Origin of the sequence: Paenibacillus massiliensis subsp. panacisoli DSM 21345, assembly GCF_000426545.1 — a bacterium.
Lineage (GTDB): Bacteria > Bacillota > Bacilli > Paenibacillales > Paenibacillaceae > Paenibacillus > Paenibacillus panacisoli.
This window is the reverse complement of record NZ_AUFO01000001.1, coordinates 346,028-403,698: the sequence shown is the minus strand read 5'-3', so window position 1 is coordinate 403,698 and position 57,671 is coordinate 346,028. Positions and strand designations below refer to the sequence as shown.

Genomic DNA, 57,671 nt, shown 5'->3' with positions numbered 1-57,671 from the left:
TAACGTGCAATAGAAATAAATAAAGTTTTTGGATATATTGACGAAGGTTTTTTAACTATGATATGATATTCAAGTATTGTTTTGTTGAGAGTAATACAACTCACGAATAAAAAGCAACTGGCCTCTGTAAGGGTTATTTTTAGAATAGGAGGTGGAATCTATGTCTCGTAAATGTTATGTGACAGGTAAGAAACCTGGAAGTGGTAACCACGTTTCTCACGCTAACAACCGTAACCGCCGTACTTGGGGCGTTAATGTGCAAAAAGTTCGCATCCTGGTGAACGGTAAGCCAAAACGTGTATTCGTTAGCACGCGCGCGCTGAAAGCTGGCAAAGTAACACGCGTATAAGGCAATTAATATGTATAAGCAAAAGGCACCTCGTCATGAACGGGTGCTTTTTTGGTTATATCAGAAAGTATGGACCCCAGCGCCCCCTTCTCCCTGATATGGTAAAGACATACTGCAGAGCACAGGCTATCACTGGAGTCATTCAGTCTCCCTTGAGGATATCCCTGATCAGCAGTGGTTTGGGATATCAGCTCAAATGGACATGAGGCATGATCCCGTGTGTTCACCCGTTCTCGGCAGCCCGCCCGCATCTGCAGCCTGTACAGGGAACATGCCTGTATGTGCCACTTTGCATGTCCTTCAGTTTTTCTGAAATGTATTCAGGATCGCCTTCACAAAACCTCCCAGGAACTTCGGCAGCTTGATTGTATAAAACTTCATGCTTCACCCTCCCCATCATCCTCATGCATCATTCATCCTAGTCTATGCACCCGATTGCAAGTTGTTGCCCCATAAAAAAAGGCTACATGAGAACACCCTCATGTAACCATATCTATGCATCAGTCTTCAGGCCTATGACTTTCTAACGGACAGTATTGCCTGTCAGCTTATACCTTGGCTGCCCAGATCTCGATCTCAATCTTGATCTCTGGCAAGCCTAGCTCCGATATGTAGCCAATGGTCATCGCCGGAAAGGTCTCGCTGAATAGCCGTCCCCACTCAGCATATAAATGCTCCCAATCAATCTTGTCAACAGCCCATATATTCACCTTGATGACATCGGAGGCAGTTAGCTGCTCAGATGCAAGCACCATCTGAATGTTGCGAAACGTATTGCTGATCTGTTCCTTCATGGACTCAGGGAATTGTCCCTGTGAATCGACTCCTACTTGACCTGAAGTCACGAACAGCTCGGCATTTCTAGGAATGCGGGTGATATGCGTGTACTGGCCGACAGGCGCTGGCACACCCTCTGGATTCCGTCGTGTTATTGTTGTGTTGTTCATTATACATCCACCTCATCAATTTGGATTGTCCTGCTTGTCTTCTCTAGTAGCCCTGAGATACATCTGTCATTGGACAGACTGATCCCGTTGTCAGAATTCTAGAAAAAGACAGCAGTAGAGTACCCATAGCCAACAGCTAGCGAGTGTAGTGTTCTTTTCTTCATGCCTGGGCAGCTCCTCTCCACAAATTGATAAGGTTATTAAATAAACCCTGCCAATGATTCTAGCACACTACGAATTGAACAGCAAACAGGCCCTTGTCTAACAGAAGGTAGAACAGGGCCTGTTTGCATCGGACATGACATTCTCGTCAAGGGGCACCAGTTTAATTTATACTATTCAGATATATTATTATACCGTCTCATGAGAAAATGCCTTCAACCAAAGATCAGAGTACTCGACCCTCAGCATGTGCGCGGATCGAAGCAATGGCAGCGGCACGATCCTCTCGTCCGAACACGGCACTGCCAGCCACTAGAACATCAGCGCCTGCCTCCGCTACCAGAGCTGCGGTGGACTCGGCTATACCGCCATCCACTTCAATATGTACGTCTGGACGCCCCAGCTCATTAAGCCAAGAACGGATTTGTCTGATTTTTCCGAGCGTGCCTGGAATGAAGGATTGTCCTCCAAAGCCTGGATTGACCGTCATCACCAGCACCATATCCACATCATTCAGTACTTCCTTAATGACATATGGAGAAGTGCCCGGATTCAGGGCCACTCCGCACAATGCCCCCTGCTCCTTGATCATATGCAGCACTCGATGCAGATGCGTGCAGGCCTCCGCATGCACCGTCACAACATTAGCTCCAGCCTTGATGAAATCCGTAACATAGCGCTCTGGCTGCTCAATCATTAAATGAACATCAAGCGGAAGATTCGTATACGGGCGGATCGCCGCCGTAATGGCTGATCCCAAGGTTATATTAGGCACAAAATGACCATCCATAACGTCCACGTGAATCCAGTCTCCACCTCCAGCCTCAGCCGCAGCTACCTCACTGCCCAGTCGGGCAAAATCTGCTGACAAAATCGATGGCGCGATCTTTACCATAGCTTCAGTACCTCCGCTTCTTCTCTTTCATTTCCTCCATGAACTGCACATAGCTGCTATATCGGCTGCGAGCAATCTCTCCGCTCTCAACAGCATCTCGGACCTTACAATCCGGTTCATGGATGTGTGTACAGGCTCGGAACTTGCAATCCGCCGACCGCTCTGAGAACTCCCGGAAGCATACAGACAATTCCTCCACGCCAAGCTCAAGAAAATCTAACTGGCTAAAGCCAGGAGTATCGGCTACCAGACCACCATGATCGAGCGGAATCAGCTCCACATGTCTGGTCGTGTGCCGTCCTCTGCCCAGCTTATTGCTAATGGCGCTCGTCTCCAGAGCAAGCCCGGGTACAAGTGCATTCAGCATGGAGGATTTACCAACACCGGATTGCCCCGAAAAGACACTAATCTCTCCAGCCAGCATGGCTTTTAGTTCCTGTGTACCTTCTCCTGTAACCGAACTGGTCACCAGCACCCGGTATCCAATCTGCTCATAGAGCTCTCGCACCGCATCTAGAGCAGTGTCATTCTGTACCTGTTGCTCCAACAAGTCACGCTTCGTGAGACAAATAATCGTATCCAGACCTGCATGCTCAATGTGAACCAGGAACTTGTCCATTAATGGGAGGTTGAGGTCAGGCTCACGCAGCGAGAATACCAAAACAGCGAGCGTCGTATTGGCTACAGGGGGACGAATCAGTTCTGTGCTTCTCGGATGAAGCTCATCGATCATCCCTTCCCCATTCTCGGTATGAGAATACATCACACGATCCCCCACCAATGGCGAGACTCCTCTTTTCTTGAAAATTCCTCGCGCACGGCACTGAGTCACAGGTTCGTTCGGTAGAAGAGCTCCTTGCTCATCCACAGGAGCGGCATAATAATATCCGCTTAGCGCCTTAATAATCCGGCCTTCAGGCATATATCAGGATGTCCTCCTTTTGTTGAGTCAGTCGGCTCAGGCAGGATCTAGAAGAATCCTGCCTGAGCGATGTTGTAGCCTATCAAATATCGTTATTGCTGGTGTTGCGTTTTTGTCATGCTTTCAATTATTACCATTTCCATTTCCGTTATCATTACCGTTGCCATTTCCATTCCCACGTCCCACATGCTGGCTTGCCTGCTTGATTGTGCTATTCGCTCCATTACCGTTATTCATAGCTGAAGGATCAGTCGTCTCGCCACCATTCTCCCCACCCGTAGCATCCGGTTGCTCTGGAGTAACTGCAGGATCTGCTTCTTCCTCTACAGGCGGTATCTCTGGCTCCGTGCCCGCAGGTGGAGCGACTTGTGGCATTTGAACGGTACCATTCTTGGCATCAACGTATGTTACGATAAAGTTATCTACGAATTTGCCATCACGTGTCACGGAGACGACCGCATCCTTGTTCGGACGCAGCAGCAGATCGACGGTGACAATCTGCGTGGTATTGAGGGTTCTTGTTCCCCAGTCCTGATTATCGCCACGGGCATCGGTAACAGTCACTTTGATCTTGGCATTCTTGCCTTCCTCTGCTGGTACTAATGGCAGCTGGAATGGCACCTTGATCGCTTCTGGTGGGTATCCTGTACTCACATAGATTGTAATCTCGGAGCCTGGAGCCACGTCTGCACCTGGTTCGAATGGCCACTGCTTCGTAACCTTGCCCTGCTCAATCTCGTAGCTAGTCTCTTCCTTCACCGAGACAAGCTTTAGCTTCGCATCACTCAATTCCTTCTCCGCTTCAGCTCTGGACTTGTTCGTAAGATCAGGCATAGCTATTGTCTCAGAGCCTTTACTAACGGACAACGTCACCTGTACCTCATCCGGATTGAATTCCTCATTTGCTGCCGGAATCTGATCCGTAACGGTCCCTTCATCTGCCGAGTCGTCAAAGACCTGCTTTTGCTTGATACGATCCTCGGTTATCCCCTTGGATACCAGCAAGCTGACTGCATCGTCATAGGATTGCCCGGTTACACTAGGCATTGGCGTGAGTGGCTTCTCCGTACCGACTGTCACCTGGATAAGCGAGCCTTCCTTCACTAGCGCCCCCTCGGGCTGGCTCTGCTTGAATATAATTCCGGGTTCAATCCCTTCCTTATACTCCTGCAGAACCGGATCTGCCAGCTCCAGGCCTTGTGCGGCCAAAGTCGCTCTCGCTTGTTCCTCGGTCTGTGTGACCAGATTAGGCACCTTGACATCGGAAACCTCAAATGCCTTATCAACAACGACGACCAGCACGGCCATGAGCGCAAGTACTACAAGCGTTAGCGTGACCCAAAAGGCCAAACGTTTCTTCTTCTTCGGCTGCTCAAGTGCTGTATCCTCTTTCATTTCCTGCAATGAATCCCGTCCTCCACCGTTCCGTTGGGACATGCCCTGCTGATGCGGCTTGATTGCCGGGATAATTCGGGTCTGCTCCACGTCTTCTTCCACGTAGAACTCCGCTTTAGGTTCGTTCCTGCGCTCTGGCAGCAGACAGGTCTCCAGGTCAGCTAGCATCTCATCAGCCGACTGATAGCGTTCATCCGGATTTTTACGCATGGATTTCAGAATAACGTTCTCTACACTCTGAGGAATGAGCGGGTTCACACGACGCGGCTCCTCGAATTCCTCCTGTAGATGCTTCAGTGCCACACTGATCGGGCTTTCACCCAAAAATGGCAGCTGGGCCGTGAGCATTTGATACAATACAATACCTAATGAGTATAAATCCGATTTCTCGCCAGTTGTAATGCCCTTTGCATGCTCAGGAGAAAAATAATGCACTGAACCGACAACAGAGCCTGTCTGTGTAATGGTCGTAGAGGTTACTGCTCTAGCGATACCAAAATCGGTTACCTTGACACGTCCATTCCGTCCAATAAGAATATTATGAGGCTTAATATCCCGGTGAATAATCTGGCTTTGGTGGGCATGCTCAAGTGCATCACAGATTTGCGAAGCGATTCGAACAGCCTCATCCACCTGTAGCGGAGCGCGCTCTTTGATAATTTCGTTCAAATTCTGCCCCTCTACATACTCCATTACAATGTAGTGCACCTCATCCTCCTGGCCAACATCATAAATACTGACCACATTAGGATGAGATAGGGACGCAGCAGACTGGGCTTCCCTGCGGAAACGACGAATGAACTCTTCATCATGCACAAACTGCTGACGGAGCACCTTGACAGCCACATAGCGATTCAGCAGTATATCCTGGGCCTTGTAGACAAGCGCCATGCCTCCGCCGCCGACACGTTCAATGATCTCATACCTTCCGCTCAACAGATGTCCGATCATCATTCATACCCCTTTTCATCAGCAGATGCCTCGGGACGCGGCTGCTCGAACAATGCAACCGTAATATTATCGTCGCCCCCCGCAAGCAATGCCAGATGAAGAAGCCGGTCCGCACGTTCCTCCAGCGGAATATCACCAGCTCCTACCACCTTGCCAATCTGTTGTTCGTTCACCAGGTTACTCAGTCCATCGCTGCACAGCAGCAAGACATCACCTTGCTCTAGGCTAACTGCATCAAGGTCAACCTTGACCTCTGCATCTGTGCCCAGTGCACGCGTCAGTACATTACGACGCGGGTGACTCCCGGCCTCTTCTTTACTAATTTGCCCATTTTTGAACAATTCGTTCACCAGTGTATGGTCTTCCGTAATCTGCCGGACCTGACCACCGGATACGATATAAGCACGACTGTCCCCGATATGCCCTATGACACCTCTAGTATCATTCAGCAGCACGGCAACTACGGTTGTGCCCATGTTGTGATATTTATCATTTTTGGCAGCTGTCTGATAGATCACTTCATTCGCATGAAGAATGGCATCACTGAGCGCAGCTGACAGAGATTGTTCCGACAAGCCCGTCTCCAGCGTGGCCAGATCCGCAGCCAGTGTCTCAACAGCGAGACGACTAGCCGTATCACCTGCGAGGTGCCCTCCCATGCCATCAGCTACGATACCCAGAATGTAGCCCTGCTCCAAATGTCTGATCCAGGCTGAATCTTCATTAACGGAACGAACGCGTCCCACATGGCTGACATGAACTGTTTTAATCAAATGAACTTCACCCCAACTCCATATGCTTGGCCCGAAGCTGGCCGCATGCCGCGGCAATATCGTGGCCCTGTTCGCGACGGATGGTCACGTTGATGCCCTTCTCTGCCAGCTTGCGCTGGAATTTGAAAATGTCATTGCGTGAGGTACGGACGTATTTGCGCTCTGGTACATGATTGACAGGAATGAGATTCACGTGGCACATCATATCCTTCAGCACATCCGCAAGCTCCTCTGCATGCTCCTCGCGATCATTCACGCCACCGATCAAAGCATACTCGAATGTAATCCGCCGCCCTGTCTTCGCCAGGTAATAACGGAGTGAGTCCATTACGTCCTGGAACGGATAGCGACGGTTCACTGGCATTAGCTTGGAGCGTAGCGCATCATTCGGCGCATGTATTGAGATCGCCAGATTAATCTGCGTATCTTCATCTGCAAATTTGTAGATATTCGGTACGATTCCGCTCGTAGACACCGTAATATGACGTTGCCCGATGTTCAGCCCTTTTTCATGAATCATCGTTCTGAGAAACGTCATGGTTGCTTCATAATTCTCGAACGGCTCGCCAGAACCCATGATAACAATGCTGCTGACACGCTCATCCCTGGTATCCAGGATTTTCTGTGCCTGAACTACCTGGGCCACAATCTCGCCAGCGGTCAGATTCCGCTTCAGTCCACCCAGAGTGGACGCACAGAATGTACAGCCGATCCGGCAGCCTACCTGTGTCGTGACACAGATGCTGTTACCGTAATTGTGCTTCATAATAACCGTCTCAATCGCATGATCATCATGCAGCCCGAACAGGAACTTAACGGTTCCGTCCTTGGACTCCAGTCTTGTTATCTCCTTGAGCGTCACGAAGCTGAACTGCTCTTCAAGCTTCTCCCGCAGTGCCTTGGATAGGTTCGTCATTTCATTAAAATCATTCACACGCTTGACGTATAGCCAGTCGTAAATCTGACCTCCACGAAACGCCGACTCTCCCTGGTCCACAACCCACTGCTGCAGCTCCTCATAGGAGAGATCATATATAAAAGGTTTTGTCATATGTTATTCACACCTGTTCTTCCATTCATTGAATTCCTGCCCGTCTGACTGTAGTCAACCCGTACAGTTTAATTTTTCATTCTTCCTATTTTAGCACAAATGAAAGAAGCGGTAAAAAGCTTTCAATCGAGCCGGTCTGAACAAGGCATGAATGTCCTTGGCCAGACCTGCCCTTCGTGCTGTATAGGTTCAACTAAAGAGTCTTTACACTGGCTAGTCCGACGACAGAACCACCTTCTGATCGCCGTTATTCCCAGATTTCTTTGGATATCCTTGTCATCATTTGTCTCTCCGTGTCATGTCCGGTCCAGCAGCACAAAAGCCGTCGGTTATAGATAGCCGACGGCTTACTAGACAATTCCACGGCAATGCAGCCCACAGGTTAACGAGAAAACGCTGGTCTGCTTTAATAGCATCTCAGCCTGTTTCAACTTCCACAGGTGACCATGACCTACTTCAATCGTTGCAGACGGGCTATGTAGAAGCCGTCACTTCGAAAATGTTGCGGTAGTATTTGTAGGGAGCCCTCCTTGCGCAAGGCTTCAGGTACATGGCTCCAGATGGAAGGGTCATCATGCATAAGCCTGAAGTCCGGATGCTCCTGCAGAAAACGTTGAATCTGCCGCTCATTTTCGTTCGGTTCAATCGTACATGTGCTGTACACCAGAATTCCACCCGGCCTCAGCAATACGCTCGCCTGCCGAAGCAAGTCAGCCTGTAAGGCGACGATATCCTGTACGTCCTGCTCCGACTTGCTCCAGCGCAGGTCCGGCTTGCGTCGGATCACCCCAAAGCCTGAGCAAGGAGCATCGAGCAAGATTCTGTCGAAGCTGGACCCAGCATATCGTACACCAAGCTCCTGAGCATCCCCGATCACTGCCTCAATGCTGTCCAGACCTAGCCGCTCCGCCTGCTCCTGAATAAGCTGTCGCTTATGTGGGTGGAGATCATTGGCGATAATGGCGCCCCGATCCTTCATCAACTCTGCCATATGCGCTGTCTTCCCACCAGGTGCAGCACAGCAATCGAGCACATGCATGTCAGGCGCTGGCGCTACAGCCTCTGCTACCAGCATAGAGCTCTCATCCTGCACAGAAAGGAGTCCGTCCTGATACCAGGACGTAAGCGCCATGTTGCCTCCGCTTCTGACTACAATCCCATAAGAGCTAAGCTCGGAGGGAACAGCATCCAATCCCGCAGCCTTCATCTCCTCCAATAATCGCTCCCGCGATGTCATCGTCGTATTGACTCTGACACTGACCACAGGCGGCTCATTGTTCGCACGACAGATCTGTTCAGCGACCGCCTCGCCATACTGAGTAATCCAGCGCTCAACCAGCCATTCGGGATGCGAGTGCTCCAGAGCGATACGACGGGCAGTCGGTAGATCCGCCGAAATCTGCAGCTTGTCCGGTTCACGCAGCATACTGCGCAAGACGCCGTTCACCATGCCAGATATACCCTGATGCCCTCGACGCTTGGCTATATTCACAGCTTCACTGACGACAGCATGAGATGGAATCCGGTCCAGATACACTAGCTGATAGACACTCATCCGTAGCAGACAGCGGACCCAAGCCTGTAGCTTGGCCGTCCCCTTCTGTACAAATCGATCCAGCAGGTAGTCCAGTGTAAGGCGCCGAGCTATCGTCCCATACACCAATTCTGTAACGAGACCGCGGTCGTTTGGCTGTAAATTAGACTGTTGCAGACTGTTGTTCAACTCCAGATTGCTGTATGCCCCTTCGTTCTCCACTCCGAGCAGAACGTCCAGCGCCACCTCACGAGCTGTGCGTTGCCGAGAAGTCTGCTTGCCTCCTGTCTGCTGTCGGTTCCCCGAGGAAAGCTTGTTCCCAGAGCGAGGTCTGCTCCCTTGCTCTGTCTGAGCCTTGCGGTTGCCCCCGCTCACGACAGTACCGTTCCCATCTTCATTTGTCCACCACGAGCAAATGAGCCTGCATCCATAACCTTCTTGCCCGCAGGCTGAACCTCGCGCAACCAGATGCTTCCATCTCCAGTTCGCACCTCAATCCCATGCTCATTCACTTGCAGCACCTTGCCAGGAGCATCCGATTCCGTATACGTGTGTGAAATGCTGGAATCAGCGTCCTGTCCATGAAGTGAAGATTGTGGCGGGGCAGCAGCCCACACCTTGAACACCTGTTCATCCCACATCGTGTAGGCACCAGAGAACGGAACGAGACCACGAATGCGATTATATATAGCCAACGTGGAGTCACTCCAGTTGATCCGCTCGTCTTCCCGTGTCAGATTGCGGGCATATGTTGCGTCAGCATCGTTTTGCGGAGTACGGCTGTTGGTTCCCTCTAGCACCGACGGAAGCTGCTCCAACAGCAGCTTGGCGCCTGCCTCGCTCAGCTTGGAGAATATCGTACCTGAGTTATCCTCCAGCAAAATAGGCACCTCGACCTTCGCGATCATATCCCCCGTATCCAGCCCTTCCGCCATATACATCAAGGTGACTCCCGTTACCTCTTCCCCTTGAATAATGGCACGCTGGATCGGTGCTCCGCCCCGATAGTGTGGCAAAAGCGAGCCATGCACATTCAGACAGCCATGGCGTGGCATGTCCAGTACAGATCTGGGCAGAATTTGTCCATAGGCAGCCGTAACAATCAGATCTGGCTCCCATGCTGACAGCTCCTCCACAGCCTCCTGGTTACGCAAGCGTACAGGCTGCATGACAGGTAGACCATGGCGAAGAGCCGCCTCCTTCACGGGGGTTGGAGTCAACACCCGCTTGCGTCCTTGCGGCTTATCCGGCTGGGTTACAACACCCACCACTTGGTAGCCCTCAGCAAGCAGTGCCTCCAAGGAAGGCACTGCGAACTCTGGAGTCCCCATAAAGACGATCCGTGTGGAACTCTTCATCTGGATCACCCCTATTTGCGGCTATTTGGTCCCGGCTTCTCCGGAGACACCGCGTATATTTTTTCAGCAATATCCGTAAATAATACCCCATTCAGATGGTCGATCTCATGCTGGAAGGCCCGAGACAGAAGACCTGTCGCCTTCACAGTAATCGGTCTTCCTTCACGATCCAGCCCTTGTACCGTCACCTGCTCTGCACGGCGCACATCACCGTTGAAGCCTGGAATGCTCAGGCAGCCTTCAGCTCCAAATTGCTCTCCATCCTGCTCTATAATGACCGGATTGATCATTTTGATAAGGCCATGCTCGTCACCGGCATCGACGACGATCAATCTTTTGAGGATACCTACCTGCGGCGCAGCCAGCCCTACTCCCTCGGCGTCATACATCGTATCAGCCATATCATCCAGCAGCTTCTGGACGTTGCCGTTAATCTTGGTAACTTCCTTGGCAACCTTGTGCAATACATCATCAGGTTCTTTCACAATCATTCTAATCGACATAACTAAATACACCTTCCTCTATCCTCAGCAATTTACTTAAAATATCTCTGTTCATTCATATATATATGCAGCTCATGAGCCTACATTAACATTTGTGGGTCTACATCAAGACTGATCTGAAGCTGCTGTGCCTGTGCGGCCTCTCCTAATTCATCAGCCGTTCTGCGCGCCAACTCGATGACGTCGATAGTCCCACGCCATTTTATCATACATTGGAATCGGTATCTATTCTTGATTCTCGGTATGGGCGAAGCTACGGGACCCAAAATATCCATAACATCAGCCGTAAAACGATCCATATTCCCGAACCAACCAAGTCGCCGCGCCTTCTCCTGAAGCAGTGCCGTGTAGTTCTCCGCCAGACGGACAAGCACAGGCAACTGCTCATGCGTGAAGGTAACAAGAATTAGCCGGCAGTAAGGGGGATAATGCAGATTACGACGATGCTTCAGCTCATCACGAATGAAGGAGGCATAATCGTGTCGGCTCGCATGAATGATGGAGTAATGATCCGGTGTGTAGGATTGCACAAAGACCTCACCAGGAAGATGATGTCTGCCTGCTCGACCAGCCACCTGAGTCAACAGCTGAAACGTCTTCTCTGCTGCACGGAAATCCGGCAAATTGAGTGCAGAATCAGCAGTAATTACTCCTACCAAGGTAACGTCAGGGAAATCAAGCCCCTTGGCAACCATCTGCGTTCCGAGCAGGACATCTGCCTTCTTCTCCCGGAAGCTCGTCAGGAGCTTTTCATGGGAGCCCTTCTCCGTGGTGGTATCCACATCCATACGAATGACACGAATTCCGGGGAATAGCTTGGCCAGTTCCTCTTCCACCCTCTGCGTCCCTGTCCCGAAATATCGGATATGCTCACTGCCACAGTCCGGGCATACCTCGGGAGCCTGGGCGGCATATCCGCAATAGTGACATCGCAGATTGTGCGAGCGCTGATGATAGGTGAGTGAGATGTCGCACTCGGGACAGCCTGCCACATAACCACAGCTGCGGCACATCACGAACGTAGAGTAGCCACGGCGATTCAGCAGCAGTACCGTCTGCTCTCCCCGTTCCAGACGCTGGGCAATTCCTTGGTGCAAGGAACGGCTGAACATGGAGCGATTCCCTGCACGTAGCTCCTCTCTCATATCCACGATATGAACCTCAGGTAACGTATTGCCAAGCGCACGCTGATTCATTTCCAAGAGAAGCGGAGCGAATTCGTCATTGCTCTGGGAGCGGGCTGCGTGGTAGCTCTCCAGCGCTGGCGTAGCCGAGCCCAGAATTACAACCGCTCCATGCTGATGTGCACGAGTCACAGCTACATCTCGCGCATGATACTTAGGCGTCTCCTCTTGCTTGTAGGAGCCTTCGTGCTCTTCATCCATAATAATCAGACCAAGCCTGTCGAACGGGGCAAATACAGCTGAACGTGCACCGATGGCAACCTTGACACGTCCCTCTCTGATTTTACGCCATTCATCATAGCGCTCACCGCCTGACAAACGGCTGTGCATGACGGCCACCTGATCACCAAATCTTCCCTTGAAGCGCTCGACCATCTGAGGAGTCAAAGAGATTTCAGGTACAAGCACAATCGCCTGCCGTCCTTGTTCAATACAGTGGCTAATGCTTTGCAGGTAAATTTCAGTCTTGCCACTACCTGTCACTCCATGCAACAGAAAAGCTCCATGCTCATAAGATTCAAGCTGTCGAATCACACGGTCATAAACCGCTTGTTGCTCTGTAGTCAGTTGCAGCGGAGTTGAGGGCTTGAAATGCCGACCTTTGTAAGGGTCACGGAACACCTCAACATCCTCAATCTGCAGAAGTCCCTTGCTCTCCAGTGCTTTAACCGTTGCAGCCGAGGTGCTAAGTGAAGTCAGAATCTCCTTGAGCGACAGCGGAAGGAACTCACGACGCTCCAGCAGGAAGCTCAAGACCTCCTTCTGTCTCTGCGCCTTCTTCGGAAAGCTGTGCAGCGCGAGTTCTGCTTCGCCCGGGGACACTGCAAGATTGACAGCCTTCAGCGTCTTCTTACCTACCTTATCCTTGATGACCTGATTCTCCTGCAGTACTCCCCTGCGTAGCAGCGACTTAATCACTGTGGCTTCACTTGGAAAATGGCGACTGAGCTGCTGCAGCGTCAGTTCGCCCTTGTTGCGTACAAAATGTACAATGTCGCGCTCAACCGGATCACTCATCCCATCATCTGTAAGCAGCACACCTGCTTCTTCGGCATCCGGGTCGGAGTCTGGCTCTGCCCAGGTCACATAACGCTCTGCCTTACCTTTTAACGCAGTCGGAATCATGGCTTGTAGAGCTACAATGTGATTGCAGGCATAACGTTTACTCATCCAGGCTCCGAGCTCCAGCAAATCCATAGATAGTGGGGGAACAAGATCCAACAGCTCCTGAATCGGTTTCAGCTTGAAACGAGTCTGCTCCGGCTTCGGCTCAACGGATGTTACAAAGCCTTGAACTGTCCGCTTGCCAAAGGGTACAGCGACTCTGCTGCCAGGTTCAATCCAGGTGTGCAGTGTCTCTGGGATTAAATAATCAAAGGCACGGTCAGTGGCCTTCGCAGGAACATCCACGATGACTTTAGCAATATTCATCTGACTCACTCCGATCGAAGCCGCTCCGCTGCAATAAGTAACAGACGCAGGGCTATCTCCTGCTTGGACATGAGCGTCAGTTGCTCCACCAGACCATCCCTGTCGTAGATCTGCACCGCATTGGTATCCGTTCCGAAGCCAGCTCCTTCCATCGTCACATCATTCGCAACGAGAAGGTCACAATTTTTACGAGCAAGCTTCCCGCGTGCATTCTCCTCAAGCTGCTCCGTCTCAGCCGCAAAGCCTATCAAATATTGATGTTGCTTGTTCTGTCCCATGGTCTCCAGAATATCAACGGTCTTGACCAGCTCCAGAACAAGGGTATCGCCATGCTTTTTCATTTTGTGTGCAGCGGCCTCCTTCGGACGAAAATCCGCAACCGCCGCTGCCATAATAACAATATCACTGTCATCCCACTGCTTTTTAACCGCCTGATGCATCTCATCGGCCGATTGGACCCGCTCCGGTACGATCCCGACAGGTAATGGCGCGGTGGTATGGGCAGCGATCAGATGCACATCAGCTCCCAGCTGGCGTGCGGCACTCGCGATGGCGAAGCCCATTTTGCCAGATGAATCATTCGTGATGTATCGGACTGGATCAATTCGCTCCACTGTCCCCCCGGCAGTAACCACAACCTTACGCCCTTGCAGCGGCTTCTGTTCCAAGTCTGTGCCCTGTTGTTGCTGCTCGAAGAAACGCTCCACTACCTGCACAATGGTCTCAGGCTCCTCCAGTCGACCCTTGCCAACATAACCACAGGCCAACTGTCCTTCTCCAGGCTCAATCATCATGACGCCACGCTCTACCAGTGTCTGCATATTCTCCATGACAGCAGGATGTGTGTACATATGCACATTCATGGCCGGCGCTACCATAATCGGAGCGGTCGTCGCGAGTAATGTCGTCGTCAGCATGTCATCTGCGAGCCCAAGTGCCATTTTGCCAATGGTATTAGCCGTAGCTGGTGCCACAAGCACCAAATCTGCTGAATCAGCCAAGTCGATGTGGGATATGACTGAAGCATTTCGCTCGTCGAACGTATCTGTATAGACAGGATTTCGGGTTAACGATTGGAGTGTGAGCTCGGTGATGAACTGACGGGCCGAGTCAGTCATAATGACATGTACGCTCGCGCCCTTTTGGGTTAATTTACTGCATAGCATGGCTGCCTTATATGCCGCAATTCCCCCCGTGACACCCAGTACAATGGTTTTCCCCTTGATCATTACCAATTCCCCCTGACAGAAAAAAATAACAACCTTGCGGTTGTCAAAAAAGTAGGCTGAACGCCGATTTCTTTATCTGTATTTAAAAGCCTTCTAGTCCTCGGTACGCTCTACCCGCACATGATCATTGTAGATCTCTTCAAGCGCCACACCCACGTACTTGTGGGATTTCGGTTGCTTCAGCTCTGATTTCTCTCCCTCGCGCAGCAGACGCGCACGACGTGAAGCCGCTACGACCAGTGAGTATTTACTGTCAACTTTATTCATCATTTCATCAATGGACGGATACAACATGATAGTACACCTCTTCATGGTTAAAAGTATTTTGCTGCTATTTGCAGCTTGCTACAGCTTGTTACAGACGTACTTTGCAATGCTCGGCAGTGATAATGGATTCAATCCGCTTGCAGGCCAATTCAATCTCGTCATTTACCACAGCATAATCGTAATGCCGGATCAGATTCATCTCATCCACAGCTACGGACATGCGGTGATCAATGACCGCTGAGTTCTCTGTACCTCTTCCACGGATGCGGTCCTTGAGCTCATCCAGCGATGGTGGCAGCAGGAATACAAATATCCCCTCAGGGAAGCTTTCCTTCACCTGCAAGGCTCCCTGCACTTCAATCTCCAAGAAGATATCCTTGCCCTGATTCAATGTCTCTTCCACGAAAGCACGCGGTGTGCCATAACAGTTCCCAACATACTCAGCATGCTCAAGCAACTGACCATTCAAGATCATGGACTCGAACTCTTCGCGGGTCTTGAAGAAATAGTTGACTCCGTCCTCCTCACCCAAGCGTGGCGAGCGAGTCGTCGCCGATACGGAATACGTCAGCTCCGGAAGTCGCTTCCGAAGTGCGTTGCCTACCGTTCCTTTGCCAACCCCTGACGGGCCGGATAATACAATCAATAGTCCCTTAGCCATATTACACTCCATTTTATTCATCATTGTCATCATCTTTGGTGGATAAACGATGGGCAACCGTCTCCGGCTGCACCGCAGACAAAATGACATGGTCACTGTCTGTAATAATTACCGCTCTGGTACGACGTCCATAAGTCGCATCAATCAGCATATGCCGATCTCTGGCCTCCTGGATAATGCGCTTGATCGGCGCCGATTCCGGGCTTACGATCGAGATGATGCGATTAGCCGACACAATGTTACCAAAGCCGATATTGATCAATTTAATAGCCATAATCCGGATTTTCCCCCTATACAAGTGACTGTAGCCGACAAGCCTGCAGGAAGCTACTCAATATTCGCAGCTTGTTCACGAATCTTCTCAAGCTCCGCCTTTAATTCCACAACCCGGGTGACCAATTCCAGATGATTCGCCTTGGACCCGATGGTGTTCACTTCCCTGTTCATTTCTTGAATTAAGAAATCCAATTTACGGCCAGCGGGCTCGTCCGATGACAGAAGTCCCTTGCATTGACCAAAATGGCTTTGCAGCCGGGTCAGCTCTTCATCAATGTTACAGCGATCGGCAAATAACGCAATCTCCATGCCTAGTCTGTGCTCATCCAGCGAAAAGGAACTATCCTGCAGCTCTGCAAGCCTCTGCCGCAGCTTGATCCTATAGTCCGTCACCACCGTCGGCGACAGCTCGGCAATCTCGGCATGCAGTCCCTCCAGACGAGCAATACGGGACTGTAGGTCACGTACCAGATACTCGCCTTCCCTGCGTCGCATCGCCACCAGCCCGAGACAAGCCTCTCTGAGACCCTCGAGCAGAAGTTGGCTCCAGGCTGCATCATCCTGCTCTGCCTCCTGACCTTCAGCAGAAGTGAATATATCCGGCAGAGCCAACAGATCGCTGATACCGAGCTGCCCTTCCATGCCGTATCGGCTGGCCAGCTCTCTGGAAGCCTGAAGATAGGCCTCAACAGCCACGTGGTTCAGTCGAACAGGTCGTGTCTGTTCCTCCTCCCGCTCGCGCTGAATGAATACATCGATTCTTCCGCGCTTGACGTGCTGTTGAACCTCTTTTCTCAAGCCGTCTTCAAACCGGGTCCATTCCTTCGGAATCCGCAACGACACCTCGCAATAGCGATGATTGACGGATTTGACCTCGAAGCGTACCTTGTAGCCTCCATAATTGAGGACGGCTTGACCGTATCCGGTCATACTTAATGACATCGGCATCACATCCATTATTCTATTGTAATTGATTATTATGGACGAGACAAGGGGGCCGGACGGGCACCTGTTTTTTGCCATACATAGTCAGTCAGCTCAGCAGTCATTTCATAGAACATAAATGGCGTCATGAAGTAAATGCCGTTAAAGTGCTCCAGGGCGGTGTCCAGCAGCTCCTTGGCGATCTGAACTCCCATCGCCCTCCCCTCGCTGCCCTCCAGTCCCGACATACGCTGGCGGACCTCCTCGGACAATTGAATGCCAGGCACCTCATTGTGCAAGTATTCAGCATTCCTTCCGCTAGCGAGCGGCATAATGCCAAGGAAGATCGGCACCTCCAGATGCTTCGTCTCCTCTTTGATCTGGACGATCAGCTCTCTGTCATAGACAGGCTGTGTCATAATGTAATCCGCACCTGCAGTTATTTTCTTCTCAAGACGCTGTACAGCCTTGTTCAAATGCTTTACGTTCGGATTAAAGGCTGCTCCGACCACAAACTTGGCCTTTTGCTTAAGAGGATTACCCGAGAAGGCTACGCCGTCATTCAGCTGCTTGATCATACGAATGATCTCAAAGGAAGTCATGTCATATACGGAGCTTGAACCCGGAAGGTCCCCGAAGCGCGCAGGGTCACCCGTAACGGCAAGCACATGGTCAATGCCTAAGGCATCGAAGCCCATCATATGCGATTGCGTACCAATCAGGTTACGATCCCGACAGGCGATGTGGATCAGGGGGCGTACCCCTACTTCCGTCTGAACAAGCTGACCAAGCGCCATATTGCTCATTCGAGTCACAGCTAGTGAGTTATCTGCCATCGTCAGAGCATCCACTCCAACTGCCTTCAGCGCCTTGGCTCCCAGCATGAATTTGCGAATATCCAGATCTCTCGGTGGATCAAGCTCTACGATTACGGTATGGCGTTCCTTCACCAACTCAACAAGCGAAGGCCCCCCTGGGGGAACGACCTGCTCGGAATCTGTAGCCTTGTTCGATTCCGGCTCAACCTGAGCGAGCTCATCCACCGTAATAGTCAGCAGCTTCGGCTCTGTTGCTAGCAGCGGAGCCGTGTAGCTCTTAAGGGCGCCTGCCACCGCGTGAATATGATCAGGTGTCGTTCCGCAGCAGCCTCCGATCATGCGTGCACCCTGCTCTGCAAATGTTATTGCACATTCTGCCATATATTCAGGTGTAGCACCGTAGATATATTGTCCGTCCACATAATCTGCCAACCCTGCATTTGGATAGACCGACATAGGAATTTCCAGTGGTCCATCCAGCGTCTCCAGAACGCTCATGATACCTTTGGGTCCGGAATGACAGTTGAAGCCGAGTACATCAGCCCCCTCCTGCTTCAGGATGGAAAAAGCCTGACGAATACTGTAGCCATCCGTAGTACGGCCGATCTGATCTACACCGAATTGGCACACAACTGGCAGATTGGTATATTTACGAGCGCTCGCAAGTGCAATTCTCATTTCCTCAAGCTCGTAGAATGTCTCCATGAGCAGTCCATCCACACCCTCGGCGAGCATGGCCTCGATCTGCTGCTCATAGTTATACTGTAGCTCCTGATTCGTGATATCGGGGCGCTTCGCGCCGCGAATTGAGCCTACAGCGCCCAGCACATAATTCTCCTGTCCCGCCGCTTCGCGGGCCAATCGGATTCCTGCGCGGTTAATCTCAACTACGCTGCTCTCCAGACCATATCTGGCAAGCTTATATTGATTCGCTGAAAAGGTGTTGCTCTCCAGAACCTGAGCACCTGCTGCTACATAGCGGCGATGAACATCCGCTATAACCTCTGGCGAGCTGATGTTCAATTCCTCACAGGAGCTGCCTACCGGCACACCAAGCTGGTACAAGTAGGTTCCCATAGCCCCATCCCCAACTAGCACACCGCGGTTCCAAGCTGTTCTCAAATCCCCTCTCATGCCTTCACTCCACCCTGTCACGTTGTTTCATACTAATGTATCACAAACCGACAGCAAACATAAGACATCGAAGTGAAAAAGGACCGAGATCGCTTCGGTATTGTCCGAAATATCCCTGTCCTCTTGACTGTGTTGTCCCCTATAATATTGCCTAATTCATCGACTGCCTGAGTATGTGACTCATTTATTGTAGCTTGCCATTCACCGGGCTTAGAGCCAGCTCGTAGAATACGCCTTTCTTATTGATCTTACCAACGAGAGTTGCTTGTCCTTTGCGTGTAAATGTATACTCATTGGCCTTGACACTCACACTGTAGCCCGAGAGATCCATATTGAAGAGCTTCTTCGCAGCTGGTGAAGCTTTCGTTATAGCCTTAGCCGGAGTGTATTTCGCTTCAGCAAAAACCTTGTCAAACTCTGAGGCATTCTGCCAATCCACCTGAAACGTAGCTGCCTCATAAAGTCTACCTGTCTTGGAGCCAATTCTGACACTGTTAATCTCGTTGGCATCCTTCAATACCCAGTAGGAGCTACCGCCGCCCTCATCTCTGAATCTGGTGGCATACTGAAAGTTCACCTTGCTTCCGCTCAGCTCCTGAACGGCCTGCTTTCCACGATCTAACAGCGTCTTGGCCACCTTGCTCACAGGATAGTCAGCCGTCATTGTAATTCTGTTGTCACTAGCTACATCTACATACAGCGACGAGGCTCGCTCTCCTGAGCCCCAAAATACCCAGTAATCCTTCGGATTGTTGTCCTGATAAGGTGACTTCACACGCCAAAAGGCTTCGAACTCCAAAGGCTCTGCAGGGTTGAAGTCATGGGCGCTGCTCTTCACCTTTTGTCTTAGCGAGGCATCCAGCACCTTATCCATTGTCGAGATCTTATATCTGATAATCGTGGACTCTACCCGATTCTTGATCTTGCTATATTCAACCTGAAGCATAGCTGTTTCATTATTCAGTTGCCCTTCAACCAGCCACGTTGATCCCATATCCGAGACACTATCAAAGGTAAAAGGCTCGTCCGTCAGCTCTGCCACAGCTTTCTTCAGGCTATTCGTGACCGTAGTCGTCAAGGAACCCAGCTTTTTCTCCGTTCCGCTATCACCAACCTCGGATGCCTGCACAACGCTTTCAGTTACCTGACCAGGCACCGCCGCCAGCAGCATAATTGCAGCCAGGGATGCTGTAACCCATGTCCGTTTGCCCATCTCATGACCTCCCTTGCTGAATGACCCAAGGATATACCCTTGAATCTACTTAATTTTTTCACCCACTAAATCTATGTACGAAACAACTGAACAAAATGTTGCCCGGAATTCTTCGAAGACTACAAGAAAAGAAGGCCGATTCAGCCTCCTTTTGCCTTTATACTGCTATTATCTGTTATATATTCCCATGATATACAATGGCAGCTGGGCCCGTCATATATACACGATCGTTGTCCGTACTCCATTCAATATGCAGATCGCCACCAGCCAGACTGACCAGTGCTTCCCGATCAGCATAACCATTCATTACGGCAGCTACCAATGTCGCACACGCTCCTGTACCGCAAGCCAGTGTGGGCCCTGCACCACGCTCCCATACCCGCATATCCAGATGAGAACGATCTCGTACGGTGACGAATTCCACATTGGTCCGATTCGGGAACAGCTCATGGGACTCCAGCAGCGGCCCCCAGCGATGCAGATCAAAGTCTGGAGCATCCTCCACAAAAATCACCGCATGCGGGTTCCCCATGGATACCCCTGTAATATGAAAGGTATGCCCCTCTACCTCGACGGGCTCATTTTTGATCTGCTCCATATCCAGGGTCATCGGGATGCTTAATCCGTGGAAGACAGGAGCCCCCATGTCTACACGAACCTGATCCACCTGCCCGTCCACAACAGTAAGCTTGACATGCTGGACTCCTGCTCCGCGCGTCTCTACCGTAAGCTCTTGCTTCTCGGTATGGCCTTGATCGTACACGTACTTCGCCACACAGCGTATGGCATTGCCGCATTGCTCCGCCTCTGACCCATCGGAATTAATGATACGCATCCTGAAGTCCGCTTGCTCGGAGGGCAGTATATATACAATACCATCCGCTCCGATCCCAAAATGGCGATGGCACAAATGTTGAGCCAGCTCTGCTGCGTGCTCAGGAAGCTCCTGCTCTCCATAGATCACTATAAAATCATTTCCTAAGCCATGCATTTTTGTAAAATTCACTTTCTTCCACTCCTTCACAACGGTGCTGTCCGACTTTAAGTACGGATGGAAGAACAAATCCCCATCGTATATATATCGCTATCATAACACGATAGTAAGGTGTGGGGAACTGTCTGCTGCTTTCTGCTTTTTGGTGTCTACTATTTGCTATTCACTTATTTTACATCATGTCCTATACCACTGGACTCTAGACCAATACGCCATGAGCTGTCGGCCCATGGCGTATCCCATATATGATGCGATATTATAACGGCTAGCTTAGATCGGAGTTCGCAGATCGCGTCCCGCATAACCGCCGGCACTACGCATTCTTTGATTGCGTCGTCCACCCCAGACACTTCCTATGCCCATAAGGAAGGTAGGAATCCCTGCAGCTACGATACACAGTGCCCATTCTCTCAAGCCAAGCGGAACCGTTTTGAAGATCGGCTGCAATGACTCGGTGTACATTACAATGAGCATCAGCACGATGGATGACAGGACAGCCAGCACGAGATATTTATTTTGGAACGGATTCCGATGAAAGATCGAGCGGGAGCTTCGGCAGTCAAAGACATGAATCAACTGTGCGAGTACTAGTGTAGCAAATGCCACGGACTGGGCAAGAGCAAGCTGTGCCGGGTTCTCGGGAGCAATTCGAAGAGTTACCCAGAATGCACCGAGCGTACACAAGCCGATGAGCAACCCGCGACTGATAATTTTCCACCCCAGTCGGCGTGCAAAGATATTCTCCTTGGCCCCTCTCGGCTTGTGCTCCATCAAATCCTTCTCCGGCTGATCCACGCCCAACGCCATTGCAGGCAAGCCATCCGTCACGAGATTGACCCACAGAATCTGGATGGGTAGCAACGGCAACGGCAGTCCCGCCATCACCGCGAAAAACATCGTCAGAATCTCTCCTACATTGGAAGCAAGCAAGTAACGAATGAATTTGCGGATATTCTCATATATATTGCGCCCTTCCTCAATGGCTGCAACGATGGTGGAGAAATTATCGTCCGACAGCACCAGTGATGCCGCCTCTTTTGTCACATCCGTTCCGGTCACACCCATCGCAATTCCGATATCAGCAGCCTTGATGGCTGGTGCGTCATTCACACCATCACCGGTCATGGCGACAATATGATTATTGCGCTGCAGCGACTTGACAATTCTGAGCTTGTGCTCAGGAGATACCCTTGCATAGACAGACACCTGATCCACGGCCTTATCCAACTCATCATCACTCATGCCGCTCAGCTGGTGCCCTGTCAGCACCTGCGAAGAACGTCCCATAATACCAAGCTGCTGCGCAATGGCATGTGCCGTCGTCCCGTGATCTCCAGTGATCATGACCGTACGAATGCCTGCACGCTTACACTTCGCTATAGCATCTCTAGCCTCACGGCGCGGAGGATCAATCATACCTGTCAGACCCACGAAGATGAGCTGTGTCTCCGCTTCCTCCGCATCCGCAAGCTGCTCCTGCAATCTTACATCCCGATAAGCAATGCCAAGGACACGCAGTGCCTGCGATGCCATCTCTTCATTTGCCTTCATCACCTTGGAGCGCAAGGTCCCCGTAAGAGGAGTCTTCTGTCCATTCCATAAAATATAGGAGCAGCGCTCCAGCAGCACATCAGGAGCTCCCTTACAATACAAGGAACGGCTCCCCCCCTCATCGCGAACCAGTACAGACATCCGCTTGCGCTCAGAATCGAAGGGGAATTCCTGCTCCCGGCTGAAGGATTCCTCAAGCGAGGAACGGGTGATGCCCCCTTTGGCAGCAACCGTAATGAGCGCTCCCTCTGTAGGGTCTCCCTTCAGATCCCAGACTAGCGAATCCTGCTCCTTGTCCTTTTTCTTACCACGTGGGGAATCCAAAGGCACCTGAACAATCTCGGCATTGTTACATAAGGCTGCTCCTTTCAGCAGGAACTGTAGGGCAGGCTCACGCTGCAGGTGCACAGGTCTGTCCTCGCGCATAATTTGACCGGCAGGATCGTAGCCTTCACCGCTTACCGTAAGCGGGTTCCCGCCAAGCCATAGCTTGGTCACCGTCATTTTATTTTGAGTAAGCGTGCCTGTTTTATCTGAACAGATGATCGAGGCGCATCCTAGTGTCTCTACTGAAGGAAGCTTGCGCACAATCGCCTTGCGCTTGATCATGCGCTGGACTCCCAGTGCAAGGGCAATGGTGACGATCGCCGGAAGTCCCTCCGGAATCGCTGCTACTGCCAGACTCACTCCGGCCAGGAACATGCCAATGGCAGGCTGTCCATGCAGAATCCCGGCTACTACCACGACTACGGTAAGAGCGAGAGCGACACCAATAAGGATTTTACCGAGCTGCTCCAGCCTGTGCTGAAGTGGTGTCTCCTGTGCCTCCGTATTTTGGATTAGATCAGCGATCTTCCCCATCTCCGTAGACATGCCCGTACGAATTACGACCCCTTTGGCTGTACCTCGCGTCACCATCGTTCCCATGAAGCTTATGTTCTTCAGGTCCCCAAGTGGAACCTCCTCTGCAGCAATTAGCTGACTGCTCTTGCTTGCAGGCACCGATTCCCCGGTCAATGCAGACTCCTCTACATCAAAGCTGTTCGTCTCCAGCAGACGCACGTCAGCAGGAACTCGGTCACCACTTTCCAAAAGGATAATATCACCCGGCACCAGCTCCCTGGCAGGAACATGATGCACCTGTCCCTCCCGCAGCACCTTCGCAGATGGGGCGGACAGCTGCTTCAATGCTCTCAAGGATCGCTCTGCTCTGAACTCCTGTACGAAGCCGAGTAGTCCATTTAGCACAATAATAGCGATAATCGTAATTGCATCCAGATATTCACCCAGCAGGCCCGAGATAATGGTGGCCCCCATCAGCACCAATACCATAAAATCCTTGAACTGATTCAGCAGCAGAGTAATCGGCGAGATTTTCTTGCCCTCGCTGAGTTCGTTCCAGCCCACTTCCTTCCTTCTGAGCGCTGCTTCTTCATGCTGTATTCCACTCTTCAGATCCACTTGAAGCTGCTCTTGTAACTCCCCGACATCTAACTGATGCCACCCCGTATGATTCATCGTCTCCTGTTCCCTCCCGGTCTAATAATCCGGGCCCCGGCCCTCTGCCGGAGCCTGATGTACCAGTCGCTTCCCCATCTGACCACCTGCTGATCAGCACCAGCACTGCTCCTTCTCTAACCGTTGAAGCTACTCCTTACCTATGGCGCCGTTGGTCTGACTCCAGCCAGCGAGCCCCCAGCAATCCCATAAGTAGACAAGCCCTAGGCGCAAGCTAGCTCGGTACACACTCCAACTAGGCTTCGAAGGGTCGGACAGACTCCTAAAACTAATCTATTCGGACAGGACCCAAAATATCACAAGGCTGCCTTGATGATGTCGAGATACATTTCTGGATCATGTCCACTGGTTTATGCAAATCGCCTATATATGATAGAATCTTATGTGAGCATTTTGCATAAATCCGTCAATCGATATCCAAACCTCAATGTATAGATCGAATTGCTTATATTCGTCTATATATTGCTCTATATAGCGGTACTAATCGAATTATGCAAAATGCTAGTGTATGATAGTGTGAGATCTCATGATTGAAGACAGGAGAATAGACAATGGCATTAGATGGAATCGTTACACGTGCACTGGTTGCCGAGCTACAGAGCTACATAGGAGCACGTATTCATAAGATATACCAGCCCAATGAACGGGATATTGTGTTGAATCTGCGGGTGAATCGGGGCAATGATCGTTTGCTTCTCTCGGCTAATCCGACTTATCCACGTGTGCATCTGACTGACCGCACATTTACCAATCCGCCCGAGGCACCCATGTTCTGCATGCTGCTTCGCAAGCATTGTGAGGGTGGCTTCATCGAGCAGATTCGCCAAATTGGCATGGAGCGTATTATACACATAGATATCCGGCAACGAGATGAGCTTGGGGACATGTCCTCCAAAAGGCTAATCATTGAACTTATGGGCCGACACAGCAACATTGTGTTAGTGGACCCAGCCACAGGCACCATTCTGGACGGGATTCACCATGTTACTCCAGCCATCAGCAGCTATCGTGTTATCATGCCAGGCTTTGCCTATGTAGAGCCCCCACAGCAGCATAAATTGGACCCGTTAGCTATCGGTGAAGCAGGATTTCTGCAAGCACGCCGGGAGCAGCAGGAGGAAGAGGCTGCCCGGTGGATTGTGAATGCTTTTACAGGAATTAGCCCACTTGTCGCTTCCGAGATCGTCCTTCGAGCCTCAGACTTGCCGGGCCAACAATCAACCGCTGCTTCAGCTGTTACCACGCCTGCAAACGAGTCTTCTACCGCGCACACGTCGGGTGAGGATCGCAGCACCTCTGGGGGTACGAACACATCCTCATCTATTGCGCCAGAGCAGCTATGGCAGGCCTTTAGCGATATGATGGAGCAAGTACGTGAGCGTCACTTCACCCCTGTCTCGGGATTGCTACAGGGTTCGGACAAAATGGTCTTCTCCGCTATAAGACTTACGCTGACAGAGGAGCATCCATTCGAGTCCATCAGCGCCTGCATGGAGGATTTCTATGGTGAGAAGGCGGAGCGGGATTCTGTCAAGCAGAAGGTTAGTGATCTGCTGAGATTCCTGCAGAATGAGCGGAACAAAAACATCAAGAAGCTAGACCATCTGAACAAGGATCTCGAAGAGGCTGAGGATGCCGATCAATATCGCATATATGGTGAGCTGCTATTCGCCTCCTTGCATCAGATTAGCAAGGGAGACAAGAAGGTCACATTGATTAACTATTACGATGAGGAGCAGACTGAGCTGACCATCGATCTGGACCCGCTGCTGACGCCTTCTGACAACGCGCAGCGTTATTTCAAGAAATATAACAAGTACAAAAACAGCCTTGCTGTCATTCACGAGCAGCTTGCGAAGACACATGAGGAAATTCGATATATGGATAACCTCTTGCAGCAGCTGGCTCATGCCTCCATGAGTGATATCGACGAAATCCGTGAGGAGCTGATTCAGCAGGGCTATCTGAGGGACCGCGCCAAGAAAGGCAAGAAGAAGAAAAAAACAGATCGCCCGACGCTGCATCTGTTTACCTCTTCAGAAGGCATTGACCTGTATGTCGGCAAGAACAATCTGCAAAATGAATATGTCACGAATAGGCTTGCAGGTCCAAACGACACCTGGCTGCATACGAAGGATATTCCGGGGTCCCATGTCGTCATCCGGGCGGAGCAGTATGGAGAGGCTACTCTGGAGGAAGCTGCACAGCTCGCCGCCTACTACAGTCAAGCCAAGCAATCCAGCAGCGTTCCCGTGGACTATACACTCATTCGTCATGTCAAGAAGCCTAGCGGTGCCAAGCCCGGCTTTGTCATCTACGATAATCAGCGCACCCTGTTCATCACACCCGATGAGCAGACAATCAAGCAATTACCGGTTCGTTTGAAGCAAATGTAATTCTGAACTGAGGCTACCTAATGATAAAAGGGAACTCCTGAGCAATGACTCCAGGAGTTCCCTTTTATGTGTTTCATCGTGCTTGTCTACTTTCGCGATAACTGAACTAACGCTATTCAGACCCAGACCGCTTGTGCTGGCGCAATTGTTCAATAATATCTGTAGCCACGGTTCTACTGCCCAGATCCCCATGGAATACAACACCCTGACGCTCCCCATGGTAGTCCGAGCCAGCTGTCGGGATCAAGCCGTACTGCTCTGCCATTCTGGCATATCGCTCCTCGGCAGCCGTGTCATGATCCGCATGATACACTTCGATACCAACAGGCCTGTGTTCTTCCAGTATTGCCTCTACCAATGCATCATCCGCATAGAGCCCCGGGTGTGCCAACACCGGCACGCCACCAGCAGCCCGAATCCAGTCACAAGCTTGTCCCGGGCTTACACGTGGTACTGACACAGAGGCCGCAGCTCCCTCGGCCAAATAGCGATCAAACGCATCGCGCATATCGCTTGCGTATCCCTTGTGAACAAGTGCATCTGCAATATGTGGCCGTCCGATGCTTTCATCCGGCTCCAGCGGCCTGCCGAGCTGTGCAATGACTTCGTCCATCGTGAGCTCCACACCAAGCTCGCGTAGCTTCTCCAAGATCCGTAGATTCCGCTGCCCCCGAGTCTCCCGCAGCTCTTGCAAGCGCTGAAGCAGCAATGGGTCCAGGTAATTTACAAAATAACCAAGCACGTGGATGTCTTTTCCTTTCGCTCGCGTACTGATCTCAACGCCCGGGATGACCGTCACCCCGTGCTCCGTTCCCGCCTCAAGTGCCTCCTTGATACCCGATACGGTATCATGATCCGTGATTGCTACACCCTGTAGTCCTTTAACCTTCGCTCTTCTGATCTGCTCCGCTGGTGTGTTCATTCCGTCAGAAGCACGGGTGTGTGTATGCAGATCATAGCGTCCACTGGAATGCATCTCATGTCCAGTATCCCCAATATTAGCTACCATCGGTAATTACACCTCCTGTCGGCTGATGCTGCTCATGCTGAATTCCGGATTGACGTCGCAAATAAGACAGGAACGTCACTGCTGGAATCGGGAGCAGCATAGATTTGTGATGAATCACGTAGAATTGGCGCTGGAAGGAGATATTTGAGATTTCAATAACCTTGAGCAGCCCAAGTGCCACTTCATGCTTTACGGAGGAAGGAGACAAGAAAGTGACCCCCAGCCCCGCCTCAACAGCCGATTTGACCGCACCCGTACTGCCAAGCTCCATGATAATGTCCAGTCTGGTGGGTTCAATCTGATGCCGCGCCAACTCCTCTTCCATCACCTGTCTCGTTCCTGAGCCCTGCTCACGCAATACGAACGGATACGCGAGCACCTCCTCCAGGCGGACAACCTCCAGCTCAGCTAACGGATGTCGGGATGGTACAATCAGCTTCAACTCATCCTTCATTATCGGCTCTACAGCGATATCCGCATGCTGGACCGGAGCTTCAATCAATCCAAAGTTCAGCTGGTTTTTCAGGATATCATCCATGATCTGTGTTGTGTTCATAACCTTCATTACAATGCGAATATGCGGGAACTCCTGTCCGAAGGATCCAAGCAGACGAGGAAGTACATATTCGCCAATGGTCAGACTAGCTCCAAGCAGCAAACGTCCCTCCAGCATGCTTGTGAAGTTCGACATGGACTCGTCGGCCTCCCGCAAGAGGTCAATGCTTTTTCTGGCGTAGGGCAGCAGCGTTCTCCCGGCCTCGGTTAGCTCAATCCTCTTGCTGGAGCGCTCCAGCAGCTTGGCTCCGAAATGCTCCTCTAAGGACTGGATCTGCATAGTGACGGCTGGCTGGGTCATATGCAACGCCTGAGCTGCAGCCGAGAAGCTTCCTCGCTGAGCTACAGTATAGAAAATCTGAAGCTGATGAAAATTCAAAGCTACCGCTCCTTCCTGTGTGTTCTATTGTACCTGAAAAAGAGACCCTATCACAAAAAACAATCCTTTTCATACTGCACGCAAAGTCTTAATTGCTTATTTAAGCTAAAAAAAGAACATGCATCACGCAAGTCCACTGTGTGCTGCTAAGTAGACATGCAGAATGCTGTTCTTCGGCTCTTACTATCTGCGCTTACGATTGTTCTTGATCAGGGTCATACGCCGGGAATGACGCAGCCAGGAATAATAGGACTTCAAATCCCTCAGCTCGATCGTCTCCGACATCCGTCCCAAAAAGGTCACAATAATCATCTTGTGGAGCGGGTTACCTGCGATATCTACTTCTCCTGGCAACTCAGCAAATTCCACAACTACGACAATATCCTTATCAATTAGAAATACATCCTGCTCATTGCGGTAATAGGCAGTCATTCTGCCTTGCTTCAGACACTCCCATAACCAACGGGCAATATAATCCACATCATGCTCGCCACTGACTAAGCGATCTGAGTAGCGCATCTTGGCATGGTTCGTAATCACAATATCTGCTACTTTCTTGTCACTTACCGCGATGAAAAATGGCTCATATGTACTCCAACGTTGCATTAATTTGTCACGAATGGGTTATCCCCCCCACTAGATAGGTCTTTCTATCTAAATGTCTAACCAATATATTACATCATAAGTCCCGGTTTCACAAGCCAAAAATTCTCAATTTGCATAAAAAAACGGGACTGATCGCCTTATTTCGACGGCAAAAGGTGGTTTAAGCTTCGTGCTTATGCAGTAAATTACCCAAATAAAAAAACAGCCCGAAGGCTGTTTCTGAAAGATGCTACCATTACATTCCGTAAAAGCTGGTCTCATCCGTAGACTTGCTGTACTCGGTCTTGATCTCATTGCGGAAGGAGCGTTCGACCTTGCGTACATAGGACAGCCTCCGAATGTTTTTGAGCGTGTCCTCAGCTCGATCGGCATTCATATACATCACTACATAGTGAAGACGCTTGGATATGTAGTGCACACTTCCGTATTTCTCAAGATTTCGGGCTGCCTTGACATCGCTCACCCAGATAATATAGCCTGTCCTTTCGGCAAACATGCTTGTCCTCCTCTCCTTATGTCAGGGGTGAATCCTGCGCCGTAGCGCAGGATCTTAACCACATGAGCATTTACCACCACTGCCGCAGCCGCCTCCCTTAGGAAGGGGGTCATTGCCGGGAACCTTAATCGTATCTGATACTGAATAAGCAATCATCTCCGACATTTCATGCAGGAGCTTGTCTAGTGCCTTCTCGGCCTCCTTAAAGCGCGCAACCTCTTCGAACCGGTTGAGCTGCTCCTCAACCTCCTGTACTTCTTCTCTGGCAGCATGATAATTCGGATGGAAATGGCCAAAGCGCTCTGTCTCCTGAAAGAGCTCCTTCTTCTGCTCCAGCTTGCGCACCCATTCAGCAATGTCCGGGTTCATCTCCACACGTTGCTTCCAGTATAGATAATCCGCCACTTCGGTGGATTCATTGATCATATCGCCTAATTCATAGGCGTATATCAGCACGTCGGTCAGGTTCACCGAATCCAGTTCAACTACGTCCATGAATATTCATCTCGCTTCTATGCCTTATTTCTACAGCAGGCTGTAGACTCCTTCATCATATCACATCCGTCTAATATGCAGAAGAGCTTTTCACGAGTCAGAGAGGCAAGAGCAGCTTCATTTCTTTCCAATCTGCAGGAGACAGCACAGCGGGAGTAGAAGGCAATGCGGTCATAGCTGGACCGGATAAGTCTGAGTAGTACAATGGTTCAGATAACTCAGCCGTACGAAACATCCCTGTTACTTTCCAATCGCTCCCCCCTGTAATCGCTTCTGGCAGCCACTCCTGCCTTCCCATAGTAGTCTCCAAGCCAACTGCGCAACCCCAGCGGATTGCCTGCTCCAGCAGAGCTCTAGCTGTGGAAGCATGATAGCTCCGCCACTCCTTATACCAGGATACGGGGACAGCATCCAAGCCCGTATAGTCTCTTTCTAACTCTGGAAGCATGGTATCCGCCTCGTAGTAATGAAGCGTCCGCCCAGTATACACTAGCCCCGAACGCGATCCTGGAGAGAAGGCCGGAGCTTGCATTTCGTCCGCTCCCACTTCATGAATCACCACTCCATAGTCATCATCCTCAAGCTCTGTGAGCAGCGGGATCAGCTGTGCAGAAGTATCTTCTCCCTGTAAAGCACGACGAGGAGCCAACCCGATACTAGCCAGTCTACTGCGCACTCGCTCCTGCTCTCCTGCGGGCACAATAAAGTCCAGCTCCCCAAGCCTTTGCATGACCTTGCTTAGCTCTGGATCAGCGGCAGCTCGTTCTGCATCGTCTAGCGATTGACAGCGCAGGAGAGTGACGATCTCTAGTGAAGTTCGCGCTACAGCAGCTGTCCATTGCTCTATAGCTATCTCCACGTTTTGTGGAAGGTCTGTTGCACTGTAATCCCTCAGGAATGACATCAGACCAGAAGAGGTCATGCCGCCTTCAATGGCTTCCGCTATTCGGTCCCTACTCAGTCGATATACGCACATCGCACCATAGCTAATTGGCTCAGCACAGCATTCCAACCGCCAACGAGTATGCAGTCCAACCTCTGGTGGCACCAGCACCTCAAAATCTGGTTGAATAAAGAAGCTCCCCTGATCTGTTTTCGCGGATGAGACTTCTTCATACCTGTGACCGATTGTATGGCGCCAGCGAAACGCCAAATCGCCATCAGCTGTTAACCCCACATCCATGAAGCCAAAATCAGCTAGAGCCAGCATCCATTGCTTTGCCTTGTCTGTGAGCAATTCTACTCCATCCTGGTGAAGGCCTACCCTGCTCATCCATTTCTCCAAAGGAGACCAAGCATACCACTGACCATCTGTGAAGCTATCCGTCTGTAAAAGCTGTCGCATATGCTGCATGACAGCGTCAGCTGCACCATAACGCTCCATCACGACAATCATGAGCTGCTTCTCTGCCTCTCCCGTAGTCAATCGAAGCCAGCTTGCCAGCCTACGCTCATCCAACTCATATGCACCCGTCTTCTTGTCCAGCAACCCCAGGCTGAGTAACACATCCAGAAGTACGGCAGTATGTACAGGATATAGCTCCTGATGCGCGTATTGAAGCCCCAATCCTTGCAGACCATCTGGCTTAAATGGAGACATCTCTGCCAGCTTGCCGAGCACACGCTTATGGACCGTCCCCTTGGCAGTTAAAGGCACGCCAGCAGGTGTCATGCGAGCTAGCACGTGAAGCAGGCGATAGATAACAGCCTCCGTCGCTTCCGCAATGACCATTTCTGGCTGAGCTGTCCGTTGGATAGTAGACTCCTCCCGCTGAAGCATCGCAGCATAGAGCATTTCAAGTCGTTCGGCAGGAATATAGAGCAGTCGCTCCCCCCACGTCTTAACCACCGCCTTGAGCCATCCCTTGCGCCGCAATCCTGCAATTGCCGCTCTAGCCTCGGCTCCGCTTAGACGTCCTTTCATGCAGAGTAGCGGGTCCTGTTCATTCATAGGCTGCCCTGCAAATGCACGGAAGCATGCCATGAGTACAGCCTTCTCCCGTTCCGTACAGGCAACTTCTGCTGCTGGCTGGGCTGCAGGGTCATTCTGACGCATGTCTATGCCTCCTTTCGACTATCATGGTGTATAGCATATTCATAGCCCTGCTCGATCAAAAAGAGCTGTCTACGAGCCGCGAATTCACTCTCCTTGCTATCTGCTGTGACAAGTGCATAGAAATAAGCACGGTTATCCTCCGCCTTGGGACGCAAAATGCGCCCTAATCGCTGGGCCTCCTCTTGTCTGGAGCCATAGCTACCCGAGACTTCAATCGCCAGAGCGGCGTCTGGTAAATCCACAGCAAAATTCGCCACCTTCGAGACAATAATTGTATTCAGCTCTCCTGTACGGAAGGCTTCGAACAACCGGACACGTTCAGACTGCGCCATGGACCCGCTAATGAGAGGTGCTCCAAGCTCTCTGGACAACGTCTTAAGCTGGTCAAGGTACTGCCCAATGACGATGGCCGGTTTGCCAGCATGCTGCTTCAGTAATGACCGTACCATGTCCAGCTTGGCTGGATTCTCGGCAGCAATTCTGTAACGATCCTTTCCTTCTGCCAGAATGTACTGCTGGGCACATGGCTCCGTCATCGGAATACGAACTTCCACACACTCCACCTTGGCAATCCAGCCTTGTGCCTCCAGCTGCTTCCAAGGCATGTCATAGCGTTTGGGACCGACAAGCGAGAAGACGTCGCGTTCGCAGCCATCCTCCCGTACGAGAGTAGCTGTCAATCCTAATCTTCTGGTGGCCTGAATGTCTGCGGTAGCACGGAATACTGGAGCTGGGAGCAAATGCACCTCATCATAAATAATCAATCCCCAATCCCGTTCACTGAGCAGCTTCATATGCTCAAATGCAGCTTCCTTGGAGCGGCGGTGCGTAAGAATCTGATAAGTCGCTACCGTTACAGGACGGACCTGCTTGCGTTGCCCAGAATACTCACCAATCTGATCACTTGGAATATCCGTCTTGTTCTTCAATTCATCCATCCACTGTCGTACTGAGGTCGTGTTCGAAGTTAATATGAGCGCTTCGCATTGCAGTTGTTCCAGCACCGCCATCCCGATCACGGTCTTTCCGGCACCACAGGGAAGGACCAGCACACCGTTCCCTCCGTTGCCTCCGGCACCACCCGTTCCAGCGAAAGCTTCTGCAGCTTGCTTCTGATAGTCTCTGAGCTCAAGTGTTCCTCCTTCTCCACCCAGTTGAAAAGAAAGACTGGTCCCCTCGTGGTACCCCACCAGATCCTGAACAGGATACCCCAGACGTGTAAGCTCTTGCTTTAGCAGCCCACGATATTGCAAGGGGACAATTGCACAGGACGGACCAGCATGACTTGATGAGTCCGAGCTAGACCACTCTAGCTGATAACGCTCCAGGTCCTGACGCTCCTTGATGAAGCTGTATATCTTCGGATCATTACATTGCAGCAGTATCTCTCCCGAGACTCCCTGCTTCAATATCAACTGCCCATAACGTGATATGTAATTCCTGATGTCCTCCTGCAGCAATATGGGAATCTCCCATCTGGAGAAGGCATTTAGACTTTCAAGGACCCTGTCAGCTGTCCACCCCATAGATGCTGCGTGCCATAGAGACAACGGAGTGATCCGGTAGGTATGGAACGTAACAGGGCTCTTGACAAGCTCCGCGTAGACCTGTAGCTGACTTCGTGCCTCATCTGATGCCGATAGCCCCATCTCAAGCAATACTGTGAAGTCACGCTGCACGATGCAAGGCTTATCCTCCCTCATATGTACCTCCTGTGAACAATAAAATATTGACCTATTTGTTAAGAAGCAGTATCCCGACAACCTTGCGGTATCGCCAATCATAAACAAGAAGCCCAACCTGAGGATCAGGTTGAACTTCCGTGGCTACCGCATGTGTGATGATGGGTACATTTGTCTTAATGGAAATGCTGCTCCGAAATTTTACTCAATGCTTCTCCTGCATTATCCGCAAAAATATCACGGACTGCCAGGTCACCAATAGAGACAATGCCAATCAGACGGTCTCCCTCTGTAACGGGAACACGACGTATCGCTTGATCCGCCATGAGCTCCGCAGCTTCATCTACTGTCATGTCCTGAGAGGCGGTACGAATTCCCGTAGTCATTACGCGTTCCACGCTTGCAGAGCCGGGATGCTTGTCTGCATAACCACGGATGACCAGATCTCGGTCTGTCACCACACCTACCAATCGGCGTCCTGCATCACTGTCGACGACAGGAATAAATCCGGTATCATGATCACGCATCTTCACAGCCACCTCAAAAATATCATCGTTCGGCGTCGCTGTTACACAATCCTTTGTCATTACTTCTTGAATTTTCTTCATAAGGGATACCCTCCTTTCGTTCAGTAGCGTATCCATTTGATCATGAAGTCATTCGTGCTTATTAATATACTCTCTTGCAAAGCTTTTAGCCATCGCTATGAACAGCCGGACCCCGCCCAGCAAGACATCCTCATCAAAATCGAACTTGGGATGATGATGCGGAAAAGAAGCCCCCTTGTCCGGGTTGCCTGCTCCAACAAACATGAAGCAGCCGGGCAGCTGCTGTAAATAATAAGCAAAATCCTCAGCAGGCATAATCTTGGGTGTCTCCTGCACCTGCTCGGCACCAAATATGGACGTGGCCTCGTGGAAGAAACGCGCAGCTTCCTCTTTATTATTTACCACTGGCGGATAGCCCATAATATATTTAATTTCAGCCTTTGTATTATAGGCTGCTGTGATCTGCTCTGTTAGGCTATGCAGCCTTTCTTTCATCAAGGCTCGAGTATGCTCATCGAACGTCCGCACCGTTCCGCTCAGCTGACAGCGCTCAGCAATTACATTTTGCGCAGCACCGCCCAGAATCGTACCGATGGTCAGCACTCCAGGCTGCAGCGGATCAATAGAACGACTGACGATGCTTTGAAGCTGCATGACGAGTGCTGCTCCGGCCACTACCGTATCATTCGTGTGCTGGGGCATGCCGCCATGACCGCCTTTTCCATGAATATCAATATAAAAATCATCCGCCGCCGCCATCATAGCCCCCGCACAGCTAGCCACTGTTCCCTTAGGTAACGGAGTCCACAGATGAATTCCATAGATGGCATCTACACCGTCGAGCGCGCCATCCTTAATAACCTGCAGCGCCCCGCCAGGAAGCAGCTCCTCGGCAGGCTGGAACAGGCAACGGATCTCGCCTGCCAGCTCATGACGATGCTGTGCAAAGTAACGAGCTGTCCCCAGCAGCATAGCTGTATGTCCATCATGTCCGCATGCGTGCATCGCTCCGTCCACGGTTGAACGGTACTCGCAGTCCTTCTCATCCTGAATCGGCAGAGCATCCATATCGGCTCGAAGCATTACGACAGGCCCTGGTCGGTCCCCACGAATGATCCCGATCACTCCGTGTCCCCCGACATGCTCGCGCACTTCAACCCCCCACTCCCGCAGATGTGTTACCACAAAAGCTGCTGTCCTGCTTTCGTGAAAAGACACCTCAGGATGTCTGTGCAAATGTCTTCGCCAACTGACCATCTGCTCCTGCAAACCCTCAAAGCCCGCTAGTTCTGTCATGCTACGTTCCTCCTTGATCCACTCTTCCTTGCACTATATGTATGTTCATGTGCGAGCCGCTCCTTGGCAGCTTTTCTTTCATCCTATTGTACCAGAACATTCAAGCTTCTGATACCTAGACAGCTCAACCTGATTGCGCACAGGCAGACCAGCCTTAATACGCTTGCAGAAGCCCCCCAAAAATACTATGATGGTAAAGAATACATGAGCGCTCGGCAAGTAAGTCGAGGCGTTCACCAAGGGGTAGCTAAGATGACACAAACGAAACCGGTGCGACGTAGAGGTACGCCCGATTTCCAACTGCTAATACTGACATTACTGCTGGTCGGTTTCGGCGTAATCATGGTATTCAGTTCCAGTTCGAGCGTTGCCCTTCTGAACGAAAAATACAACAACGATGCACTCTATTTTGCAAAGCGCCAGGCAGGATTTGCTGTGTTAGGCCTTTTCGTAATGCTTGTTGCCATGAACATCCGAATGGAGAAATACAAGAAGCTATTTGTACCTTTATTCTTCGTTACTGTTCTTCTACTAATACTGGTATTGTTCATGAGCAAGCTGAATGGGGCCAAGAGCTGGTTCAACCTGGGATTGTTCGGCATACAGCCTACTGAGCTTGCCAAAATCTCAATTATCCTTTACCTATCGGCATTAATCGCCAAGAAAGGTGAGAAATTTCGAGATTTGCGTACGGGATACATACCTGTAATGGTTATTGTTGGCTTCGTGGCCGGTCTGATTATGCTCCAGCCGGATTTAGGGTCTTGCTTCATACTGGTAGCAACCTGTGGCCTAATTATCTATACGGGCGGAGCCAGTCTCAAGCATATTGTAGGCTCTGTACTGTTGTTCGTTCTAGGGGCAGGAATCGTGTTTGGAGCCGGGTCACTCCTTAGCTCGCTGACTCCCAACGATCAGCCGGGCGGTGGCACTAATTATAAGGTGGGACGGATCGAAGCCTTCCTTGACCCGAAAAAAGACCAACAGGGCTCAGGCTATAATTTGCTGCAATCGCTAAGAGCCATCGGTGAGGGTGGCGTGACAGGCTCTGGATTTGGACAAGGTATCGTGAAGCTGCATTATCTCCCGAATCCATTTAATGACTTTATTTTCTCAGTCATCGGTGAAGAGCTTGGCTTTATTGGAACTACGATGTTTCTGCTATTATATCTATACTTCATTTGGCGAGGCATGCTTGTGGCCTTGCGTTGCCATGATTCGTTCGGCACCCTTGTCGGCACAGGTATAATGGGACTGATTGCGATTCAAGCTTTCATTAACATCGGCGGTGTTACCCAGACCATCCCGATGACAGGTGTTACTTTGCCGTTCATCAGCTACGGGGGGTCATCATTGCTTGTCATGATGCTATCTATGGGAATCATGCTTAGCATTTCCCGGGAGAATTCCAGGCAGAGCATACAAGAACGGACGACCGGAGTTCAGATACGAACTCAGACCCCTTCAACACCGTTCGAGCGTAAGCGCGCTAATCGTTCACGCTGAGCCGCTGAGTGCACATTTCTCCACAAAAAGACTGACGGATTAATAATCCGTCAGTCTTTTTTGCAACCCAGCATGCAATGTTACATCAATTATAATGTCTCGTTTACTGGTTGGTGCTATCATGTAGCCCTTGGAACATACACCCCGATTCACAAATCAGGAACACTGTATGCCAATTAGAGTTCATCTTCCTTGTTGAATACTACGCCTTCCACCTTGACGTTAACCTCAACAACCTTGAGGCCCGTCATGGTCTCAACCGCTTCCCGTACATTCTGCTGGAGCATGCGGCAGACCTCGTGGATCGGTGTTTCATAGAGAACCATGATGCGGAGATCAATGGCGGCTTCCAGCTGACCAACTTCAACAGTCACACCTTTTTGAACATTTTTGCCGCTTAATCTTTTCGCCCATCCATCAGACAATCCTCCCGACATTGCAGCAATGCCAGGCGTCTCCAGCGCAGCAAGTCCTGCGATCTTGGCGACGACATCGTTGGATACTCGGATACTTCCGCTCTCTAATTGCAGTTGTTCTGCCATGCCACACATCCCCCTTCACCTTCATACTCGTATTGTAAATCCTTCCCCACTGCAAATGCAAACCCTGTTATGCATCTCTTTGTGAATATTTGGAGAGCCTATCCCCGTACAGCCTTTACGAGGATACAGTGTCATACCTCGTTTATCTTTTATGTCGTTCTGGTTATATTAATTGAGCAAGGATTTACATATGAAAGACTCATCTATATAAACGAGGTGCACACAACATGTCCAAGCCGTTGTATCCCATTCTTCTCATTGTATTTTTCCTGCTGAGCGCTATTGGTTATTACGCAGGATGGAGTCCCATTATCCAGTTTATCCTGTCTGCCGCATCTGTAATCCTGGTAGCGGGCTTCCTTGGCAAAGCAACCGAAAGTGTAGCCCACTACGCAGGCCAGCGGCTGGGAGGATTTCTAAATGCCACCTTCGGGAATGCTGCCGAATTGATTATTGCCATCTTCCTGATTCGTGAAGGTCTGTATGATATGGTAAAAGCAAGCCTCACAGGCTCGATCATCGGCAACCTGCTGCTCGTACTGGGTGCTAGCCTGTTCGCAGGTGGCTTGAAGCACAAGGTTCAGAATTACAACGTTTCATTAGCTGGGCTCAGTGGCTCTCTGATGGTAGTGGCGGTCATTTCGCTGTTCATTCCGGCTGTATTCCTAAAGACACACTCCATTACTGATCAAGATACCGACACCCTCAGCCTAATCGTAGCAGGTGTGTTAATTGTGGCCTATCTTGCCTGGCTGCTCTTCTCGATGATTACTCATAAAGATTATTTATCGGATGTAACGGATCAGAAGGATGAGGAGCTCCCACATGAGCACGCTCCTGCCTGGAGCAAGCGAACCTCCATTATCTATCTGGTCATTGCCACGATTATGGTTGCCTTCGTCAGCGAGTGGCTGGTCGGCACACTGGAGACGTTTACCACACAGTTTGGCTTGAGTGAATTGTTTGTGGGGGCCTTCCTAGTGGCGATCATCGGGAATGCAGCGGAGCATAGCGCAGCCATCATGCTCGCCATGAAGAATAAGATCGGGGCTTCTGTCGAGATTGCTGTCGGTAGCAGCCTGCAAATTGCTTTATTTGTGGCACCCGTCCTGATCTTCATTAGTTATTTCATGGGAAATACCATGGATATTGTGTTCACCACCATTGAGCTCGTTGCCATCGGGGTATCTGTATTCATTGCCAAATCCATCACACAGGATGGATCGACTAACTGGTATGAGGGGCTGATGCTGCTGGCTGTCTACTTCATTCTCGGTGTATCCTTTTATCTGGTATAAAGAGGAGGAGCCCCTTCTCATAAGCTGAAGCTGGTATGCCTGCTACGAATAAAAAAAACGTCCATCGCCGTTCAATTGCATCTTAAAAAAGGCGGCTCTCTAGAAATAGAGAATCGCCTTTTTTATAGTCTGGAGCTAGGACCTCAAAAAAAGCATGCAGGTATGATCTGCATGCTCCTGTATCGCTTCAGCAGCTACAAAGCTACTCCTCTTTGTTGTTCATTGCTTCATACAGAAGAGCCAAATTGCGTTCCAGCTTGCTCACCAACTGTTTGCCCGCATGCTCTGGAAGAAGTCCTGCACGAACAGCAAAGTCTACCTCCTTGGAAAAACCATACATTTGGGTATCCAGAACTTCCTCATAGAGAGGGCAGTAACGGGTAGCCAGATTCTCCATCTGTACTTCAATAAGCTTCTGTATTTTATCCGCATCTTCCTGAAGAAGACTGATTGCTTTCAGGTGTAGCTGCTCTTGCAAATCAGATGAAGTCACATTCTTCCCCCCTCTGTCTTGGTATAACCTAAAGACATCCTGTCTTTAATATTAGACGAATTCAGGCGTCAATACAAGAACCTCTGCTTAAAAAACGTCCCACAATATCCGTACAGACAGGGAAAAGCATAAAAAGCAACATTTTCGGAGGCACTGATGCCCCATTATTAAAACAGGTGCCGCCCTATAAGGGCGACACCCGCAATGCACTAATATAACTAGTTTTGAAGCTACACAGATCGAATCTGATCGATCTAGTCAGTCACGACTTGAATTTCCATGCCGTGCTTGGCAAATACCTCTGCCATAGCTTTCTTAGCCTCATCTGCATCTGGTCCGTGCACATGGAGCTCGTAGCTGTGGCTATTCACCAGTGTGGTGAACAATCCCAGAATACTCTTCACATCAATGTACTTGTTGTCCGAATGAAGCACGATGGACGATGTGAACTTACCTGCGGTCTGGGCGATTTCTACTACTGCTGCATTGTTACTGGACATATGAATCCCTCCGATTTAACTGGATTACCTTGTTGTATCATATGATTTATTACTCCATTCATGATACATTGAATCCGCTTTCTCAGCAAGAAATTAATCCTATTTCAGCTGATCTGGATTCAAGCACTCCAATTCAGGCAAGACGAAGATGCCATCCTTGCGAATCAGGACATCGTCAAAGTAGATCTCTCCGCCGCCATATTCAGGGCGTTGAATGAACACCAGATCCCAGTGAATGGAGGAGCGGTTGCCGTTATCAGCCTCTTCATAAGCCTGACCTGGTGTGAAGTGCAGACTGCCGGCAATCTTCTCGTCGAACAGGATGTCCTTCATTGGTGTCAAAATGTACGGGTTGAAGCCAATTGCGAATTCACCAATGTAACGTGCGCCTTCGTCTGTATCCAGGATTTCATTCAGCTTGCTGCTGTTGTTGCTCTCTGCTTCAACAATTTTTCCGTTCTCGAACCGGAATTTCACATTGTCGAAAGTCACACCATTGTACAGAGTCGGTGTATTGTAGCTGATCGTACCATTAACCGAATTACGGACAGGAGCAGAATAGACCTCTCCATCGGGAATATTGCGTTTGCCTGAGCACTTGATAGCTCCAATATCTTTGATCGAGAAGGACAGGTCTGTTCCCGGTCCGGTAATACGCACCTTGTCTGTACGGCTCATCAGGTCAGCAAGCGCGTCCTGTGCTTTATCCATCTTGGCATAATCCAGCGTGCATACATCGAAATAGAAGTCCTCAAAGGCCTCTGTACTTGTATTCGCCAGCTGAGACATACTTGCATTAGGATAACGAAGAACTACCCATTTGGTATGCTTGACACGCTGTTCACTATGTATCGGATGCGAGTACAATGAGTTGTACAGCTTCATCTTGTCCTCTGGAACATCGGATAGTTCATTTACATTTTCGCCTGCGCGAATACCAATGTATCCGTGCATTTGCTTCATACGCTCCAGGTCCAGCTTTGCCCATGTCTCAATCTGCTCACGATTGGCATTGCGCAGCATCACTCGTTGCACCCTGCGATCCGTCAGCTCAACGAAGGCATTTCCCCCACGCTTAGCTATTTCCTCAATGATGGCGTTAAGCAAATCCCGCTCCGAACCGATCATCTCTACCAAAATATTCTCGCCTGGCTGAACATCAACAGAATAGCCGACAAGTGTCTCTGCCAATTTTAAAATTCTTGGGTCCTTCATAAACTCTCTCCTCTATGCTTGCTTTGTCCATTCATTCCTAGGCATTTTGCAAGCTTTTAATTTACAGTGTTAGCCATTATGTAATCACCTGCAAATGCACATTTGAACACAGGTTAATTTTTCATTATTTATTGTATCACGTTCTTTCACACAACTTAATACCCTTCAAAAAAAACATCTGTCACCAATGCTTCTCCCTGTTCCGGATCCTTCTTATAGCTTAACTTCGTCTCGGAGGACAGACGCAATGGCAGACTGGTAGCCCTATCAATGGTCATGTGATAGACGGCACGTACCTCGGCATCCTCAAGTCTGTTCAGCATCTCGCTCTGCTCCTGCTTGCGGGTATGCTGAATCTCCTGGCGTAGCTCATCTTTATGAACGGTGGCTACTGCATTCATTTGCTGCAGTTGCTTCAAATAATGGGTCTCCATACTCTCCATCTCCGTAGTCAATTCATCACGAAGCATTTGCTTAGCATCGGCCGGAGTCAATTCAATCCGAAGCATTTTGACACCGCGGGGAGAACCGCTTTCCAATGATACAAGCTTATTGTAGCGGTCCAGCTGACTTAATTGATGAAAAGGATTGAATCGCCCCACTGTCCCATCCCACTCCCTGGTGCCCAATGAATTCAACTGCCACTTGCCTCGTTCACGCCGCATCATTGATTTTGGCCCGCCTTTGTTTTCAATAGAAAAAGGCTTGTGCTCGCTAGACGTCTTGTGTCCGGGGGCAAGCGTTGCTTCCTCCGACGGTAGTATTGTCCGAATCTCCACGACATCATGCCCACGTAAAGAACCCTCATAATGTATCTGCTGCTCAAACAAGCTGCTGTTAGATCTCCTAATCGCGGCCATTCCGCGGAAGCTCATACGTTCCTTACCCGCGATCCCAGCTGAAGCCATTCTGTACAGCTCCTGCGGCGTGTGGCCCTGATCTGCATGCAAGCAGCCCTCTGCCAGAAGTGTACAGATGATGATCACTGCGTATACTCGCCATCCTCGCATACCTACCGCCTCCCCAAATTCTAGGTTCAGCACAATAGGCTTCCCTACACACCCCGCTTATATTCAGAATTACAGTCTGCAAGCTGTGCCTAGCAGGGTCGGGAGAGGAAATAGGCCCTTAGAACAGATTTGGGCCGCTGAAGCGACAAATAAGCCCTCCTGCACGAAGCCATTGTGGCAGCGAGCTTAGGAGAGCTTACTGTTCATGAATCTAATTCGGTTCCAATCGTTGTACATCTGCTGCATATCATTCGATCTGGCCCATAAGCTCAGCGTCCAGATTCTCAAGCACCGTACGATTGCGCCCCTGCTTCTTGGCATCGTACAACGCCATATCAGCTCTATAGAACAGCTTCTCTATGCTGACCTGGTCGTCCATCCAGCTCCATTCCGCAATACCGCAGGAGATGGTAACTGACGGATCCGTCTCTCCTGGTACCTTCTTGCGGATCGTCTCGGCCACCTGAAGAGCCTGGTAAATACCCAACTGAGGCAAGTAGATGGCTAACTCCTCACCACCCCAACGGGCACTGAGATCCTCACTGCGGACACTATCCTTAATAATTCCGCTGACAATTTTCAGCACATCGTCGCCTTTCTGATGTCCAAATGTATCGTTAACTCGCTTGAACTGATCGATATCAATAAGAATAAGAGATCCACAGAAATCCTTCTGCTGATGCTCCTGAATGACCTTGTCCAGATAATGGCGTACGTGTAATCCTGTTAGCATATCCATATTAGCCAATCTTCTCACCTGTGCATGCAAGGAAGCATTCATGAGTGCGAGTCCGATGTGCGTCGAGAACATTTGGAGCAATTTATAGTTATTATACGAGAAATAATAGGGCTGTGTATGCGTCAGCATGATCGAGCCTCGGACCTTGCCGCTCATGAGCAGCGGCACACCAATCATGGATTTCGAGCCCGTCTCGTTCATTAGCTCGGACACAATCGCAGACTCCTTGCTATAATCGGAGACGATCACCGGTTCACCAGAACTCTGGATATAACCTGAAAATCCTGAATCTCCATATAGAACTCTATTTTCAAAAGCCCTCACGTTGCAGCCAATGATTTTTGAATGTTCTCCATTTTCTTCAAGCTGCACAATGCAGCAATTCTCGGCCTGAAAAATGGACATCAGTTCGAAGATGGCAAAATGAACGATATCGGTAAGCTGAAGACTCTGATTCAGGCGTTGGACAAGTTCGTTGATCAATCTGAGCTCCTGGATGAGCAGGTTGGACTGCTCCAGCAGGTTAGCGTTCTCAAAAGCTACTCCAGCTGTGTCCGCCATCATCGTAATCAGGCTGATATCCATTTCGCTCATTTCCTTCTGCCCTGGCGGCAATTGCAGATGCACAACACCATATGTGCCCTGCTTGCCCTTCAATGGGATGCCAAGCTCGGTGATCTCCTGACCGTCCACCTGTCCCACTGCAGGCTGGCCACTGACAAAGGCCTTCACGCTGACATTGCTGCTCTTCTGATCCAGAAGTAGCTGTTTTACCCGCAGATTGAGATTCTGCCTCTCCTGAGCCATATACAATGTAATCTCCACATCGGGGAACATGTCCGATATACTGTCGAACACCTCATCCAGCACTGCATCCACTTCGATCTTGTCATGCATGCGCTTTACCAATTGAAATAGAATAGACGGCGTCTTGGACGGGCCACCCACCGTATTCTTCGAGTGCAGAAGATCTGCAACGAACAGACTCTCGAATTTCTGATAGAACACGCTACGGTAATGTAATGCAGCCGTCTGAAGTGAGTCTGTGCTAGGACCCGGAGCAACGCTGGTCGCCTGCGCTGGTATCTTGAAGAGCAGAACAGCAAACAGGTCATGATGACCCCTAGAAAATAAGGGAACACCGTAGACGACGTTGCGAATACCACCCGGGGATTCTTCAATCGTGTGCTCACATGCACCGGAAGTCAGTACTTTTGACGCACAGGCTTGATATACCTCGGTCTCCCATGCACCAGCTATCTGTGCACTTCCGGTGTTAAATACGGCTGTGGAGAATTTCCGTAGCCACTCTAATCCTTCAGACTGCCTAATCCAGTCTGTATATGCGGTAAGCAGCAGATTATCAATGTATGGAAAATCCAAAGGCGTAATGTCCATGTTTTGCAGCCAAGAAAGAAAATCCGGGCATTGCCCGTCTAACAGCGGCTTTATTGGATTGGTCTTGTTACTCACGAGGACGTTGTCATCCGCTGATGGAAATTCTGACATATCGGGCGCTCCTTCACAGCAATGATATAACCCTCCTCCTGTACAAATTCTCAACAGAAGGCTGGATATCTTGTACAACTCCTTCTAGCGCAATTCTGAAAGGCATCTAACACGAAGACGCAATCGAGGAATGTAGACATGCTCTATTTTACTCCTTTCCCTTCGCATTTGCATCCATTTTTCAGTGAATCGGCCCAAATTTTTAGTCCATTAGACCTATCGACATTTTTTGACGTTTTCTTTTTTTTATTTTCTTGACATTACCACTACGTTTCATATAATATTTATTGTTGATGAAGACTGGGTGGTATACATTACTGCTCCGGTCTTAAATTTGGGCGAAACGGTTGTGTCACCCTCATCTGTTGTGTTGCTCACAGGACAGCGGCTGAACTTTCCTGTCAGTTGTGCATGATCTGATTTACATGCCAGACACTCTAGAGCGCAAAGAGAGCCCGACTCAAATTTAATTATGAAGGAGTTAACTCTATAATGGCACGTTACACTGGTCCTAAATTTAAATTAAGCCGTCGTCTCGGTATTTCTCTGAGCGGCACTGGTAAAGAATTGAAACGCCCTTTCCCACCGGGACAACACGGTCCTAACCAACGCAGAAAAATGAGCAACTACGGTATGCAGCTGCAAGAAAAGCAAAAGCTGCGTCACATGTACGGTCTGGGCGAGAAGCAATTCCGCACACTGTTCAACAGAGCTCAAAATATGCAAGGTATTGCCGGTGAGAACTTCATGTTCCTGCTCGAAAGTCGTCTGGACAACCTGGTATACCGTCTTGGATTTGCGAACTCCCGTGCGGGTTCCCGTCAATTGGTATCCCACGGTCACGTGACTGTGAATGGCAAAAAGGTAGACATCGCTTCTTACCAAGTATCTCCTGGTGATGTTATCGGTCTTCGTGAAAGAAGCCGCACAATGACTTCCATCAAGGAAGCATTGGAGAACCGTACACACCTGGCTTCTTACCTGGAGTACAACGATGCTGCGTTCGAAGGTAAATACATCCGTTTGCCAGAGCGTGCTGAGCTGTCCCAAGATATCGATGAGAAGCAAATCGTCGAATTCTACAACCGTTAATTTGTAACTAGAATTACCGAAAGGAGAGTCTCAAGAGCAAATCAGCTCTTTGAGGTTCTCCTTTTTTTCGTATTTATGAATGATGTACTACATTGATTGCATCAACTTTTGTATTTCCCCTGCCTTTTTTTACAATTATAAGCGTTCCTGAATCGTCAGTTTTCAAAAGACAGGCTTATGTGCTTATGGGTCGAACCCATGTTTTTGTGCTATAATAGTGCCTGTTAAAAGGAGGAAGACTTGATGACTGATGAGAACAAAAAAGTCCCTAAACGTCAAGTATCCCGTTGGAGGAAATTTTTCCGCGGACTGGGCATAACCATGAAATGGCTATTCGTTCTAGCCTTTATGGGCATCCTGTTTGCCGGTGGAGCCGTATCAGGCTACGTCGCTTCCATCGTTAAGGATGACCCCGTGCGTTCTAGGGCTATGATCGAACAGCAGATAGGCGAAAATGCGATTACTGGCTTCGCATATTTCAATGACGGTTCACCGATCGGACAGCTTCGTACGGATGAGGACAGACGTCCAGTCAGTCTGGACCAGATTCCTCAGATCGTCATTGATTCTGTCATTGCCATCGAGGACAATCGTTTTTATGAACATAAAGGTGTAGATATCTCTGGAACACTTCGCGCTGTCAAACAAAGGGTGCTGAACGAATCCGTTCAGACAGGCGGCAGTACACTGACCCAACAGTTGGCACGTCGAGTCTTCCTGAGTCTTGATCAGACCGAGGATCGCAAGGTGAAGGAAATCCTCCTGTCCCTGCGTCTGGAACGATTCATGACGAAGGATCAAATTATCAGTGCCTATCTGAATAAAGTCCCCTTCGGCAAAGGCTCCAACGGATATAATGTATTCGGTATCAAGGCTGCCTCCAAAGGTATTTTCAATATTAATGATCTGAAGGAGCTTAACATCGCTCAAGCCGCTTATCTGGCAGGTCTGCCTCAGCTTCCGACTAGATATTCTGCTTATAACAGCAAGGGTGAATTCGTTGAAGAGAACTTCAATAGGGCGATGAATCGACAGAAGCTCGTGCTGAGCCGGATGCTGCAGGAGAACAAGATTACACAAGCTCAGTATCAGGAAGCACTGGCCTTTGACGTCAAAGGATCGCTGGCCAAACGCACCGTCAAGGCATATAACACCTATCCTTATCTAATGTTGGAAACGGAACGTCAAGCAGCACAGGTGCTAATGTCTGTCATGAACAATTCCGAGCAGACAGCGAATGCAGACACGCAAGGCAATAGCAGTGAGCGCCTGCAGGAAGCTATGGACCAACTCCGTACAGGTGGTTATCGCGTCTACACTACAATCGACAAGACGGTGTATAAGGCGATGCATACGATCTCGGAGAACGCTAACAACTTCTCTCCAACCAGCAAGAACAAGGGGATGGAACAGACAGCAGCTATCCTTATTGATCATAAAACAGGCGCCATCCTGGGAATGATCGAGGGACGGGATTTCAACGAGGAACAGATGAACTACGCTACGCAGATGGTTAGGCAGCCCGGTTCAGCAATGAAGCCCATTGCAGCCTTTCTGCCAGCTCTGGATAGTGGAGCAGTTCAGCCAGGAAGTGTCCTTGATGATTCCCCTATTATTCTGAAGAACAGCTCGAACAGCTATCATATTCCCAAGAACTCTAACAATCGTTATGAAGGACTTGTCACAGCACGCTATGCGCTGAATAAGTCGATGAATACCGTAGCGCTCAAGATCTTCAACGAGAAGGTTGGTATTAAGGATGCTTGGGATTTTGCCAAGAAGCTAGGGATCACCACCATCGAGGATAGTGATTATCAGGCACAGACCGGGGTACTGGGCGGCATGAAATATGGCGTGACCGTTGAAGAGCTGACAAATGCTTATGGTGCGATTGCCAACGGCGGACAATTCAATGATGCCTACATGATTGCCAAGATTGTCGACTCTAACGGCAATGTTGTATACAAGAAGGAGCACGAGCCTGTTCGCGTCTTCTCACCACAGACAGCCTATCTGATGACCGATATGCTGAGAACTGTCGTGACTGAGGGTACAGGTGGGCTGGTAAAGCGCAACTTCAAGCACAGCAATATTCCGATTGCAGGCAAGACCGGAACGACGCAATCCTATACGGATGTGTGGTTCGAGGGCTTTACACCAGATGTTACTCTAGGCGTCTGGGTTGGCTACAAGTATCAGGAGCATAAGCTGGAGACAACAGCTCAGAAGGAACGTGCACGCCGGCTGTGGGCCCAGATTATGAATGAAGTCGTCGAGCAGCGTCCTGAACTGTTCACAACCAAGTCATTCCCTGTCCCAGACGGGATCGTAACCAGAACTGTATCGGCTTACAGCGGTAAGATTCCAACTGCTATGACAGACCGCTTTGTGACTGACAAATTCAACAGCAAATTCGTTCCTAAGGAACGTGACGATGGAATTTCGAGAGCAAAATATATTACCTTCAATGGTGTCAATTACATCCCTAAAGATGGCACTCCTGACGATATGCTGAAGGAACGTACAGTAATCAAGCGTGAGAAACCGATCTCGGAGCTGATTAAGGAGCTGCAGAAGGCCTTGCCTTATGTCAAAGGACGCAGAGATATCTCCTATTATCTGCCGCAGGATGCTACGGCGGATATGCCGACGGATGTCGATCCGAGATCCGATGACGGCAGTGATCCATCTCCTCCATCCAATGTAAGTGCAGGGACGAAGGACGGGAACGCCATCATCACGTTTAGCGCAAGTCCAAATAAGGATGTCGTCGGCTATAGACTCTACCGGTCTACAGGTGGAGATTTCAGACGCCAAGGCAAAGTCGTCATGGCAGATGCTAGCAAGGTGTTCACGGCAGGCACAGGCCGCTATTATGTTACGGCTGTAGACGTCGCTGGTCGAGAATCTGCGCCTAGCGCTACCGTCACTGCGGGTGCTGCTCCACCGCCTGACAGCACACCACCTGACCAGACTGGTGAGCCTGTAGTACCTGCTGGACCTCCTTCAGCTCCAGCCGCACCTCAAGTGCAAGCAACAGCTAGTGGAATCTCCCTGTCCTGGCAGGGGAATGCCTCGGCTGAAGGAATTCAAGGGTATAACATTTACTATAGTGAGGACGGCAAAGATGCCTTTAATTTCTTAGGGACTGCTCAGAGTACCCATTTCAATTACAACTCACACAGTCTCAATAAAGGCTCATTCCGAATCAGCGCTATCAACGCAGCGGGTGAATCAGGACTTTCTCCTGCCACAAAGACTCCTTGATTGGTGAGGCGTAGATAAATAATAAAAAAAAGAAACCGATCCTATGATTCGAAATGGTTGTAATCTCCATTTCATCATAAGGATGGTTTCTTTTTTTGTAGAGGATAGAATTAATAAGTGTTCATATCAGTCCTCAATCGTTGATAGATCTCCTGTAGGCAGGTTTAGCTCCCAGGCCTTGAGTACACGTCGCATAATCTTGCCAGAGCGTGTCTTGGGCAGCTTTTCCCTGAATTCAATCTCACGGGGAGCCGCATGCGCCGAGAGACCCTCTTTTACAAATTGGTAAATCTCAGCCTTCAGCTCTTCTGTCGCTGCATAGCCCTCACGCAAAGCTACAAACGCCTTAATCAGCTCTCCACGAACAGGGTCAGGCTTGCCGATCACCCCAGCCTCTGCAACTGCAGGATGCTCTACCAGCTTGCTCTCTACCTCAAAGGGGCCGATCCGTTCCCCAGAGGAATTGATCACATCATCAATCCGCCCCTGGAACCAGAAGTATCCATCCTCGTCCATATAGGCAGAATCTCCAGATACGTACCAGCCCTCAAAGCGGAAATATTCCTGATACTTATCCGGGTTATTCCAGATCGCTTTCATCATGGAAGGCCATGGGGTTCGAATCGCCAGATGTCCCATATGATTCGGTGGGAGCCTGTGCCCCTGTTCATCCAGAATAGCAGCTTCAATCCCTGGTAGCGGCTTACCCATGGAGCCAGGCCTGATCGCCATCTCCGGGTAGTTGCAGATGAGCTGACCGCCCGTCTCCGTCATCCACCATGTGTCATGTATGCGCTGGCCATAGGCCTTCCAGCCCCAACGAACGACCTCCGGATTCAGCGGCTCTCCGACGGACATGACATGCCGTAGACTGGTCAGATCATATTTATCCAGAATATCCGCACTTGCACCCATCAGCATGCGAAAAGCGGTCGGTGCACTGTACCATACCGTTACCTGATAGCGCTCAATCGTGCGGTACCATTGCTGCGGGTTAAAGCGCCCTCCTCGAATGACATTGGTTGCTCCATTCAGCCAGGGGGCGAAGATACCGTAAGAGGTTCCTGTCACCCACCCTGGGTCAGCTGTGCACCAATAGATATCATCCTCACGCAGATCAAGCACCTGTCTGCCTGTATAGTAGTGCTGAATCATGGCATTTTGGACATGGTACACTCCCTTCGGTTTGCCTGTCGAGCCAGAGGTGTAATGAATGATTAATCCGTCCTCCCGATCCAGCCACTCCGGCTCCAGCTCATAGGAGGCCTCACCCATCTCGTGCTTCCAGTCAATGAGTCCATCCTCTATATTCACATTGTCTCCTACTACAAAAATATGCTTCAGGTTCGGCAGCTCCTCGCGCCGAATACGTGGTAACAGCTCTGGTGTCGTTATAATCGCCACTGCTGAGCTATCCTCCAGCCGATCCTTAACAGCTGTCTCCATAAACGCTTCAAATAGCGGCCCCGCGATGGCCCCCACCTTCAAAATTCCTAGCAAGCCAATTATCAGCTCCGGTGAACGTGGCATGAACACAAATACACGATCCCCGCGGCCAATCTGAAATTTACGCAGTACATTACCTGAGCGGTTGGATTCCATACATAGCTGCATAAAGGTGTAGGATTCCTCACGGACATCATCAGCATAGAGCAGCGCCGTCCTGTGCCCCCGCCCCTCATATACGTGCCGATCAATGGCTTCATGTGCCATATTCACCTTACCTGTCGTATACCAGGTGAAGTGGCGTTCTATCTCCTCCCACTGAAAACGCTTGCAGGCTTGTTCATAATTGCCCATATTGGAACCGTAAACAACACTTTCCATTGATTCATTATGCATGAATTCTCGCCTCCTCACGACTGATAAATGAGATTCCTCATCTTGCTCGTTTATTTTGGCTATTGGAAAAATGTGAACTTTTTATGTCTAAATCAGTATAGCATAGCACACTTGTGACCGCTATTCTTTTCAAAGAATTGTTTTTTTGCTATAAAAAGGGGAAGACAGGTAAATCCGACATCATTTCGAGGAAAGGAGCCTGTTCATGCAGCATACGAAAATATACCAGCAGCAGCAGCTTCCGCATGCCGAAATACCATTGGTGGTGGAGGGTCCGGTAGCCGCCGAATATTTGGAGGGACTTCAGCTCCATGAGCAGCTCGATGCCTTCCGTAGACCACGGGAGCAGCATGAGGCTTTGATGGAGATTGCCGCTCTGCCAGAAGGAAGAGTCATTATCGCCAGAACGGATTCAACCATTGTCGGATATGTCACCTTCCATTATCCTGACGAGCTGGAGCGCTGGTCGGAGGCCAATATGGATGACCTGCTGGAACTGGGAGCCATAGAAGTAGCTTCTGATTATCGCTCCACCGGGATCGGTCGTGCACTCATCCAGACAGGATTTCGTGAAGGACAGCTCGATGATTATATCGTATATACGACAGAGTATTATTGGCATTGGGATTTACAAGGCTCGAAGCTATCCGTGTGGGACTATCGAAGAATGATGGAGCAGCTTATGAAATGTGTGGGGATGGTCTGGTACGCGACCGATGACCCTGAGATTTGTTCACATCCTGCGAACTGCCTTATGGTCCGTGTGGGGCCGAATGTCTCATTATCCTCCGAGGAAGCCTTTGATCGGGTTCGTTTTCAGCGACGTAAAATGTATTAGCCATACATCCGCTTACAGCAAAGGTTGGTGGTGAAGTGAACCTAGTGAACCTGCACAACCACCACCAACCTATTACCTTCGCTTGAAGCAGGAGGTCGCTTCTGTTTCAGTAGGTAGCTTCCGCGGTCAGCACGCATAGCAGCTTAGTGGATCGGGAGATGCTTGAGCATGTAATCTACGATGGCATGTGAGCGCCGGGATGCCTCTACTGTGAACTCTGCAAAGCTGGTATGGGCTGAGCCATCCGCCTTATCCGACATGGATCGGAGAACGACGAATGGGATGCGGTGCATATGGCATACCTGTGCCACTGCTGCTCCCTCCATTTCTGTACAGGCCCCTTGCATCTCCTGATATAGAGATGCTACCTTTTCCACACTGGCAATGAACTGATCGCCAGACAGCACCTTCCCAATTCGGTAATTGGCTCCGAGAACCGTACATGCTTGCTCTGCCAATTGAATCAGTGCGGGGTCGGCTGCAAATTCCGAGACTTCCTGATAAGGGATGATCCCTTTCGCGAATCCAAGCGGCGTGACATCCATGTCATGCTGCATACAGGTCGATGAAATGACTATGTCACCCACATTCAGCTCTGGTTCGATGGCACCAGCCACTCCTGTAAAGAGAATAGTCGTCGTCTGAAAGCGATCAATGAGAATCTGTGTAGTCACCGCCGCGTTCACCTTGCCGACACCTGATTTGCAGATAACCACTCGCCGCCCCTCAATCTCTCCCTCGACATAGGTAATTCCTGCCCGCTCTACTCGATTCTGTTGTTCCATTGAGGACAGCAGCAATTCAATCTCCTCATCCATCGCTCCAATAATCCCTATCACTTCACTCATGATTACGTTCTCTCCTTTTCCCTGCTGGATCTATTGAGCGACTCCTCCAAGGTCTGATTTCGAAAAAAAAGCTCCCGTAAAGGAGCTTTCTTCCTGCTTGATCCCTTGCACGCAAAAGATCAAGTCATATATTGTATCTATAGGTCTAATCTAGTCCACAGAGCTTACAGACAGACGCAGAATCGTCTCATGCGGCAAAATTACGCGTGGATTCTCCACATTTTCCTTCTTCATCAGCTTAGTCAACAGACGCATTGCTACCGCGCCAAGATCATACATCGGCTGCGCGACTGTAGTAAGCTGAGGCCGCACCATGGAGGCCATACGAATGTTATCCACACTAATGATGGAGAAATCATCCGGCACCTTCAAGCCTTCATCCTGAATGCTGTGAATGGCACCAATAGCCATTTCGTCTGTAGCTGCGAAAATAGCGGACGGTTTTTTCTTCAATCCAAGAAAATATTTCATCGCTTCCACGCCAGATTCATAACGATAGTTGCCAATACGCACCAGGTCCTCCTGGTACTCAATTCCAGCTGTTTCAAGCGCCTTCTTATAACCTTGGAAACGCGCATAGCCGTTAGCAGGATCTTGAAGGGTTCCACTGATCATCGCGATCTGACGGTGTCCGTGACGAATCAGTGTGCTGACTGCGTCAAATGCTGCAGCTTCGTGATCGATATCCACGGATGGATAAGAGCCCTTCTCGTCGCTCGTTGCACACAATACAATAGGCACAGCGGACGACTGAAACGCTTGAATATGCTCGTCCGTCACCGTACCTCCCATGAAGAGCAGTCCATCCACCTGCTTCTCTAGTAGCGTATTAATGACGCGGATTTCCTTCTCTTTACGTTTATCAGCGTTACACAAGATAATATTGTAGTGGTACATGTTAGCTATATCCTCGATACCACGCGCAATCTCCGCAAAAATCGAATTAGATATATCCGGAATCACGACCCCAACGGTCGTGGTCTTCTTACTTGCGAGTCCCCTTGCGACAGCATTCGGACGATAGCCGAGGCGCTCAATAGCTTCGTACACCTTCTTGCGGGTCTGGGGCTTTACGTTAGGGTTATTGTTGACTACGCGGGATACGGTCGCCATCGACACGCCTGCTTCGCGAGCAACATCATAGATCGTTACCGTCACATTCCTTCTCTCCATTGCCGATAAATTTTCGTTGCAGTTCTCCAGGTACCGTTATGTATTTCGCATCTACCATCCGAATCGGTACTGCCAGTATAATCATATCCCGGAGTTGCCTATGTACCATACTGCATAGAATAATGAGATTCAGTGGAATTTTGAAGCAATGTGTGCAAAATACTATTTTAAAACATGATACGACAAAAACCTTAATTGCGCAATGACAGGCCTTCTTAGACCTGACTCAGGGTGTCTTGAAGCGTTCCAGCTGTAATATCCGAATGGGAGGTATGCCAGACGACTGAGCCATCCTTCACAAGGATAACCTGAGGTGATTCATGCTTCACTTGAAGTACCTCAGCTGCCTCCAGAGACACTGGACGATCCTCAACCACAAGGATGATACCGTATTCAAAATTGTCGTTGGCGGAACGCAGATAATTCTCTACCTCTTGATGCGCACGGGCACTGATTGGACAGCGTGTGCTGTGTTTGAACACAAGCACAGGCTTGTCCGAAGATGCGTCCAGTACCGCGTGTAATTGCTCCGAAGTGTGGATCGGGTTCAAAGTAGCCATTGGACATGCATTCCTTTCACTGATAGTCATAATTACATGGTAACAAAAAGTGCATGCAAAATCCAATGATGGCCATGAAAATTTTCATGAAAAGTATCAAGCGTCAGTTAACAACGGATCATTGGTGCAATCCGGGAGCTGAGCCAGCCTCTCTTGAAGCTGTGACTTCCACGCCTCGTCCCCACTTTGGGAAGCAACACGATAAAGATCCAGCAAGAGATTAATCCTGTCCTGCCTTGCGGCTTCAAAGCGCTGTTCCCAATGCTCGCCAGGGGCATCGGTCTCATCTGCAATGAACAGACGTATGACATCCGCCAGCTCATTCCGCTGAGCAAACGATATGCTTTGCCGGGAGGGAGACTTTCCAAGCTCCGCAATCAAGGCTTTCATACGTCCGGCAACCTGTGGCATGATCTCGTAACCACAGCATTCCTCACATACATATACAGGAACATGTCTGATTCTGACCTTGCGGGCATAGATAATCACTCGTAACTCCAGACCCATCGCCCGCCCGCAACTACAATGCTTGCGCATTTTCCAATACACCCCATTATCTAATTCTACGCCAATACATTTGAGATTCGACCTCTGGCCTTCATTTCCCTGCCTTTGTACAGAAGTTGAACAAATTGCCATACTTCGCGAAAAAAACGGATAAATTATCGAATTCCAGCACGGAGCCCTGTCCGTTTGGTGTATTACACGTCGAATGTTATATTAAAAGCATAAAGCAGAAGAAGGGATGTGTACACATGAGATTGGCTGGAAAAAAAGTAATTGCACTGGTAGATGAAGAATTCGAAGATTTGGAGCTGTGGTATCCCGTCCATCGAGTTCGTGAAGAGGGAGGAGAGGTGCATCTCGCAGGTGAGAAGAAGGGCAAGACTTACATCGGTAAATACGGGGTCCCTGCGGAGGCAGAATATGCATTCGATGAGCTGGATAGCCGTGATTATGATGGCATTCTGGTACCTGGCGGCTGGGCGCCTGATAAGCTAAGACGCTACCCCAAGGTAATCAACCTTGTTCAGGAAATGAATGCTGATCATAAGATCATCGGCCAGATTTGTCATGCCGGCTGGGTGCTGATCTCCGCAAAAATACTGAATGGTGTCACTGTGACCTCGACGCCAGGCATCCGCGACGATATGGAGAACGCAGGCGCAATCTGGAAAGACGAGGCTGTCGTAACAGACGGACATATCGTCTCTGCACGTCGGCCGCCGGACCTTCCGCCCTATGGCAAGGCATTTTGTGATCTGTTAGCAGCTAAAGGCTAATCAAGCTACCAGTACGTTGGCCGGATCGAATATATGTATAGAATCGCACAAGTGGGGAGCCCTGTCGACCACCGCTAAGCTCACTGTTGGCTCGAACGAAGTTGATAAGCACATAAAGAGTTAGCTCAAAGGCAGAACTTTGTTCTTCAGAGCTCCGTTGAGGCATTTGTAGCAATCTGAGACCATATAGGCTCATCTGCTGCATTCAGAGGCATTCTAAGCTCGGTGAGGCTCCGTTGTGGTGCTTTGAGACTCCGTGTGACTTTCCTGAGGCTTTGTTAAGCTTTTGTCAGATGGCTTGAAGTTTGCTACTACTGTCCCTGCAAAGGCCTCTGCGTCACTCTGACAGGCTCCTGTAGGACTGGACAAACTTTCATCACAACTCACCTACTTGTATGCACTTCACATTCAGCTCCAAATGATAAAGGGACGTCCGCAATTCTTTCTAGCGGGCGTCCCTTTCCTATTAAGATGCTATAGCTACAGTGTGATCACACTCAGTCATGTTCAGCTCTGCAGAGTCAATCAACCATTGATGTTCGTTATGGCACCCTTGCCTTCACAGCTATCCGAGTGCTCACCCAAGCAATGCTCTGTTGACCCGTGGCTGGTCTCGTCAGCTCTTGACCTGGTCGACTACAACCAAACCTGCTGCAACGGTTAATTTCTCCTCAATCTGCGCTGCATATGAGATGCCTAAGCATTCCTGAGCAATCACCTTCGCCTTGGAGGCCGTAGTATTCAGCACACGATGCTTCACACGAAGTAGAGACTGTGGCGACATACTGAGATTATGAATCCCAAGCTCCAGCCAGAGCGGAACAGAGCGCTCGTCCCCAGCCATTTCCCCGCATACACTTACCTTGATGCCAGCCCTGTGTGCTGCCTGCGCTATCATTTTGAGCATCCGCAGCACAGCAGGGTGATAGGGATGATACATGTGGGCAATTTGCTCATTCATGCGGTCTACAGCGAGTACATATTGTACCAGGTCATTAGTGCCGATGCTGAAGAAGTCCGCTTCCTCCGCAAGCAAATCCGCTATCAAGGCTGCCCCTGGCACCTCGATCATGATGCCCTTTTCCATACGCGGGTTGAAAGGAACACCTCGTTCCTCAAGCTCCTGCATCGCCTCAGCAAGTACCTGATTGGCTTCACGAAACTCCTCTACAGAAGAAATCATTGGATACATCAGGCGTACATTACCAGCCGCACTCGCTCGCAAAATAGCCTTCAGCTGCGTCTTGAATATATCACGTCGATCCAGGCTGATTCGAATGGCGCGGTAGCCCAGAAACGGGTTCTCTTCCTCTTGAAGCGGCAAGTAATCCAATTGCTTGTCCGCTCCTATGTCCAGCGTGCGGATGACAACTGGGTGAGAGCCAGCCTTCTCCGCCACACGTCTGTACACCTCGAATTGCTCATCCTCATTCGGAAAAGCAGGCCGATCCATATAGAGAAACTCGGTTCTAAACAATCCAACACCCTCGGCTCCATTCTTCAGGGCCATCTCCAAATCCTTAACTGAACTTATATTCGCAGCCAGATGAATTCGCTCGCCATCCTTCGTTACAGAATCGACAGTTGCGAGCAGTTCAAGCTGTTGCTTCTTACGAAGCTGCTCTGTACGAAGCTTCGTATAACGACGAAGTGCCGTCTCTCCAGGATTGACATAAACCTTGCCGTTGTCCCCGTCCACAATCATCATATCCCCGGTCTGAACCGGAAGGTTGTTGTTGCTTTCCAGCCCTGACACGAGAGGAATACCGAGGGCACGCGCCATGATAGCGGAATGGGAGGTCTTCCCGCCGATCAGCGTAACAATCCCTAGGACGTGCCCCGGATTCAGATGGGCGAGTTGAGACGGCGACAGCTCCTTAGCTACCAGAATATATGGCTGCGTGTCCTTCGGCAAGGTCACCTCAGGGGCCCCCAACAGATGCTTAAGCAAACGATTGCCGACATCCTTGATATCGAGCGCCCGCTCCTTCATATATTCATCGTCCAACAGATCGAACATCGTAACAAAATGATCAATGGCTTCCTTGACGGCTACCTCAGCAGCCTTATATTGTCGTTCAATGATGCCGCGAATTTCATTCATGAATGCAGGATCATCGAGAATGGCCAGATGAGCATCAAATATGCTTGATTCCTCCGGCCCCACGATTTCACGGAACTCATCCTTTATGGAATTAATCTCATCCTTGGAGGTCCGTATCCCTTCATACAATCGTTCAAATTCTTTGGCAAGGTCCACCGGGTCCATTCTTTGATCGGTTAAGTCCCACTCCCAGCTTGGTAGAACGAAAGCATTGCCGATGGCAATCCCCGAGGCAGCTCCTATGCCGTATATCATGTTTCAACCCCTCCAACATTCCTATCATACAGTACAACA

Annotated in this window: 50 protein-coding genes (1 of these 50 cut by a window edge); 8 read left to right on the top strand and 42 right to left on the bottom strand. The window is 50.0% G+C overall.

Annotation, left to right across the window (positions count from 1 at the left end):
• Window positions 1-160: 160 nt before the first annotated feature.
• The gene (gene rpmB / locus K331_RS0101730) at window positions 161-349 is read left to right on the top strand and encodes a 50S ribosomal protein L28 (RefSeq protein ID WP_018887560.1); all 189 of its coding nucleotides are present in this window, start codon (window positions 161-163) and stop codon (window positions 347-349) included.
• Between the two features lie 300 nt (window positions 350-649).
• Here the strand turns inward: rpmB and spoVM are convergent, their stop codons facing one another.
• The 20 genes from spoVM to K331_RS0101630 form a co-directional block, all read right to left on the bottom strand.
• Window positions 650-730 (bottom strand): stage V sporulation protein SpoVM, encoded by an 81-nt coding sequence (gene spoVM, locus K331_RS28705; protein ID WP_010345573.1) that lies wholly within the window; start codon window positions 728-730, stop codon window positions 650-652.
• A gap of 167 nt (window positions 731-897) precedes the next feature.
• Window positions 898-1,296, bottom strand: a complete 399-nt coding sequence (locus K331_RS0101720; RefSeq protein ID WP_028588935.1) for a RidA family protein — start codon at window positions 1,294-1,296, stop codon at window positions 898-900.
• 388 nt (window positions 1,297-1,684) lie between these two features.
• Window positions 1,685-2,353, bottom strand: a complete 669-nt coding sequence (gene rpe / locus K331_RS0101715) for a ribulose-phosphate 3-epimerase (protein ID WP_018887558.1) — start codon at window positions 2,351-2,353, stop codon at window positions 1,685-1,687.
• A 4-nt stretch (window positions 2,354-2,357) separates the two neighbouring features.
• Window positions 2,358-3,275, bottom strand: a complete 918-nt coding sequence (rsgA, locus tag K331_RS0101710) for a ribosome small subunit-dependent GTPase A (protein WP_028588934.1) — start codon at window positions 3,273-3,275, stop codon at window positions 2,358-2,360.
• A 123-nt stretch (window positions 3,276-3,398) separates the two neighbouring features.
• Entirely contained in the window at window positions 3,399-5,621 is a 2,223-nt protein-coding gene (pknB, locus tag K331_RS0101705; RefSeq protein WP_028588933.1) for a Stk1 family PASTA domain-containing Ser/Thr kinase, read from the bottom strand.
• Window positions 5,621-6,394, bottom strand: coding sequence for a Stp1/IreP family PP2C-type Ser/Thr phosphatase (locus K331_RS0101700; RefSeq protein ID WP_025680574.1), 774 nt, complete (start codon window positions 6,392-6,394; stop codon window positions 5,621-5,623). The genes pknB and K331_RS0101700 overlap by 1 nt, the downstream gene beginning before the upstream one ends.
• A gap of 7 nt (window positions 6,395-6,401) precedes the next feature.
• A complete protein-coding gene (gene rlmN / locus K331_RS0101695; RefSeq protein WP_018887554.1) occupies window positions 6,402-7,445 on the bottom strand; it encodes a 23S rRNA (adenine(2503)-C(2))-methyltransferase RlmN in 1,044 nt (347 codons plus the stop codon).
• Window positions 7,446-7,896: 451 nt separating this feature from the next.
• Entirely contained in the window at window positions 7,897-9,225 is a 1,329-nt protein-coding gene (rsmB, locus tag K331_RS0101690) for a 16S rRNA (cytosine(967)-C(5))-methyltransferase RsmB (protein WP_404821461.1), read from the bottom strand.
• A gap of 125 nt (window positions 9,226-9,350) precedes the next feature.
• A complete protein-coding gene (fmt, locus tag K331_RS0101685) occupies window positions 9,351-10,337 on the bottom strand; it encodes a methionyl-tRNA formyltransferase (protein WP_028588931.1) in 987 nt (328 codons plus the stop codon).
• Between the two features lie 11 nt (window positions 10,338-10,348).
• Window positions 10,349-10,840, bottom strand: coding sequence for a peptide deformylase (gene def / locus K331_RS0101680; protein ID WP_018887551.1), 492 nt, complete (start codon window positions 10,838-10,840; stop codon window positions 10,349-10,351).
• An 80-nt stretch (window positions 10,841-10,920) separates the two neighbouring features.
• Window positions 10,921-13,455 (bottom strand): primosomal protein N', encoded by a 2,535-nt coding sequence (priA, locus tag K331_RS0101675; protein WP_028588930.1) that lies wholly within the window; start codon window positions 13,453-13,455, stop codon window positions 10,921-10,923.
• A gap of 5 nt (window positions 13,456-13,460) precedes the next feature.
• Complete coding sequence (gene coaBC, locus K331_RS0101670; protein ID WP_028588929.1) at window positions 13,461-14,684, bottom strand: bifunctional phosphopantothenoylcysteine decarboxylase/phosphopantothenate--cysteine ligase CoaBC; 1,224 nt, start codon at window positions 14,682-14,684, stop codon at window positions 13,461-13,463.
• Between the two features lie 93 nt (window positions 14,685-14,777).
• Window positions 14,778-14,978 carry a DNA-directed RNA polymerase subunit omega gene (rpoZ, locus tag K331_RS0101665; protein WP_018887548.1) on the bottom strand — a complete coding sequence of 67 codons (201 nt, stop codon included), beginning with the start codon at window positions 14,976-14,978 and terminating at the stop codon, window positions 14,778-14,780.
• Between the two features lie 61 nt (window positions 14,979-15,039).
• Window positions 15,040-15,612 (bottom strand): guanylate kinase, encoded by a 573-nt coding sequence (gene gmk, locus K331_RS0101660; RefSeq protein WP_018887547.1) that lies wholly within the window; start codon window positions 15,610-15,612, stop codon window positions 15,040-15,042.
• A gap of 13 nt (window positions 15,613-15,625) precedes the next feature.
• A complete protein-coding gene (gene remA / locus K331_RS0101655; RefSeq protein ID WP_005548256.1) occupies window positions 15,626-15,886 on the bottom strand; it encodes an extracellular matrix/biofilm regulator RemA in 261 nt (86 codons plus the stop codon).
• 53 nt (window positions 15,887-15,939) lie between these two features.
• The gene (locus K331_RS0101650) at window positions 15,940-16,830 is read right to left on the bottom strand and encodes a YicC/YloC family endoribonuclease (protein ID WP_028588928.1); all 891 of its coding nucleotides are present in this window, start codon (window positions 16,828-16,830) and stop codon (window positions 15,940-15,942) included.
• 35 nt (window positions 16,831-16,865) lie between these two features.
• Window positions 16,866-18,764 (bottom strand): bifunctional homocysteine S-methyltransferase/methylenetetrahydrofolate reductase, encoded by a 1,899-nt coding sequence (locus K331_RS0101645; RefSeq protein WP_028588927.1) that lies wholly within the window; start codon window positions 18,762-18,764, stop codon window positions 16,866-16,868.
• A gap of 184 nt (window positions 18,765-18,948) precedes the next feature.
• The gene (locus K331_RS0101640) at window positions 18,949-19,977 is read right to left on the bottom strand and encodes a hypothetical protein (protein ID WP_028588926.1); all 1,029 of its coding nucleotides are present in this window, start codon (window positions 19,975-19,977) and stop codon (window positions 18,949-18,951) included.
• A gap of 175 nt (window positions 19,978-20,152) precedes the next feature.
• Window positions 20,153-20,983, bottom strand: coding sequence for a diaminopimelate epimerase (dapF, locus tag K331_RS0101635; RefSeq protein WP_028588925.1), 831 nt, complete (start codon window positions 20,981-20,983; stop codon window positions 20,153-20,155).
• Between the two features lie 258 nt (window positions 20,984-21,241).
• Entirely contained in the window at window positions 21,242-24,040 is a 2,799-nt protein-coding gene (locus tag K331_RS0101630; RefSeq protein ID WP_028588924.1) for a calcium-translocating P-type ATPase, SERCA-type, read from the bottom strand.
• Between the two features lie 551 nt (window positions 24,041-24,591).
• On the opposite strand from K331_RS0101630, the gene K331_RS0101625 reads away from it, so the two are divergent.
• Window positions 24,592-26,436 carry an Rqc2 family fibronectin-binding protein gene (locus K331_RS0101625; protein ID WP_028588923.1) on the top strand — a complete coding sequence of 615 codons (1,845 nt, stop codon included), beginning with the start codon at window positions 24,592-24,594 and terminating at the stop codon, window positions 26,434-26,436.
• A gap of 112 nt (window positions 26,437-26,548) precedes the next feature.
• On the opposite strand, the gene K331_RS0101620 is transcribed toward K331_RS0101625, so the two are convergent.
• From K331_RS0101620 to K331_RS0101580, 9 genes are all read right to left on the bottom strand, one after another.
• Window positions 26,549-27,445, bottom strand: a complete 897-nt coding sequence (locus K331_RS0101620; RefSeq protein ID WP_084165300.1) for a PHP domain-containing protein — start codon at window positions 27,443-27,445, stop codon at window positions 26,549-26,551.
• Complete coding sequence (locus tag K331_RS28700) at window positions 27,435-28,379, bottom strand: selenium metabolism-associated LysR family transcriptional regulator (protein WP_036633887.1); 945 nt, start codon at window positions 28,377-28,379, stop codon at window positions 27,435-27,437. The genes K331_RS0101620 and K331_RS28700 overlap by 11 nt, the downstream gene beginning before the upstream one ends.
• A gap of 183 nt (window positions 28,380-28,562) precedes the next feature.
• Window positions 28,563-29,000 carry a hypothetical protein gene (locus K331_RS0101610; RefSeq protein ID WP_028588921.1) on the bottom strand — a complete coding sequence of 146 codons (438 nt, stop codon included), beginning with the start codon at window positions 28,998-29,000 and terminating at the stop codon, window positions 28,563-28,565.
• A 220-nt stretch (window positions 29,001-29,220) separates the two neighbouring features.
• Window positions 29,221-29,481 (bottom strand): YlbG family protein, encoded by a 261-nt coding sequence (locus K331_RS0101605; protein WP_018887536.1) that lies wholly within the window; start codon window positions 29,479-29,481, stop codon window positions 29,221-29,223.
• 54 nt (window positions 29,482-29,535) lie between these two features.
• Window positions 29,536-29,976 (bottom strand): YlbF family regulator, encoded by a 441-nt coding sequence (locus tag K331_RS0101600; RefSeq protein WP_028588920.1) that lies wholly within the window; start codon window positions 29,974-29,976, stop codon window positions 29,536-29,538.
• A gap of 97 nt (window positions 29,977-30,073) precedes the next feature.
• Entirely contained in the window at window positions 30,074-32,032 is a 1,959-nt protein-coding gene (locus K331_RS28695) for a helicase-associated domain-containing protein (protein WP_051289534.1), read from the bottom strand.
• Between the two features lie 2 nt (window positions 32,033-32,034).
• Window positions 32,035-33,735: a DNA repair helicase XPB gene (locus K331_RS0101590; RefSeq protein ID WP_028588919.1), complete on the bottom strand. Its 1,701-nt coding sequence runs from the start codon at window positions 33,733-33,735 to the stop codon at window positions 32,035-32,037.
• 155 nt (window positions 33,736-33,890) lie between these two features.
• The gene (locus K331_RS0101585) at window positions 33,891-34,322 is read right to left on the bottom strand and encodes a CBS domain-containing protein (RefSeq protein ID WP_018887532.1); all 432 of its coding nucleotides are present in this window, start codon (window positions 34,320-34,322) and stop codon (window positions 33,891-33,893) included.
• Window positions 34,323-34,370: 48 nt separating this feature from the next.
• Window positions 34,371-35,558: a M20 metallopeptidase family protein gene (locus tag K331_RS0101580; protein ID WP_028588918.1), complete on the bottom strand. Its 1,188-nt coding sequence runs from the start codon at window positions 35,556-35,558 to the stop codon at window positions 34,371-34,373.
• 252 nt (window positions 35,559-35,810) lie between these two features.
• Here K331_RS0101580 and ftsW point away from each other — a divergent pair, with 252 nt between their 5' ends.
• Complete coding sequence (gene ftsW, locus K331_RS0101575; RefSeq protein ID WP_028588917.1) at window positions 35,811-37,064, top strand: putative lipid II flippase FtsW; 1,254 nt, start codon at window positions 35,811-35,813, stop codon at window positions 37,062-37,064.
• 176 nt (window positions 37,065-37,240) lie between these two features.
• On the opposite strand, the gene K331_RS0101570 is transcribed toward ftsW, so the two are convergent.
• Window positions 37,241-37,606, bottom strand: coding sequence for an Asp23/Gls24 family envelope stress response protein (locus K331_RS0101570; protein WP_018887529.1), 366 nt, complete (start codon window positions 37,604-37,606; stop codon window positions 37,241-37,243).
• A gap of 227 nt (window positions 37,607-37,833) precedes the next feature.
• On the opposite strand from K331_RS0101570, the gene cax reads away from it, so the two are divergent.
• Entirely contained in the window at window positions 37,834-38,904 is a 1,071-nt protein-coding gene (cax, locus tag K331_RS0101565; protein ID WP_028588916.1) for a calcium/proton exchanger, read from the top strand.
• A gap of 202 nt (window positions 38,905-39,106) precedes the next feature.
• Here cax and K331_RS0101560 read toward each other — a convergent pair whose 3' ends face one another.
• The 5 genes from K331_RS0101560 to K331_RS0101540 all read right to left on the bottom strand — a co-directional run bounded on the left by K331_RS0101560 (window position 39,107) and on the right by K331_RS0101540 (window position 44,370).
• The gene (locus K331_RS0101560) at window positions 39,107-39,397 is read right to left on the bottom strand and encodes a YlaN family protein (RefSeq protein ID WP_018887527.1); all 291 of its coding nucleotides are present in this window, start codon (window positions 39,395-39,397) and stop codon (window positions 39,107-39,109) included.
• Between the two features lie 254 nt (window positions 39,398-39,651).
• Window positions 39,652-39,897 (bottom strand): HPr family phosphocarrier protein, encoded by a 246-nt coding sequence (locus tag K331_RS0101555; RefSeq protein WP_028588915.1) that lies wholly within the window; start codon window positions 39,895-39,897, stop codon window positions 39,652-39,654.
• A 99-nt stretch (window positions 39,898-39,996) separates the two neighbouring features.
• A complete protein-coding gene (locus tag K331_RS0101550) occupies window positions 39,997-41,112 on the bottom strand; it encodes an aminopeptidase (protein WP_018887525.1) in 1,116 nt (371 codons plus the stop codon).
• A gap of 155 nt (window positions 41,113-41,267) precedes the next feature.
• Window positions 41,268-42,122 (bottom strand): hypothetical protein, encoded by an 855-nt coding sequence (locus K331_RS0101545; protein ID WP_028588914.1) that lies wholly within the window; start codon window positions 42,120-42,122, stop codon window positions 41,268-41,270.
• 247 nt (window positions 42,123-42,369) lie between these two features.
• On the bottom strand, window positions 42,370-44,370 hold the full coding sequence (locus tag K331_RS0101540; protein ID WP_028588913.1) for a sensor domain-containing diguanylate cyclase: 2,001 nt from the start codon (window positions 44,368-44,370) through the stop codon (window positions 42,370-42,372).
• Window positions 44,371-44,862: 492 nt separating this feature from the next.
• Here K331_RS0101540 and rpsD point away from each other — a divergent pair, with 492 nt between their 5' ends.
• Together rpsD and K331_RS0101530 are read left to right on the top strand one after the other, a co-directional pair.
• On the top strand, window positions 44,863-45,462 hold the full coding sequence (rpsD, locus tag K331_RS0101535) for a 30S ribosomal protein S4 (RefSeq protein ID WP_018887522.1): 600 nt from the start codon (window positions 44,863-44,865) through the stop codon (window positions 45,460-45,462).
• A 243-nt stretch (window positions 45,463-45,705) separates the two neighbouring features.
• On the top strand, window positions 45,706-48,729 hold the full coding sequence (locus K331_RS0101530) for a transglycosylase domain-containing protein (RefSeq protein WP_028588912.1): 3,024 nt from the start codon (window positions 45,706-45,708) through the stop codon (window positions 48,727-48,729).
• 126 nt (window positions 48,730-48,855) lie between these two features.
• Here the strand turns inward: K331_RS0101530 and acsA are convergent, their stop codons facing one another.
• Window positions 48,856-50,571: an acetate--CoA ligase gene (acsA, locus tag K331_RS0101525; protein WP_028588911.1), complete on the bottom strand. Its 1,716-nt coding sequence runs from the start codon at window positions 50,569-50,571 to the stop codon at window positions 48,856-48,858.
• A 205-nt stretch (window positions 50,572-50,776) separates the two neighbouring features.
• Between acsA and K331_RS0101520 the strand changes: the two genes are divergently transcribed.
• A complete protein-coding gene (locus K331_RS0101520; RefSeq protein ID WP_028588910.1) occupies window positions 50,777-51,409 on the top strand; it encodes a GNAT family N-acetyltransferase in 633 nt (210 codons plus the stop codon).
• Between the two features lie 143 nt (window positions 51,410-51,552).
• On the opposite strand, the gene K331_RS0101515 is transcribed toward K331_RS0101520, so the two are convergent.
• From K331_RS0101515 to K331_RS0101500, 4 genes are all read right to left on the bottom strand, one after another.
• The gene (locus K331_RS0101515; RefSeq protein WP_028588909.1) at window positions 51,553-52,257 is read right to left on the bottom strand and encodes a 5'-methylthioadenosine/adenosylhomocysteine nucleosidase; all 705 of its coding nucleotides are present in this window, start codon (window positions 52,255-52,257) and stop codon (window positions 51,553-51,555) included.
• A gap of 150 nt (window positions 52,258-52,407) precedes the next feature.
• Window positions 52,408-53,415 (bottom strand): catabolite control protein A, encoded by a 1,008-nt coding sequence (gene ccpA / locus K331_RS0101510; protein WP_028588908.1) that lies wholly within the window; start codon window positions 53,413-53,415, stop codon window positions 52,408-52,410.
• Window positions 53,416-53,645: 230 nt separating this feature from the next.
• Window positions 53,646-53,990: a bacillithiol system redox-active protein YtxJ gene (gene ytxJ, locus K331_RS0101505; protein ID WP_018887516.1), complete on the bottom strand. Its 345-nt coding sequence runs from the start codon at window positions 53,988-53,990 to the stop codon at window positions 53,646-53,648.
• Between the two features lie 96 nt (window positions 53,991-54,086).
• Complete coding sequence (locus K331_RS0101500) at window positions 54,087-54,527, bottom strand: hypothetical protein (RefSeq protein ID WP_028588907.1); 441 nt, start codon at window positions 54,525-54,527, stop codon at window positions 54,087-54,089.
• A gap of 218 nt (window positions 54,528-54,745) precedes the next feature.
• Here K331_RS0101500 and K331_RS0101495 point away from each other — a divergent pair, with 218 nt between their 5' ends.
• Window positions 54,746-55,273 carry a type 1 glutamine amidotransferase domain-containing protein gene (locus tag K331_RS0101495; protein ID WP_028588906.1) on the top strand — a complete coding sequence of 176 codons (528 nt, stop codon included), beginning with the start codon at window positions 54,746-54,748 and terminating at the stop codon, window positions 55,271-55,273.
• 616 nt (window positions 55,274-55,889) lie between these two features.
• Here the strand turns inward: K331_RS0101495 and ptsP are convergent.
• Together ptsP and K331_RS0101485 are read right to left on the bottom strand one after the other, a co-directional pair.
• On the bottom strand, window positions 55,890-57,632 hold the full coding sequence (gene ptsP / locus K331_RS0101490; RefSeq protein WP_028588905.1) for a phosphoenolpyruvate--protein phosphotransferase: 1,743 nt from the start codon (window positions 57,630-57,632) through the stop codon (window positions 55,890-55,892).
• Window positions 57,629-57,671, bottom strand: the 3' end of a protein-coding gene (locus K331_RS0101485; protein WP_028588904.1) for a glucose PTS transporter subunit IIA. The gene runs 1,841 nt beyond the window's last position; the window shows 43 of its 1,884 coding nt (coding positions 1,842-1,884); the start codon falls outside the window, past its right edge; it ends in the stop codon at window positions 57,629-57,631. The genes ptsP and K331_RS0101485 overlap by 4 nt, the downstream gene beginning before the upstream one ends.

Bases quoted from the DNA above. Each gene is read 5' to 3' on its own strand.
- rpoZ (WP_018887548.1), bottom strand. From the start codon at position 14,978: ATGTTGTATCCGTCCATTGATGAAATGATGAATAAAGTTGACAGTAAA.
- K331_RS0101605 (WP_018887536.1), bottom strand. From the start codon at position 29,481: ATGTTTGCCGAAAGGACAGGCTATATTATCTGGGTGAGCGATGTCAAG.
- K331_RS0101640 (WP_028588926.1), bottom strand. From the start codon at position 19,977: ATGGGCAAACGGACATGGGTTACAGCATCCCTGGCTGCAATTATGCTG.
- K331_RS0101720 (WP_028588935.1), bottom strand. From the start codon at position 1,296: ATGAACAACACAACAATAACACGACGGAATCCAGAGGGTGTGCCAGCG.
- acsA (WP_028588911.1), bottom strand. From the start codon at position 50,571: ATGCATAATGAATCAATGGAAAGTGTTGTTTACGGTTCCAATATGGGC.
- K331_RS0101600 (WP_028588920.1), bottom strand. From the start codon at position 29,976: ATGGACGTAGTTGAACTGGATTCGGTGAACCTGACCGACGTGCTGATA.
- ftsW (WP_028588917.1), top strand. From the start codon at position 35,811: ATGACACAAACGAAACCGGTGCGACGTAGAGGTACGCCCGATTTCCAA.
- rsgA (WP_028588934.1), bottom strand. From the start codon at position 3,275: ATGCCTGAAGGCCGGATTATTAAGGCGCTAAGCGGATATTATTATGCC.
- fmt (WP_028588931.1), bottom strand. From the start codon at position 10,337: ATGAAGAGTTCCACACGGATCGTCTTTATGGGGACTCCAGAGTTCGCA.
- K331_RS0101645 (WP_028588927.1), bottom strand. From the start codon at position 18,764: ATGAGAGGGGATTTGAGAACAGCTTGGAACCGCGGTGTGCTAGTTGGG.
- K331_RS0101545 (WP_028588914.1), bottom strand. From the start codon at position 42,122: ATGCGAGGATGGCGAGTATACGCAGTGATCATCATCTGTACACTTCTG.
- K331_RS0101515 (WP_028588909.1), bottom strand. From the start codon at position 52,257: ATGAGTGAAGTGATAGGGATTATTGGAGCGATGGATGAGGAGATTGAA.
- K331_RS0101550 (WP_018887525.1), bottom strand. From the start codon at position 41,112: ATGAAGGACCCAAGAATTTTAAAATTGGCAGAGACACTTGTCGGCTAT.
- K331_RS0101530 (WP_028588912.1), top strand. From the start codon at position 45,706: ATGACTGATGAGAACAAAAAAGTCCCTAAACGTCAAGTATCCCGTTGG.
- K331_RS0101580 (WP_028588918.1), bottom strand. From the start codon at position 35,558: ATGACAGAACTAGCGGGCTTTGAGGGTTTGCAGGAGCAGATGGTCAGT.
- K331_RS0101555 (WP_028588915.1), bottom strand. From the start codon at position 39,897: ATGTCCAGTAACAATGCAGCAGTAGTAGAAATCGCCCAGACCGCAGGT.
- K331_RS0101495 (WP_028588906.1), top strand. From the start codon at position 54,746: ATGAGATTGGCTGGAAAAAAAGTAATTGCACTGGTAGATGAAGAATTC.
- gmk (WP_018887547.1), bottom strand. From the start codon at position 15,612: ATGGCTAAGGGACTATTGATTGTATTATCCGGCCCGTCAGGGGTTGGC.
- pknB (WP_028588933.1), bottom strand. From the start codon at position 5,621: ATGATCGGACATCTGTTGAGCGGAAGGTATGAGATCATTGAACGTGTC.
- K331_RS0101630 (WP_028588924.1), bottom strand. From the start codon at position 24,040: ATGAATCATACGGGGTGGCATCAGTTAGATGTCGGGGAGTTACAAGAG.
- def (WP_018887551.1), bottom strand. From the start codon at position 10,840: ATGTCGATTAGAATGATTGTGAAAGAACCTGATGATGTATTGCACAAG.
- K331_RS0101540 (WP_028588913.1), bottom strand. From the start codon at position 44,370: ATGTCAGAATTTCCATCAGCGGATGACAACGTCCTCGTGAGTAACAAG.
- K331_RS0101570 (WP_018887529.1), bottom strand. From the start codon at position 37,606: ATGGCAGAACAACTGCAATTAGAGAGCGGAAGTATCCGAGTATCCAAC.
- rpmB (WP_018887560.1), top strand. From the start codon at position 161: ATGTCTCGTAAATGTTATGTGACAGGTAAGAAACCTGGAAGTGGTAAC.
- cax (WP_028588916.1), top strand. From the start codon at position 37,834: ATGTCCAAGCCGTTGTATCCCATTCTTCTCATTGTATTTTTCCTGCTG.
- ptsP (WP_028588905.1), bottom strand. From the start codon at position 57,632: ATGATATACGGCATAGGAGCTGCCTCGGGGATTGCCATCGGCAATGCT.
- K331_RS0101500 (WP_028588907.1), bottom strand. From the start codon at position 54,527: ATGCGCAAGCATTGTAGTTGCGGGCGGGCGATGGGTCTGGAGTTACGA.
- rlmN (WP_018887554.1), bottom strand. From the start codon at position 7,445: ATGACAAAACCTTTTATATATGATCTCTCCTATGAGGAGCTGCAGCAG.
- spoVM (WP_010345573.1), bottom strand. From the start codon at position 730: ATGAAGTTTTATACAATCAAGCTGCCGAAGTTCCTGGGAGGTTTTGTG.
- ytxJ (WP_018887516.1), bottom strand. From the start codon at position 53,990: ATGGCTACTTTGAACCCGATCCACACTTCGGAGCAATTACACGCGGTA.
- K331_RS0101625 (WP_028588923.1), top strand. From the start codon at position 24,592: ATGGCATTAGATGGAATCGTTACACGTGCACTGGTTGCCGAGCTACAG.
- rpsD (WP_018887522.1), top strand. From the start codon at position 44,863: ATGGCACGTTACACTGGTCCTAAATTTAAATTAAGCCGTCGTCTCGGT.
- priA (WP_028588930.1), bottom strand. From the start codon at position 13,455: ATGAATATTGCTAAAGTCATCGTGGATGTTCCTGCGAAGGCCACTGAC.
- coaBC (WP_028588929.1), bottom strand. From the start codon at position 14,684: ATGATCAAGGGGAAAACCATTGTACTGGGTGTCACGGGGGGAATTGCG.
- rpe (WP_018887558.1), bottom strand. From the start codon at position 2,353: ATGGTAAAGATCGCGCCATCGATTTTGTCAGCAGATTTTGCCCGACTG.
- K331_RS28695 (WP_051289534.1), bottom strand. From the start codon at position 32,032: ATGCGTCAGAATGACCCTGCAGCCCAGCCAGCAGCAGAAGTTGCCTGT.
- K331_RS0101650 (WP_028588928.1), bottom strand. From the start codon at position 16,830: ATGTCATTAAGTATGACCGGATACGGTCAAGCCGTCCTCAATTATGGA.
- remA (WP_005548256.1), bottom strand. From the start codon at position 15,886: ATGGCTATTAAATTGATCAATATCGGCTTTGGTAACATTGTGTCGGCT.
- K331_RS0101520 (WP_028588910.1), top strand. From the start codon at position 50,777: ATGCAGCATACGAAAATATACCAGCAGCAGCAGCTTCCGCATGCCGAA.
- K331_RS0101585 (WP_018887532.1), bottom strand. From the start codon at position 34,322: ATGAAGAAAATTCAAGAAGTAATGACAAAGGATTGTGTAACAGCGACG.
- K331_RS0101620 (WP_084165300.1), bottom strand. From the start codon at position 27,445: ATGGTAGCTAATATTGGGGATACTGGACATGAGATGCATTCCAGTGGA.
- K331_RS0101590 (WP_028588919.1), bottom strand. From the start codon at position 33,735: ATGAGGGAGGATAAGCCTTGCATCGTGCAGCGTGACTTCACAGTATTG.